Origin of the sequence: Flavobacterium sp. ov086, from assembly GCF_900187965.1 — a bacterium.
Taxonomy (GTDB): Bacteria; Bacteroidota; Bacteroidia; order Flavobacteriales; family Flavobacteriaceae; genus Flavobacterium.
The window spans coordinates 114,594-172,264 of the sequence record NZ_FZNL01000005.1; the positions used below are offsets into that span (position 1 = coordinate 114,594).

The following is a 57,671-nucleotide window of genomic DNA, read 5'->3' on the forward strand; positions in this document are numbered from 1 at the left end:
TGGCGCGGGCGTTACAAAATTTAAGTTAGGTGATGAGGTTATCGCCCTTACAAAGAAAAATTCATATGCGCAATATGTGACTGCGAACGAGAATTTCGTTTTGCTTAAACCTAAGGATTTGTCTTTTGAAGAGGCAGCTTCAATAGGTGTCAACATAGGCACAGCACAATCTGTCCTGTTTTCAGAAGGAAAATTAGAAAAAGGTCAAAAAGTTTTAATCCAGGGCGGTGGCGGCGCTGTTGGTGCTGCCATGGTACAGATGGCAAAAGCTGCTGGTGCATATGTTATTGCTACAGCGTCAGGTGAAGGTGTGGCTTTGGCAAAAAAACTAGGTGCCGACGAAGTGATCGATTATAAATTAAATGATATAGCTACTATAGCTAAAGATATTGATCTGGTAGCAGATACAGCCGGAGGTGATGCTCAGGCAAAGCTTTTTCAGGTTTTAAAGCCAGGAGGCAAGCTACTTAGCATCGCCATACAGCCATCACAGGATCTGGCGGGACAGTATAATGTGATGGCCTATTTTGTAGCTTCGGATATATCGCCGGAAAATTTAAAGCAGGGGATTGACCTTATAGAGGCAGGTAAATTTTTACCGATAGTTTCCAAAACATTTAAACTCGAGTATGCAGCAATAGCACAGGATTTTTTAGCAGCCGGAGGGGTGAATGGTAAGGTTGTTCTTTTAGTTGAATAAATAGTAAAAATAATAATTTAAAGAGATAAGAATGAATACAAAAAAAGTTATCGTTGCCGGTGCAACAGGATTTTTGGGCAGTCAGATTGTGAAAGAGCTACTGCAGCAGGGAGCAGAAGTTACTGCTATGGTTAGAGCCAGCAGCAATAGAAGTGAACTTACCAAAATAGGAGTTAAAAATTTTGTAGTGGGAGATATGATGGATGTGGCCTCTTTAAGGCAGGCTCTTTCGCCTAAGCATGGTTTTGATGTAATAGTTGCCAGCGCAGCAGGTTATACACGTCGTAAAAAAAGTGACAGTGCAGCAACAGATATAATCGGTTATCAAAATCTGGTTGATGCGACCAAGGAAGCTGGCATTCCCCGTTTCGTGCTAATCTCTATTCTTGAATCTGATAAGGCGAGATCGGTACCTCACTTTCACAATAAATACCTGATTGAGCAATATCTTAAAAAGAAAAATCAGCCTTTTATAGCGCTCAGGCCAGGTGCATTCCTTGATCAGACGCCTGATTTTATAATCAATAAAATCAAAAAAGGAATACTCCCAACTTTCCTAAGCGGAAGCTATGGGATTATTTACACACCACAATTGGCCAGATATACAGCTTTGGCTGCAGTTGTTTTACCCAATTCAGAATTGAACACTTCCATAGATGTTGGCTGGGACAGACCAGTAAACGAGCAGATACTGGCAGCAGCCTTTTCAAGTGTTCTTAAAAAAGAAATTAAAACTGAGCCGGTTATCCCTGCATTCGTACTGAAATTTGTTCTTCCGTTAGTCGCACGTTTTAATGACAACATTAAAGATATGGTTGAAATGATAAAGTGGATCGATAAAGGTATTTACATAAGCACAAATCCGCAAAAGCAAAAAGAACTTTTCGGCGAGCTGCCAACTCCTGAGCAAAGCGTAAGAGAATATTGTCGTGACAAAGGATTGATTTAAAGAAAGATATTTTCAACATGATAAAGTACACTGTACATCTAATATTAAAAAATAATACACTATGAAATTACTAGAAAAGGTAACATTAGGAAAACAAACATTAAAAAATGCAATGGCGATGGCACCTATGACCCGCAGCAGAGCTAACAGCGCAGGTGTAGTATCAGATCTGACTGTATTGTATTACACACAGCGTGCGAGCGCCGGACTGTTGCTGAGCGAGGCTATAAATATTTCAGAGCAGGCTTTGGGGAGTCCACTGACACCAAGCCTCTATAATCAGGAGCAAATCGATGCATGGAAGAAAGTAACCAAGTCAGTTCATGATAACGGAGGAGTAATCTATGCGCAGCTTTGGCATACCGGTCGTGTCGGACATTCGGTGGATAGAGACGGAAAACTTCCTGTAGCACCATCGGCAATTGGAATAAAAGGACAGCAACATTTCACATCTCAGGGAATGAAAGATTATGAAACTCCTCAGGAGCTGACTATATTAGAGATCAAACAGATTGTAAAAGATTACGGTCAGGCTGCCAAAAATGCAATTGAAGCCGGTTTTGATGGTGTTGAACTGCATGCTGCATTTGGATATCTGCCTAATCAATTTTTATCTGAAAGTGCAAACCTTAGAACTGATGAATATGGCGGGAGCGTAGAGAACAGGAACCGTTTTGTGCTGGAAGTAATGCATGAATTAGTTACTGCTATCGGAAGCGATAAAGTTGGTATAAAGCTATCGCCAACTGTCTATTACAATAATATTGAGAATAGCGATCCTGAGGCACAATTCAAGCCATTAATAGAGGCTTTGAATGAATTACCGTTGTCTTATATTCATCTTATGAATGGGATGTTACCCCTGGATAATCATCCAAACTATCCTAAAAACGCAGTGGAAACTTTTGGAAGTATAAGCAAACATCTGGTAATTGCAAATGCAGGGTTCAATAAGGAAACCGGGGAGGCAGAACTTGAAAAAGGGATTGCAAAAATAATTGCCTATGGTTCACTATTTCTTGCCAATCCTGATCTGCCAAGAAGGTTTGAATTGAATGCAGAGTTCAATCAGCTTGATCACGCGACAATGTACGGTGGAGGTGAGCACGGATATACAGATTATCCACATCTGAAAGATTGAACCTTAAGCTGCCCATCACCAAGTAGCAGTTACGAGGAGATTTTAAAAGAATAAAATAAATTGGATATTCCGGTTTCTAAATTGTTAGTATTTACAGGTTGAAACTAATTCAATTAGCAAAAAAAAAGCATAAAAAAATCCCATTTCATAAGAAATGGGATTTTAATTTTGTGACCTCTACGAAACAAAATTTGGTTTGGATGTCCTGTTGGGGATTGATGAAATTCGTATCTAATTTTAATATGAGAGCTGCACATTCGAATCTAAACCTTTTAGCATTTGATTTTCGTGATATTTATTTTTGTAAAACAGCATGTGCCATGATTTTGCCACAACACTTCTTACGCCAATTTTTAATCTATTTTAATTGGGTTAACTTGTTTTAAATGAGTATTATAGTTCGTTTAAAAGTCGAAAGTAAGTAATTTTAATAAAAGCCGAAAATGGAGAGTCTTAGCTTTTTGTGGCAAATAAGGAGCAATTCCAAATCAATAAAAATGCGGTATTAATTCTAGAAAGTATTTTGGAATCATAAGCAAATTTTATTCCGACACATAATCTTTCTTTTGGAAAAATATGCATTTATACCAACAACTTAATGATGCGTTATTATTTTCTTAACGAACAATATGATAAGAGTTTGTTTGGGAGGATATAATTTCGCAAAATAAAATCAACCTTATCATTCTTTAAAAAAACAAATAATGATAATTTATTACAATTGGCAGACTCTTCTTTACTATTTACAATAAACAGCTAAATGTCTTTAAATAAGCTAAATGATGAAATTATTACTTCTTTTGCCAACGGTGATAAGGATGCTTTTATATCCGTTTATAATAATTATCAGCAAATAGTATTTAACAATGTCACACGGCTTATTCCTCAAGCTGATGTTGTTGAAGATGTATTGCAGGAAGTTTTTTTGAAGCTTTGGGAAAACAAACACAAATTCCACGATGAGCATGCAGTAGCTTCGTGGTTATTCTCTGTTAGTTACAACCAGTCTATTTCCCATATCAGAAAATTGATTAGAGAAAGAAAGTACTTGGAATCCATGAAAACAGATTTCAATTTTGAATACGATCCCGGAAGCGAAGTCGAAATAGAGAACATCAAAGAAAATATTTTGACGGAAGCGATTAATCAGTTACCGTTGCGCAAAAAACAGGCCTTTGAACTTTGTAAATTACAGGGAAAAACCTATGCTGAGGCTGCCGAAATTATGGATATATCTTCAGAAACGGTAAAAGAACATATTACCCTTGCCTTAAAATTTGTGCATACCTATACAGTAAATCGCTACGAAAAAGAGTCAGCGATATCTTTATTTATCATCGGTTTATACTTCCGTACTTAGCCTGCTTACAGTCAAATCTTAGTATTTTACAATTAACTCTTCTTTTGTTAATAATTACTTAACGAACACTGTACCCCCCATTTTTGTAGTTGCTGCGTTTTTAGAATAACTGTGGTCATTAAGGACCTCTTATTTTAAGATCGCAACGTTTTTAATTTATTATTATGGATAAAATTCAATCACTTATCGAAAAATTGTGGAAAGGAACTATAAGTCCTAAAGAAATCACAATACTCGAAGAGGCTTTAAAAAATGTAAATGATCAAGAGAGTAATCAAGTCAAAAATCATTTTAAAAAAATGTATGAGCAAGATACAGTTCCTGATCAAAGCAATAAAAATGCGGCAATACTTTTAGAGCGCATTTTAGAATCTATTGAGGAGATGGAAGGAAGTTCAGTTAAAAAATTGACTTTCGGTTCAAGATATATCTGGTGGGCAGCGGCGGTTATGATTGGCATCTGTACCATATTTCTTTTCCCTATAAATAATCAACGTTCAAATACACCAGAGAACAAAAATTTACACCTGGCACAAAAATCAAAAATAATTGAGAACAAGCAGCAGTATAATATAAATGTTGATTTGCCTGATGGGTCTGCAGTTGTTTTATTTCCGAAAAGTAAGATTGATTACAACAATGAATTTAATATAAAAGACAGGATAATTAACCTAAAGGGAATAGCAATATTTAAAGTTGCCAAAGATAAAACAAGACCCTTTAGTGTATTTTCAGAAGGGTTTGTTACTACCGCTTTGGGTACAAAATTCTTAGTGAACAGCAGAAAAGTGAATAGGGTAGAAGTAAAACTTTTTGAAGGTAGTGTAAGGGTAAGAGATAATCATACTATTGGTAAAACCATACCGGACATTTATCTGAAACCCGGACAACAATTGACATTGGATAAACTAAATACTAAGTACGAAATAATTGCATTTAATCCAAATGACAGTACAGGGCTATTTACAAATAAAGTTATTGCTAAGGATAGATTGACAACCAAATGGTCCCTTAGTTTTAATAATGAAGCGCTGGAAACGACATTACAAAAACTGAGTATAAAATATAAAACGGATATAGAGTATAATAAGGAAACTATAGAAGGACTTTATTTTACAGGAACTGTTGAACAAACAGATAGCCTCCAAACTGTACTGACAATTATTGCCAATATGAATGGACTTAAATTGAAGGAAGAGCAAGGGAAATTTATTATCACAAAGTAAAACAATAACGAAATTAACGAATAAACCAAGCAACAACAATAACAACAACAACAACAATGAATCTATCAAGGCCTAAAAAAAGTAAATGGGGGTTATTTATCTACCTGTTATTATTCACAGCGGTGCAAGCAATTGCACAAACGCAAAATCCTATTGTATCGGGTACGGTAATATCCGAAAATGGCGAGTCTCTGCCAGGGGTAACCGTACAAATTGAAAACAATGATCATAAAATAGTGGCTTCAAATATTACCGACGAAAAGGGTTTATTTACAACAACTGGCTTAAAATTAGGAGAAATCTATAACTTCTCTTTTTCCTGTGTGGGATATCAATCCACTCAAATAAAAGCATTTGAAGTAAAAGATGGTACTAATACCCTTTTAGCAAGATTAAAAGATAGTAACGAGAAATTAAATGAAGTAGTGGTGGTTGGGTATGGCACCCAACAAAAGCGTTTTGTTACTGGTTCTGTGACCAAAGTTAATGCTGAGCAACTGTCTAATTATAGCGGAAGCAACTTTGCCCAACAATTGAGTGGTAAAGCTGCCGGTATTCAAATTAACGAAGCCTCCGGGCAGCCTGGTTCAAACCCTCAAATCATCATTAGGGGTATTGGTACACTTACTGCGGGACGTAACCCTTTGGTGGTGGTAGATGGTTTCCCTCTTACAGAAGGAACTTCTTTCAATTACATTAATCCAAATGACATAGAAAGTCTTGAAGTATTAAAAGATCCTGCATCAGCATCTATATATGGTTCCAGAGCTGCAAACGGAGTAATTCTTATCACTACCAAAAAAAGTAAGGCAGACAAATTTAATGTTACTATAGACGCTTATACCGGATTTCAACAACGAGCAGATAAAGTAGAATATGTTAACGCTCATGATGCTGCTATTTTCTTTACTGAAGCAAGAGATCAGGGATATATATCCAAAGATCCTGCAAACAGAAGCATAAATGATGACCGTGCGACCAGAGTTGCAAAAGGAGCTTCGTTGAGAGAATTACGTCTAAATTATCTGGACCCTTACCTGAACAACCAGCCCGGCTTGACAGATACAAACTGGATGAATGAAATATTCCGTACAGCACCTATAAGTAATATAAATGTGGCTTTGAGCGGCGGGAACGGAAAAACATCGTACTATACCTCTTTCAATGCCTTCAATCAGGAAGGTTTAGTGATCGAAAACGGACTAAAACGTTACAGTGCCAGCATAAAACTAAACAATAAATTATCCGATAAGGCTGACTTTGGTGTAAGTCTTAACCCTTCTTATACAATACAGCGTTATTATGATGCGAATGGTGGATTTGACGAACCAATTGGTGCAATGGCAGTTATGTATCCTTTCTTCAAACCATATAATGATGACGGTACTTTGGCCATCAGTCAACAAATAAAAGCCAATCAGCCCGAAGATGGTGCCTTGGTAGAAAATCCGGTTGCCCAACTTAAGATGATAAAAAACAATCGTACTTTTTTCAAACTTTATGGGAATGCATTTATCAATTATTCTATAATTAATGGCTTAAAATATAAATTTTCTTTAGGCGGGGATTTTTCACAAAGTATGTATGATTTTTATAACCCTTCTAATCTGGGAGCTTATCGTACACCTGCACCTAAACCTGCAACTACTTCACAGACAGACGGATCACTAACAAATTACTTATTGGAACATACCTTAACGTATTCTAAAAAAATTGACAAGCACGATTTTACCCTTTTGACAGGTTACAGTTATCAGAAAGAAAATTCATTCTCAACTATCATAACCGGGGCAAATATTGCCGATGATAATATAGACAACATTGGTGGAGCCAGTTCTTTTACTGTAAATGCTAACAGATACAGATGGGTGCAAATCTCTTATTTTTCAAGATTGCAATATATTTTTGCAGACAAGTACATTGCCTCATTCTCTTATAGAATGGATGGTTCTTCAAGATTTGGAGCCGATAGCAGATGGGGTAAATTCCCTTCGGTAACAGCTGGTTGGATTTTTAGTAAAGAAGGATTCTTCCCTGAGCAAGATGTTGTTAGTTTCGGAAAATTGAGAGCGACCTGGGGACGCTCCGGCAATAATCAAATTGGTTCTTATGGTTCATTGGGTATTGTAACAGGAGGTAATGCCGCCAACAATTATGTATGGGGTAATACGCCTGCTTCGGGCTTTAGTGCTTCAACCACACCAAATTTAAATCTTTCGTGGGAAACCAATACTTCTTATAATTTAGGTTTGGATTTGCAATTATTTAGAAAAATTGACATTACTGCCGAATATTATAATGCCACTACTTCTAATTTATTACTGGATGTGCCTGTTCCGCAACAATCGGGTTTTAGTAGCTCCTTACAAAATATTGGAAAAGTTCAAAATAAAGGAGTAGATCTTAACATCTCTGCCAGTGATATCAAATTAGGCCAAGTGAGATGGAATCCTAGTGCGAATATCTCTTTCAATAAAAATGAAGTATTGGCTTTGGCTCCAGGTCAGACACAAATAATTGCTGGTGATATAGGCAGTATTATTACAAAAGTGGGCGGTCCCATAGCCGAGTATTACGGTTATCAGATTATGGGTGTATATAAAACACAAGATCAGTTTAATGATCCAAAGACACCAAAATTACCAGGCACACAAATGGGAGATTATATTGTAAAAGATGTAAATGGAGATGGCGTAATTGATACCAAAGACTGGAGACCAATGGGGACTTATTCTCCAAAATTCACTTATGGATTCTCCAATTCTTTTGCTTACAAAAACTTTTCATTATCCTTTTCATTAACTGGTGTTGAGGGCCGTAAGGTGTATGAATCAAATTTAGCTTCAAGAGGAGAAGCCGGAGAAGGATTTGCTCTGCCAACAAAATATTATTTTGAAAACAGATACCATCCTATAGATAATCCGAATGGAATTTTTGCTCAACCCAACTTAGGAAATTTTTCGGCAGCCCGAAGAGCTACAAAAGCATCAAATTTGTATATCCTTAATGCCGATTATTTGAGGCTTCGTGATGTGCAGCTTGCCTATACACTTCCTTCATATGTAGTAAAAAGAGCCAAAATAGCGAACATGAAAATTTATGTGGGCGGAAACAATTTGTTCACCATTACAAAATACAGAGGAACGAATCCGGAAGGAACTACAGGCTCTGCCTTAACAAACGGGCAAGCTACATCCAACTATCCTATAGCCAGGACGTTTATTTTTGGTACCAATATTTCTCTTTAACAACTAAAACGAATACAATGAAAAAAATATTTTTTGCAATAATTGGTGCTGTCTCTCTTGTTTCCTGCAGCAGCGACCTGGATCAACATCCCTTAACTGATAAAGAGTCAGGTAAGTTTTTGACTACCGAGACCGAAGTAGAAGAATATGTAGTGGCAACCTATGCCTCATTGCAGGCAAATGGATTGTATGGCTTGTATTTGCCCGCTATGGGCGAAGTTCCTTCTGACAATACTTATGAAGAAGTGCCGGCAAATGACGGTGCAATTTACGGAGATTTAGAAGAATTTAAAACCGTTCCGACAAATGGAATGATTGCCGATAACTGGAAAGCCAGCTACGTTACCATACAACGCTGTAATGTAGTATTGAACAGAATAGCCGGAGTAGCCTACAAAGCAGATGCTGTAAAAAACTCCAGAATTGGAGAGATGAAGTTCATAAGAGCGTTAATTTACTTTAATCTGGTACAGTTTTATGGTGATGTTCCTTTGACAACGGACGAAACCAAAGATCCAAATGTGTATTTTGGTAAAGGCCGCCAACCGGCAGCCGATGTTTATAAGCAAATTATCCAGGACCTTACAGAAGCAATTGCGACTTTACCTACATCAACAACACAATCAGGACGTGTAATAAAAACAGCAGCTCAGGCTTTGTTAGGGAAAGTGTACCTTACACAAAAGGATTACACTAACGCAAAAATCCAAATTGATGCAGTTGTAAATTCTGGTGCACACGCACTATTCAATGATCCAACGACACTTTTTGATTTGACAAATGAAAACGTAAGTGAATTTATTTTTTCAGTGCAGTTTGGTTCAGGTATCAACAGTAATACAGAGGGCAGCACTATGGTTCAACAGTTTTCGCCTTCGGGTGTAATGAGTGGTGCCAAAGGACATAGCTTGCCTACAAAAGAACTATACAGCAAATACATTGTAGGGGATAAAAGAAAAGATAACTATGTTAAACTTTCCTCTGCCGGTACGCCGTATAATAATAAACTAAAAAAACCTGTAGCACCAACACCTCCTGCTGATGGCGGAAGTAATACAGTGGTACTTCGCTATGCTGACGTGTTATTGATGCAGGCTGAAATTGAAAACGAATTGGGTAATACACTCACAACGGCAAAACCAGCACTGGATAAAGTAAGAACCAGAGCCGGACTTGCTCCAACAACTGCCCTTACACAAGATGATTTGCGTGATGCCATTGAACTGGAAAGACGTTTAGAATTGATAGGAGAAGGGTATCGTTGGTTGGATTTACTAAGAACCGGAAAGGCAATAAGCACTATGAATTCTTGGTTCATTTCTCAAAATAAACCTACCAGAGTAACTACTCAGTTCCTTTTAATGCCTATTCCGCAAAATCAAAGAGATGCTGATCCTACCATAACACAAAATAAAGATTATCAATAGTAATAAGTAAACAATCGCCATAATTAAGCATCACAATTTGATACTGAAACATGGCGATTTTTATTTTTCTAAAAAACGAATTCATAAACAGATGAAAAAGCTATCAATAACATTGTTCACTTTTTTTATTTACACTTTTGCAATAGCACAAGAAAATAATGACACGACCAGTATTCTTTGGAAAGAAGGTTACATGGACATACACCATATCAACACTGGTAGAGGTGTCTGTACTTTTTTTATATTGCCGGATGGAACAACCATGATGGTTGATGCCGGAGATATGGACGATACCTATTATGCAGGACCTGATTCCAGAAGCTGGCCCTTGACGGTAACACCTGCCTATCCTGATACGAGTAAAAATTCAGGCGAGTGGATTGTTGATTATATGAAACAGGTTTATCCGCAGGTTAAACAAATTGATTATGCTCTTATTACCCATTTTCACACAGATCATATGGGAGTCATTCGCTCGGATAGCAAAACAGCTCTGCAAGGCGGATACAAACTTACAGGAATTACTCAGGTTGGTGATTTAGTTCCTATCAAAAAATTGATTGACCGTAGTGCTCCTGACTACAATTTTCCGCTTGATTTAAATAAATATTATACCGAACAAAACAGCATTTTCCTTAATTATCAAAAATTTATTGCAGAAAATAAAAAAAAGGGTTTGAAAGCAGAAGGTCTTAGCGTGGGAAATTCGGATCAATTGGTACTTATCAAAAACAAAAAAAAATATCCGGATTTTCGCATAACCGGAGTGAAGAGCAGCGGTACAATCTGGACAGGTGTTGGTAATCAAACACAACAATACATTTTGGCTGACAGCATCGTTAAAAAAGGGAAATTCAACGAAAATCCTTTGAGTCTTGCCATAAAACTTAGTTACGGGAAATTTGATTACTTCACCGGTGGAGATAACACCGGATTGCAAGGCTATGGTTTACCCAAGTGGTTTGACACAGAAACTCCCATGGCAAAAGCCGTAGGCAAAGTAGAAGTAACAACCTTGGATCATCATGGTAATCGTGATGGTACCAACGAAAATTTTCTTTCGTATTTGCAGCCGCAGGTTGTGGTAGAGCAAACCTGGTGCAGCGACCATCCCGGTCAGGAAGTAATGCACAGGCTTTTATCAGACCATATTTACAAAGGGGAAAAAAACATCTTTGCGACCAATATTCAGGAAGTAACCAAGCACACATTAGGCTATTGGTTTACCAAAGGATATAAAAGTATGTTTGGACACGTAATTGTTCGGGTTTTACCAGGAGGCAATTCGTTTTATGTTCTCATTGCCGAGACAGTAAACGGTAAGATTCAAATAAAAAAATCATTCGGACCCTATAATTCTAATTAATTTTAAAACAGAAAATAATATGTCTAATAAGTATTTAGCCGTTGTTCTTTTAACAACAACTCTTTTCTGTTATCAGGCAGAGGCTCAAAAAAAAGTAAAAGGAAATTCAGTTTCGCCCCAACAGAAACTAGAGCAATTGTTTAATCCAAAAAGTAACGAAATATTAGTTACGGCTCACCGAGGTGATTGGAGAAACGCTCCTGAAAATTCTTTATTGGCATTAAAATATTGCATCGATATGGGTGCTGATATTATGGAATTGGATTTGAAAAGAACCAAAGACGGTCAGCTAATTGTAATGCACGACAGAACCATAGACCGTACCACAAACGGCAAAGGAAAACCGGAAGATTACACGTTGGAGGAAATTCAAAAATTTAAGCTTAAAAATGGTTTGGGCAGACCTACTTCACATCAAATCCCTACATTTGAAGAAATGCTTATTACCGCAAAAGGCAAAATATTGATTGACGTAGATAAAGGTTATGAATATTTTGATGAGGTCGTAGCTCTCATCAAAAAACATAATATGTTCGATCAGACAATTATCAATATAGACGATAATACCAATTTTGAGAGTGTAGAATCTAAATATGGAAAAGTAGATCCAGCAGCAGTATTAATGCCGATTATTCGGTATACAGACAGTCATGCCGACGAGATTGTAAAGAGCTATATGAGACATCAAAAAACAGTTTTTCAGCCTGTTTTTGATACTGATACAATCAAAACAATTAATGATTTACCAGTATTGAAAAAGAAAGGTTATGGTGTTTGGATTAACAGTCTTTGGGCATCTTTAAATGGTGGTCACGATGATGATACTGCGGTGGATGAGAACAAACCTGATGAATCCTGGGGATGGATAATAAAAAAAGGAGCCAATGTAATTCAAACTGATAGACCAAAAGAATTACTGGAATATTTGAAAAGTAAAAAATTGCATCAATAACAAGGAGAAACTGCTTTTTTAAACGAGTAAATTATATATAATCAAAAGTTGTAGAAAGCTTTTGATAACCTTGGAAATTTTAATCCAAATGTGCTATAAAATTTAGAGACAGGTCTAAGAGAAGAAACAGGTATCTAAAGTCTTTTATCTTAATTTGTTACAATAGTTTTATAATGATGATTGTTAGATTAAGAAACAGTTATGTTTAGGGTACTACCCTGACAGTGATCTTAATTTATTGATTATTTTTGAAACACTTATAAATAACACAAATAATGAACAGAAGAAAGTTCTTTAAAAATGGCTCTTTATTTACAATCGGCGCAGTAGTGATGAATCCTTTGCAGGGTTCGGCCAATATTTTAGATTTAGAATCAGCTAATAAAAATAAGAAGGCAAAAAATATTATTTTATTGGTTAGTGACGGGATGAGCACGGGAACATTAAACATGGCCGATTTGTTTTTGAACAGAAAAACGGGTAAAGGCTCTAACTGGATACAATTATATAAAGACAATAAGGTGTCAAGAGCTTTAATGGATACCGCATCTGCGAGTTCCATAGTAACAGATTCATCGGCAGCCAGCTCTTCTTGGGGAGGAGGTTTTAGAGTAGATAATGGGGTTCTAAATATTAGCCCGCAAGGAGAACCGCATTTGCCGATTTGGCAGAAATTTAAAAAGGCAGGGAAAATGGCCGGTTGTGTCACGACCGTTCCCATAACGCATGCCACTCCGGCTGGTTTTTGTGTCAACAGCAAAAGTAGAAATGCTCAGGATGATATCGCTGAACAATATTTAGATCTTGGCTTTGATGTTATGATGGGAGGCGGCGCAAACTATTTTAGTTCAGAATTAAGGAAAGATAAAAAAGACATGTTCGCAGCTTTTAGTTCGAAAGGATATCAGGTTGTAAAAACGCGATCTGAAATGGAGGCTGCTTCAAGTTCGCAACCTATTTTGGGAGTGTTTGCTGATGATGGACTTCCGTACTATGTGGATAGAAATAGTGATGAAAATTTAAAGAAAGCTATTCCGAGCCTTGGTGAAATGGCCCAAAAAGCAATTGACAGAATGAAAAATCATAAAAGTGGTTTTGTTTTACAAATTGAAAGCGGAAAAGTAGATTGGGCAGCGCATGCTAACGACATTTCGGGTTTGATAAACGACCAGATTGAGTTTGATGAAGCAGTAAAAGTAGCAATAGATTTTGCAGAGAAAGACAAAGAAACTTTAGTTATTATCACGACAGATCACGGAAATGCAAATCCCGGAATAATTTATGGGAAATACGCTAATGATAATTTTGATAGCATTCAGCATTATACCCAAACCAATGAGTGGATTTTGAATCAAATAAAGACAGATACTTCAGTTTCCCAAGTAAAGGAAATTATCGAAAAATCAAATGGACACTCCGTTTCAGATGAAGACGCAAAAACAGTCTTGGGGTATTATGATGGGTTGCATAAAGAAGACGGTTTGTATAATTACAAAAAACTGCCTTACAAAGCTTTTGCAGAAATGCAAGGGAAAATAAATTCTGTCGGATGGATCAGCATGGATCATTCTGCGGATTATGTTGAATTGGCAATGTTTGGTCCGGGAAGCGAACTTTTAAAACCTTTCGTAAAAAATACAGATTTGCATTATTTAATGCTGAAGGCGGCAGAAGTTGAAAATAAGTTTTAAATAATTATAAAAAAAGACCTAATATATTGTGATTTTTTCAAAAGTTTAAAGCCTTTAGACTCTTCCGGTTAAGTTGAATTGGAGAAGAAAGTATTTTCATTACAATTTTCGCTGTCAACTTCCCATTAAAATTCATTGGGAAGTTGTGGACGTTTTTTTGAATACTTAACATACGTAAGGTTTTTTTGTGTTAGCCGTAAATAGCAAAAGGCGAGATACTTAACCATTTTAATGGAAGTATCTCGCCTATGCGATATTAAATTTTGTGACAGGAACGGGACAAATTTCTATAAAGTTTATGGAAGATTTTTTGATCTAACTCAAACTCCTCCATTTTTAATCTCTAATTTTTTTAAATGCAAATTTCAACTCTTGCTGTAGGGTCTTCTAAATAACGGGGAAGTCCCTCGCTTTCGCCTTGATACGAAGCATCGAAAGTTAAAGCAATAAATCCATTCTCGGCTAATTTTGATGCATAATGCCCAATTGTTTGTTCTTTAACTCCGCCGGCCGGATGTATGCATATTATAAGGTTATTTTTTTCATTGGTTAGTTTTAAAGGATTATTAGCGTAACTGATTAATTGTAAAATCGGTAATTCTTTTGCCAAATACTTCTCCAGAGAATAAATCGTCCTTTGTAATAGGTGATGTCGTATTTTGTTCGGCAAAAGCCATAGCGCCTATCCACGTTCCCAGGCGATTTACCCCATTTGACTGTGAAGGCATTTCTCCTGTTCCCAACCAAATCATTCCATGCTGCATTGCGAAGGCTTGTAAATACTGTAAAGTGATTACTTTGTCTCCGCTTGGTGTTCCTGATACCGTAAATCCTGCTGCAATTTTATTTTTCCATTTTTGCTGTGACCAGCTTCCAATAGTTGCATCGGCAAATGCTTTAAATTGTGCGGCACATCCAGCCATATAAGTGGGGGTTCCAAATATGATAGTATCACTTGCATCTAATTGACTTATGACCGCATCATTTTTATAGCGCCCCTTTGTGATATCATTTTCATCTATTGAAATAATATTTAGGGAAGCTTCTTGCACTGACGAAACCCCTTTGCCAATTGATTCAGCAAATTTTGCCGTGCTACCCGAACCAGAAAAATATATAATGGTTATTTTTTTCATTTTTTGGGGTTTAATATTCCTGACGTGTAGGTCTAAACAGAATTTCATTAATATCAACTTCTTTGGGCTGACTGATCGCAAATTCAACTACGCGCGCAAAAGAATCTGCCGGAATGGCCACAGCCTGATAGAATTGTTTGGTTGATTCATCCGGAATACCACTTGCACTTGGCAATTCGGTATCGATAACTCCCGGAGAAATAATAGTCGTTCTGATATTGAAATCTTTAGCTTCCATTCTTAAACCTTCAGAAATGGCTCTTACAGCTGTTTTAGTCGCAGAATAAATTCCTGATCCTTTGCCAATTTTGTGTGCCGCAACCGAAGACACATTAATAATATGCCCGGATTTCTGCTCCTTAAAATAAGGCAGTACCGCCGCAATACCATTCAAAACCCCATTTATGTTCACGTTAATAACCTGATTCCATGTTGTTACATCACAATCCATTATTGGTGTTGAGGGCATGATTCCGGCATTATTAAGCAGTACATCTATTCTTCCGAATTTATTTACGGCCGCTTGCATCAAAGTTTGCATCTGTGTAAAATCGGTGACATCGGTTTGTACAGCAAGAGCTTTTTTTTCATTTTTAGAAAACTCCTCTACAAGTGCATCAATACGCTCTAAACGTCTTGCTGCTAATACAAGAATGGCTCCTTTTGCAGATAATGCTTTTGCAGAAGCTTCGCCTAATCCGCTGCTAGCACCTGTAATTACAATTACTTTGTTTTCGATATTATTCATTGTAAACCGTTTATTTGTTTAACAATAATTTAGACAATGCTTTACCAACACTAGCAGCAGACTGCGGATTTTGACCTGTAATTAAACGACCATCAACAACGGTATTATCACTCCAGTTTGGCGCTTCCTGATGAAAGGCTCCTTTAATTTTTAAGGCATCGGCTAATAAAAAAGGAACTACATGCGTAGATTGTACTTCTTCCTCTTCATCGTTTGTAAATGCCGCTACTTTTTTCCCGTTAATTAAATATGAACCATCGCTTAGTGTAGCATTTACAAGTGCTGCTGGGCCATGGCATACTGCTGACACAATCTTGCCATTTTCATAAATTTCGCGAATCGCTTTTATAACAGCTGGTGTATCTGGAAAATCCCACATTGTTCCGTGCCCGCCTGCAAAAAATATCGCATCGTATTGTTTTATATTTACCTCCTCTAATTTCAGGGTGTTTTCAATTTTATTCCTAAAATTGTTATCTTCCCAGTATCTAGCAATAACAGGATCGCTGAAATCTTCTAATCCGTCAAGCGGAGCTGCTCCTCCTTTTATAGAAGCAATATCTACCTGAATGCCATCATTTTCCAAAACTTCTAACGGATGGGTAACTTCTGCTAAATTAAATCCGGTTGGAAGTTTTGTTTCTCCCTTTTCATTACAACTTGTAACTACAAATAATACTTTTTTCATGATTAAAATTGTTGGTTTAATAGCGTGTATTCTATTTTTTCAAAATATTTGTAAAGAGGGAATCGGGCAAGCAGTTTCTGTACTTTATCCTGATCTGTCTCATTAAAAACAAGAACAGCACCACCCATAGCATCTTTAATAAAAAGATGTGCTAAAACCCCTTCTTCTTTCAAGGCTGCCACAACAGCGAATTCCTGAGGTAAAATCTCTTCAATGTTTTCGACTTTGCCTAAAACAGTGTTTACTAGTATTGTATTCATATTTTTCTTATTAAGTTATACAGCAAAATTATAATGCATTAGAGGTAATTTGTTAAGAAGATTTATACCGATATTTATGAATTTCAAACCATTTTAGCTCTGAAATGAAAGTATTTCAAACTAAAATAGTTAATGTAGTAGTGTTAGAGATGAAAAAGGCTCTCTGCGTTTTTGTATCCAATTTTTTCTTTATCCTCATTTGATATAGAGACATTTTCCAGAAAGCTTTTTGTATTTTTATCAATCAAAAATGGATAATCACCAGAATACAAGATCCGGTCTGATCCGACTTGTGAAATGGCAAATTGTAATTGTGCTTCAGAAAAAAGCCCACTTGGGGTGATGTAGATACTACTTTTATAATATTCAGAAATTTTTCGATCTAATTTTAAAGTTTTACCAAGCTGATCATCTAAGCGATTTAAGTAAAAAGGAACCATCTCGCCCCAATGGCCAGATATAAGCTTAAGTGCAGGGAGCTTGTCGAAAATTCCTGAAATAATTAGTCTTATAATTCCAATGCCGGAATCTAAATGCCATCCGTAACCTGCACCAGCAAACATTGCCCCTGCAATAGCTGGCCACTGATCACTTTGATAATAGGAACTTGCAATATTTTCTGATATTGGGGCAGGATGCATGTAAAGAGGTATATTAAGATCCTGTGCTTTATAAAAAACAGGTAGAAATTCAGGATGATCAAAAAAACGTCCCTTATAAGTTCCTGAGAGCATAGCACCTTTTAGGCCTAATAAGTTTACTGACCTTTCCAGTTCTTCGCTTGCTGCTATAGGATCTGCCATGGGTAAGACTGCTAATCCGGAAAATCTATTTGGATATATTTTGATCAGCCGTGCTAATTCATTATTGGCCTGCTTACACAAATCTAATGCTAAAATTTTGTCTGTAATATTCTGCGGACTACCTGGCCCATATGAAAGTATCTGCATGTCTATACCGCTGTCATCCATAAACTTAATTCGGAGTGCTGCTATATCTTCTATTACATCGGTATTAGGCAGGGCAATGGACATCAGTTCTTTTTGTACCTGGTTAGATGATGCGCTAGAAGTACTTTTTGAGGCATTAAACGCCAATACTTTTTGTGAAATTTCCTTAAGAGTAAAATGCTCTTCTGTAGTTATAATTTTTAAAGTTGAGTAAGACATTTGATTCGATTTAAATTGTTTTAATTCAGTATTAAATATCAGTTTGTTTTGCGAAATGATTTTGGACTCAAACCAGTTGTTCTTTTAAAAACATTATCAAAATAAGAGGTATATTCAAAACCCAAAGTGCAGGCTATTTCTGTTATGCTCCAATCTGTATGCAACAATAAAATTTTGGCCTCTGTTACAATTCTTTCATTTATGATTTTTAAAATTGTTTTTCCGGTTTCCTTTTTTACCAGGCGATTCAGGTAATTGGGATGAACACTCAATTGGCGTGCAAATTCATTAGCAGTTTTAAAGGAAAGAATACGATTTTTATCCTCTATGGGAAACTGCTCATTAAGCAGATTTAAGAATTTGGAAGAGATTCTTTCTGAAGCTTTTTTACTATTGAAGTTTCCAAGGTTGTTTTCGTCACTATTCAGTTTTAATGCTTCATGAATCAATATGCTAATGAAATTACGAACCATATCTTTTCTTTTTATATAGTGCTCGTTGCTTTCTTCCAGGATTCTTTCAAAAATAAACTGAATATTAGCTTTTTCTTTTTCTCCAATAACTTCATATACAGGAACTTTTTCTATATTAAAAATGGAAAGCAGTTCTGTGTTATCTAAATATCCGGCAACCTTCAGGAAATTTTCAGTAAAGAGACAACTGTAGCCATTTTGCTCTGATTCTGTCTCCCAGGAATATGGAGTGTTTATATTGCCAAAAAACAAATACGTCCCGTTAATGGTAATACTTTTGTCTCTAAAATGTACCGTGCTTTTTCCATCGACTAAACATATTCGATAAAGATCTTTTCTGCCAAAAGAGGGCGTGTAAGTATCCAGATTTTCAATCTTAAAGGCTTTAAAATCATTTGCATCCATTGGCCTGTTTTTTATTAGAATTACTTTCCAATTTTTTCAAAAATTAGTTTCATCATCTCAGGATCTAAGACAGTCATGTCTACTAATTTTAATGTTTTTACCATTTTTAAAGTAGTAGTTTTATAATGCTGAAAATGCGGTGTCTGCAAATGAGATTTATAGGCTTTTTGATTAGCGTATATTTCTACTATTCTGATCTGTATAGGATTTTCTTTTTGAAACATAGGATAAATGGCAATCACTCCTTCTTCCAGTTTTACTGATTCTGAAGATTCTTTATCCAATATGGTTTTGTATTCGTCTAAATATTCCGGAATAATTTCGATTTCAGAAATTCTTACCATCATATCAGATTCAATAATTGGTATGGCAGGTTGTCCAATAGCATTTCTTAAAACATTGGCTTGTATTTTTCCTGTTGTTTTTTCGATAATAGCAGTAAGTTCCAAAAGCTGTGGATCTGTAATTCCGGTATTTTTACCCATAAATAGATGTGCTTGCAGTTGTGGCTCAACTCCGGTCATTGCGGCTAGTGCAGAGATGGTGACAAATTCTCTTTGGCGGAAAGTCAACACATCACGATTGAAAATATCTGCAAACAAATGTTCTTTTAAAAAAATATCTATTACAGAAGCAAAAGCCGCTGCACCTGTTTTCGGGCCAGTTTCTTCTTTATTCGTTAATTTTTGAAGATTCTCTTTTCCTGATTTGTATTTGTCAGTTACAGGTGTTTCAGAAGCATCTTTCCCTACAGCATCTTTAATGCCTTGAGATTTTCTTTCTTCTAGAACCGCCATTAGCGTGTTGACAGCATTTAAGCTTCGGGGAAATCCGCAATAAGCATAAAGCTGTACCAAAGCTTCTTTTATTTCATTTATGGTAAGTCCAGCGTCAAGACCAGTATTTATGGCAGGTTTCAATTGTTCTAAATTTCCTGTAGCTGTAAGTGCGGCAATAGCAGCCATGCTTTGCTGATGTGTATTTAAGGTTTGATCTTTTTTATCGTTGTTTTGTGAAGTCATTGTATTAAAAATTAAGCAGAAAGTAAATATATGTAGAGAGGGTCGAAATTTCTTTTTTGTCATAACTAGGTAGATTTATAAATTAAACAGGATGAGAACTTTACTAAAGTTAGTGAAAGAATTATTAGTAATTCTCTACTTTTAGCTATTACAAATTTCGGGATTGTAAAGGAGCTGATTTTATACATAATACAGATGTATTTACCATTTTTACTGATTTTGAATTCAAATCGTGATCTGCACGACTCTGTTTGCTAAATTTGTATCAAACATTTGGTTATGGAAAGAATTGACAGAATTGAAACAGTTAAGCAATACAATGATTCAGTAGGAGCAGAGACTTTGCATCCTTTGGTTAGCGTTGTCAATTTTGATGAAATACCAACTTACCAGTATTTTAAAAGGTATATGGGAGTTTATGCTGTTTTTTTGAAGTATATAAAATGTGGCGATATGCGTTACGGATGCCAATCTTATGATTATGAAGATGGAACACTGGTTTTTATTTCACCGGGTCAGATTTATGGAATTGATGGCAGGAACGAGATTATTAAGCCGTGGGGCAAAGCACTGGTTTTTCATCCTGATCTGCTTGCCGGGACAAGTCTTGCTAAACAAATCAAGGACTATTCTTTTTTTTCTTATGAAGTAAATGAAGCATTACATTTATCTAAAAAAGAAAGAAAAGCCATCAACGATTGTCTTGAAAAAATTCTAACCGAGATTGATCAAAATATTGACAAGCATAGTAAAACACTTATTGTTTCTAATATTGAGCTTTTATTAAATTACTGCATGCGATATTATGACAGGCAGTTTATCACCAGAACGCATGTCAATAAAGACATTCTGATTCGTTTTGAAAATCTGCTCATGGATTATTTTACTTCTGGTAAGTCTAAGACTTTAGGGCTTCCTTCAGTAACCTATTGTGCTGAGCAACTATTTCTATCGGCTAATTATTTTGGAGACCTTATAAAAAAAGAAACCGGAAGTACAGCTTTAGATTACATTCAGTCAAAATTAATTGAAGAGGCAAAAGCAATATTATTTGATCACGAAAAATCTGTGAGTGATATTGCTTATGAATTAGGTTTTAAATATCAGCAGCATTTTACTAGATTATTTAAACAAAAGACAGGACTCACGCCGCTGCAGTATCGTATAAATGCATAATTAAAAAAGATATAGATTTATTCTAATATAATTATAAGAAGTAAAGAAATAAATGGAGAATCATCAAATTGACAATTTAGAAATACAATTACAAGAAAATATTCCATTGACAGAAGAAGAAATAAAGCAAATCGAGATTGAACAAAAAAAAGGTATGAGAATATTTGTAATTACCCTCACTATTTCGATACTCTTTTTAGGGATATTTGCTGCTTTATGTGTAGATAAGGAAACTCTTTGTGCCCTGAAATATTATGATTACATTGTTTTTGCAGGAATCGGATTATTCTTATTTGGTTTTTGTTACTCTATTGGATTTCTGGCAGATAAATACAGCAGATACAATTGGAATAAGGATAAATTAAAAGGGAAAAAGAAATTAAAAACGGTGATTATTAATCGCGATAAAACGGAGCATGCTGAATATCTAACTTTTGCAGGTCCATTAAAAAATCAAAAAACAAGAATTGAAGTAAAGGAACAGGAATATAAACACTACAAGATAGGGTCGAAAGTTACAGTTACTTATTTAGAATTTAGCAAGAAAGCCCTTGAAATTGTGGATGACTCATGCCTCTAGAATCTTTATTCTAAATCGTTTAAATATAAGTATTTAAAGGTTGTTGTGGCAATAAGGGGTATTTATTTTTTATTCAATACTTCCTGTTGGAACAAAATCTGATATGTCATCATATTTTGGCTCAATAATTACCTTACCTTTTACATTCATAAGACCTTGTTTTATATTACGGGAATCTTCGTAATTGCGGTCGAAATTATGAAAACGGATCAGACCAAATTGATACGATGTGAATTTTCTGTTTTTGTTTTGGCTAAAATCAAAAGGTATTTTTTTGTCCGTACCAATAAAAGCTATCGGCTCATTATTTATATTTGTTATGACAAATAAATCATTACCCAAGGCGACAATTCCTTTATCGTCAAAAGACATAATCTTTTTTCCCTGACCATTTATCATTATTGTTTCGTAGTTGTTTTTAATGCTTGCCAAAAGATGATTGTTATCCAAAAGGGTTAATTGTCTCCAATTAAAGCCAAGTATAAATGCTCCTTTAGTATTAATGAGAGCATGGTCCAAGTTTCCGTCGTCTTTGTCATCAAATCTTGCTATTACAGACTTTCCATAGCTAAATGGCTCTGCCTCGGCATAAATAGGCTTTATAATCTCTCTTCCTTTAGTATCTATGAAGCCAAAATTTGGATTATACTCATTGTAAATTTTATCTTTTTTATACACCATAACTCTGGCGAGACCATCGCTAAAATCTAAAATCTCCCTATATAATGGCTGTGCCACAACTTGTCCCTTGCTATTTATAAGCCCAAATATAAAATTGCCTTCATATTTTACATCGGCTAAGGAAAAGATTGCCAAGCCATTCGAAAAAACAAGACCTATATCGTATTTCGCATCAGTAATTATTTCTCCTTTTAGATTTATGAGTCTGCCAATATTTGTTCTGTTATTGTTTTTGGAAGCATATTTTTCGTACACCAGTGCATACCCGTTTGCAAAAGTATCTGCTCCTGTGTATTGAACTTTAATCACTTCTTCGCCTTTTAAATCGACATAGCCATATAAATTATTTTTTGCTACCAGGGCACGACCTTGTGAAAAAGATCCAATTGTATCATATATTGGCTGAACAACTATTTCCCCCTTAGTATTTATAAAACCCCATTTGCCATTGATTTCTACCCCGGCCATTCCTTCATCAAAGAAAGTTGTGTTTGTATATTGAATTGGAATTACTATTTTACCCGAAATATCGCAATAACCCCACTTGCCCTTTTTGTCTTTTATATCTATAGTAACAATTTTGTTTTTATTGGACTCTACCGCATTGTTGGCCTCTTCTTCAGCAGCGGGACCTGCAATGTCTATGACTGGTAATCCAATTTCGGGTGTGTATTTTCCAATATTTACAGGTACAAGGTTGTTTCCCCATGAGCCGGCAGCATCGTAAATAGGAGGAATCACTTCATGTCCTGAGGCATCAATAAAGCCATATTTGCCGTCCAGACGAACCTGAGCTAAATACTTTTTTTCTTTTTGTGCAAAAGCAATGGTATAAAATGTGAGTAACAGAAGTAGTATGGAATATTTCATATAGAAGCCTTATTAAAAAATTATCACAATCAAAAAGAGTATTAAATTTATTATTTCCCATAAATATAGAAAATAAATATTTATTGATAAATAGGAGACACATATAAATAAAATTGAATCTTTTATTAGAAAATTTAAGGATTTTAAATGAAATACAAATACATAATACTTTTTCTTTTGTTACGGATAAGCTACAAATTATGATTAAAAAAACAACTTAAATTTTCAGATGCACATTCGAACCTAATTTAGACAGTGCGTGATTTTGTTGGATTTTTAATTTTTTAGATCGATTGCGCCACGATTTTGCCACAAAACTTAAATTATAAGTTTTTAACATATTTAGAAGTACTATTTTGTAGCGGGAAGCATTTAAATATATAACCAGCTTATCTTTGATTATTACAGTATTTTATCATATGCATCTTAATTTTTTTTTCTCTGTTTTTTGTTTCCATAGATACTTATATAAGTTCTTAACCCTTCCGAGATAAGCAAGACCTGTCCTGCTTTGGATTGGAGGCATACCTGAAATTCACCACATTTTTTTAGTAATCATAAATTTTCCCATGGTTGTACAATTTGGGGTTATAATCAATGATAAAACAGCTAGTAAATTACAAAATCGCATCAAAATCAAAGCAGACTATAAAAAAGCTTTTATAATAGTTGTGAGAATAGCTGCCTGAAAAACCTCCAAAATTATAGGATTTCAGAGGTTTTCTATATTATGTCTTGTCCTAAAAAATAGTTTAATCAATCTTGATGCTATTAATCGCTTTGGACATGGCATGATCTTTTAGTCCTGGAACTTTTAGTCCTTCTGCGCGAAATGCTGTAAGATCAGTCATGCCCAGGAAACCTAGAAAAGCTTTTAAATAAGGAACTACAAAGTCGTTAACTTGACCTGCACCTTCTGAGTAAACACCGCCGGAGGACATTGCTATGTATACTTTTTTTCCTGTTACCAAGCCTATAGGACGGCCATCTTCACCATATCCAAAAGTTATTCCAGGTCTTGTAATATGATCAATCCATGCTTTTAGTGCTGAATGAATGGTGAAGTTGTAGAGTGGGGCACCAATAACAATTATATCAGCCGCTAGTAATTGTGTGAGTAAGTGATTAGAAAATGTGATTGATTCTTTTTCTTCTTTGGTTAGAGACTCATCAGCAGTAAATAGTTTGCGAAGTGATTCAGGGTTAAGATGTGGCATTTCAAGATCAACCAGATTTAATTCTTCAAGTGTAGTATCAGGATATTTTTCTTGAATTTTTGCTATAATAGCTTTACCAAGTTTAATACTATGTGATTCTCTTGGTTGAATACTAGACATTAAATGAAAAATGTGTTTCATAACGGTTACGATTTTTAAAGTTACTTTATAAAACCTAATCATAGAGTAATTGGAATAATTACATCTAGAGGTTTTATTTAGGACAAAGTTACAGCTGTGGAGTATGCAAAAGAGAGCAGTTTCCCAAAGGAAAGTGGTTACTTTTAGGAAAGTTTGTATATTTGCTATGATGAAAACAATTGAATATGAAATACTTCCAACTAAGGATGAGTGTACTGGATCGCTCAAAAACGTTATTGATGCGATGTATGTTCTTAATGGAAAATGGAAACTGGCTTTGATTCTTTGCCTTGTGCAATCATCAAAGCGTTTTAACGAGATTCAGAAGGAAATTAGAGGTATTTCCCCTAAAGTATTAGCAAATGAACTGAAAGATCTGGAACTAAATTATCTTGTCACACGTAAGGTGTATTCAACTACTCCAGTTAGCATAATTTATGAAGCGACCGAGTACAGTCGAACCTTAAAAAATGTGCTAGGTGAGTTAAGTGCTTGGGGTGAACAACATAGAATGAAAATTAAAGGGAAATAATATCAATTAAACCTCGCCCGAAACACTAATGAGCCGACTCCACTTTTACTCTTTAATAATTTACAGAAGGATTGTAGGGACTAACTGGAGAATGGATGAGACTTATGTGAAAAAATACAAAGTGGAGGATATAAAACGGTTTAGGGTTTAAAAGTTTCGAATCCACAAGACAAACATTGAGTGGGATTGAAATTATACACATATATATAATTAATCCCCTGGTCAAACTATGTTCAAATCATTCTGTAAGTCGGCAGCGCAATTTTAGAATGCTAAAATATTTTGGTGGTAAACAAACAGATGCGACAGGTTCTCTTTTTTATATTTTATTGGTCTCAGATTGGGGTTTAAAACCCTGCAATTTATTGCAGTACTTTAGTAATGCGAAAAAATCTTTATCTTTAGATTATGAGTACAGATATAAGAAAAGGTTCGCATACAGTAAGCAGATTGACATGTCATGTTGTTTGGGTTACTAAGTATAGATTTAAAGTTTTAAAAGGTGATGTTCAAAAGCGTTGTCGTGAACTTTTAATACAAATATTTGAAGTGGAAGGGATTGAGATTTTAAAAGGAGTTGTGAGTTCAGATCATATGCATATAGAATATGTGTCAAAGCAGAATGTCAGCACAATTTTAAAAAGTTTGAAAGGAAGAACGTCAAGAAAGCTTCAGATGGAATTTCCAGAACTTCAAGCCCGTTATTGGGGGTAGTATTTTTGGGCAAGTGGCTATGGAGTTTGGAGCACAGGAAATATCACTGATGAAATGGTAAATGATTATCTAGAACATCACAGAAGAAAAGAAGGAGATGATAATTCAAATTTCATTCTTGAATGAAATAGAAAGAGGGACTTTCAGTCCCTTGTAAAACAAACCTCTGCACGAGTGGTTTAGTTTAACATATATTGGTCTATTAAACTGATTTTTCCAGTCTCAGCAATAGATTGTAGTCAAATTTAATTATAAATTCTTTCTAAGCTTTTTGGGGTCTACTATTTCCGTGTATTTTTTTATCTTAATTGCTTTATAAAAAATGATCAGGTAAAATTTAGTTATCAGGAATTCAATTATCCCCAGGAGATTAATTTCAGTATAGAGCTTGTCTAAACTTAATTCAAAACCATGTTCAAACATCAAGGTAGCAAAAGGAATTTAGGGCATAATCTTAAGATTGCTTCTTTATTATCCTTTGTCGCAGGAATAGTAAATGTAGCTGGTTTTTTAGCTGTTCAGAGGCTAACGACAAATGTAACGGGACATTTTGCTTTTTTTGTAGATGAAGTTTTTAAACTTAACTTTAAACAGGGAGGTGTTTATTTTTTATACATTTTTTTCTTTTTTCTGGGATCTTTTTTTTCAAGTTTGCTGGTAGAATTTCTTTTGCGTAAAAACGAAAAATATGTTTACGTAATTCCAACGGCTATCGAAAGTATGATCCTGCTATTTATAGGCCTTTTTGGAAAGAACTTAATACAGCAAAGCCCAGATTTTATAGCCTATTGTCTACTTTTTGCCATGGGGCTGCAAAATTCGCTGGTAACAAGAATTTCAAATGCTACCGTGAGAACTACTCATCTTACCGGGCTTTTTACGGATCTTGGAATTGAATTGTCGCAGTTGTTTTTTTATCGGGAATCTATTTTTAGAAAAAAACTGATTGTTTCCATAAAACTACGAACAACCATTATCGGCTTTTTCTTTACCGGAGGCATTATTGGAGGTATTTTTTACTCCAATATCGGATTGCAGGTTCTATTTATAGGAGTAGGGGTATTGCTATCGGGTTTGATCTATGACAGTGTAAAGTTTAGGATGGTGATGCTCAGGAGAAAGTACAGGCGTACTCTATAAATACTGGCCCTGACGGATCATTTTATGGACAAGTGGTCGATACTGACAATTTTTACAATGAGCAATAGATTTCTCTGTCCTTTGTTTTCATATAACTCCCGTCTCTTCTGGTTAAAATTAAAACATTCGTAATATCTTTACATTTGACTATTTTTCATTATAAAACGATCATAATTGTAATTTGTTAACTGTATTGAGAGTTTTCAGTTCTATAAGAATTATCATTTTTTCAATCATATTTAAGATTAAATTATATTAAATAATATATAAGCGTCTTTAAAATAGATGCTTATGTTTATTTGTGCAATTTGAATGAGGATTACATTTGAAATACACGAAATTATAGGTAAAAAGAATTGATATGGCAGTGTTCAATTTAGAGGCAGTTGCATAAGAACCATTCTTTTAAACTCATCTTTAACATTTGGATAAGACAGATCAATTTGATCAGTAACTACAAAACCTTGTTTTTCGTAAAATTTTACTGCATCGCCACTTTTCATTGCTTTTAGCCATATAACTTTTTTATTTTCATTTGTGGCTAAATGCTCAACCATTTTAATGGTAGATTTTCCTAAGCCTTTTCCAGACGCTTCTTTTAGAAAATAGATTCTCTCAATTTCTAAATAGTTCGTATCTCTTGTTTTGTCTATAGCTTTATTGTTATTAAGTTTTAATATCCCCACAGGTAATTCCTCATGGTAAATGAGAAAAAATTGGGTATCATCTTCGTTCATTTCTGATAATATTTTTTCTTTTGTGAAATTAGTTTTCATATAGTTTTCACCATGATCAGTCCACAAATAGAGATAATGTTCAATATACGATTGATTGTATATTTTCAAAATCTGCGGGATATCACCCTCTGAGCAAATTTTATATCTAGGTTCTTTAATCATAGCAAATAAATATTTTTTTTTAAATGTTATTTTTGATTATTAATAAAAAGCATAAACAATAGTCATCATACTGGAAAAATTGGTCAGTCTGACCATAGTCTTTCAGTATAATTTGACCCCTGGTTTTAGAATGTGTTGACTACTGATATTCAATTTAAAGGGATCATCATAATTTAGAATTAATTCTAGTGTAAATTAATGTGAGTCATACTCGATTTTGTGATTGTCTTATTTTGAAGTTTTATGAAATAGACAATAAATTTAGAATCGAATTTAGGTGGTCATTTCATTTTAACATATAATGGACAATTAAACTGATTTTTCCATCTAAACTCTGTAGTGCTTGTTTTTGCTGAGTTTTTAATTGTTAAAAGTAGCTTGTGCCGTGAATCTGTCACCAAAATTTTCGCTGCTTTTATAAATATTGAAAGTTTCAGAGTGGTTTAAATTTACGTTATAATTCTTAATGGTTTCAAGTGTAAAAATACAAATTTTTGACAAATAATGATAAAGAATTAAATTGTAATTGATTTTAAATGGTATTACGCAATTTGAGATCATTTTATAGTGATCTTCTATGTCATTTATCAATTTCCGATGCAGAAACTAGCAACTCTGTGTTTTCAAGGTGCACAGATTTCAAGGTTCAAATGAGGTACAAATCTGAACATAGCATAACAAAATAAAAATAAATAAATTTTTTATCTATTATTTAAATTAAAGAATAGCTTTTGTTGATTTGTGGTAATGTATTTTTTAAGAGCACATTAACCAATGTGGTTGAAGCAAAGTTGCATTTTTTTTTAATAATAATTTAAATTTTATCATTTAGAAGATTAATCTTTTGAAGCCTTTTTCGTTTTAGAATGTACAACAGGGAATGAACCTTATGGAACGGAGAAAGAGGATATGTGTTAAAGAAAATCTAATATAAACAAATCACCAAATAGTAGATTATTATTGTAAATATTCGAACAATTTGCTTTTCGATTGGCAAGACCAAGGATAATTCCTATCTTTATTAGGAATTAAATATCTTATTATTAATAATTTATAACTATAATGATTATGACTACATTTATTTCTACTGCCGTTGAGAAGCAGCAAAAAACATTAAAAATACTAGCATCAGTATTTTTACTATTGGCGTATATTATTGGCTTGGGTGCTTTAATAGGAACAATATATCTTATAGCAACACCAAGAGGTATTGGAGGATGGATTTTGCCAGTCTTTACTTTTTTATCGGGATTTATAGTATTCCTATTTTTATTCGCATTTTCAAAAATTATAGCGATTCTAATTGAAATCAGCAGCAAATGAAAAAAGAACTCATCAGTTTGCTATGTATCTTGATATTGGGTTCATGCAGCGATAAGAAAGGTAATGAAAATGAAACGGTAGATGTGGTTATGGTTGGAGGAGGGATCATGAGTGTAACTTTGGCTAATATGCTTAATGAACTTGATCCTAAGTTGACTATGGTGACTTATGAAAGATTGGATAGCGTTGGATTGGAAAGTTCATCAGCGTGGAATAATGCTGGGACTGGGCATTCGGCACTTTGTGAACTGAACTATACTCCTGAATTAGCTGATGGTAGTATTGATACGCATAAAGCTGTAGAGATTAATGAATCATTTGAAGTATCAAAAGAATTTTGGTCTTATCTGGTTGCAGGCAAAAAGATAGGGCCTGCAAAGAGCTTCATCAATCCGACTCCACACATGAGTTTTGTTATAGGAGAAGCCAATGTAAAGTACCTCAGGAAAAGATATTTGGCACTACAGAAAGAACCTCTTTTTACAGGAATGGAATTTTCTGATGACCAAAAACAAATCAGGAATTGGATTCCTCTTGTGATGAATGGAAGAGATGCTTCGCAAAAAGTTGCTGCAACTAAAATTGATATCGGTACGGATGTTAATTATGGAGCACTTACTAGTGAATTAGCTACAAATCTTGTTAAGTCTGGAAAAATGAAACTTGAATTGAATCATGAGGTAACTGATTTTAAAAGAAATAGTGATGGTACCTGGAAGGTGTATACCAAAGACTTGAAAAACAATGTAACCAGAATAATTAATGCCCGCTTTGTTTTTATTGGAGCCGGAGGTGCTACATTACCATTGCTGGAAAAAACACATATTCCGGAAGCAAAAGGGTATGGTGGCTTTCCTGTAAGTGGGGAGTGGCTGGTTTGCAATAACCCAAAAATAATAGCTCAACATCAGGCCAAAGTGTATGGAAAAGCTTCAGTAGGTTCTCCTCCGATGTCAGTTCCGCATTTGGATACAAGAATCATTAACGGAAAAAAAGAGCTTCTTTTTGGTCCTTTTGCAGGATTCTCTTCTAAGTTCCTAAAAAATGGAACATGGGCTGATCTTCCTGAGTCTTTTAACTTTTATAATATCAGGCCAATGTTGGAAGCAGGTCTTGACAATGTTCCGCTAACCAAATATCTGGTAGAACAAGTAGTGCTGACACCTGAACAGCGATTGGCAGCTTTACGTGAATATTTTCCAAAGGCTAGAATGGAAGACTGGGATCTTAAGGTTGCAGGTCAAAGAGTTCAGGTAATAAAAATAGACCAAAGCACGCAAGGAGGGATCTTACAATTCGGTACGGAGGTTGTTACTGCATCAGATGGCAGTGTGGCAGCTTTACTTGGTGCATCACCAGGAGCTTCTACTTCGGTTTCCATAATGCTTAAGGTAATTGAAAAATGCTATAAGGAACAGTTGAAAACTCCACAATGGCAGACAAAAATTAAGGAAATGATTCCTTCTTATGGTCAAAATCTCTCAGGAAATATAGCTTTGGCTAACATAATAAGAAAAAATAATAGTGAGAAATTAGGGATAATTTGGAAAGAAATCCATAGAGATACCTTGAAGGTAGACGTTCCATGATTTATTTAGGTTCAAACTATATCAGTAAGGTTTATATAGATATTGTTTGAACCTGGTTTTTTCTCTTTGGTAAAATTATTTGAGCAACAAAAAATCTCTGCTTCCGGAAGAAACTTATATTTTTGAAGTAATTATTTTAGTGCGTATTTGTTTAAACCAACGTCAACCAATAATAAATCTATCAGGAATACTAACGATGACTTTTCCAGTGAAATATTTCTATACTCACTCCTTCGGCAAAAAACTTCCAGGGAATTCCTGCGGATAATCCAAAAGAAGTAAGCTATGAAGAAGGTGTTTATGTTGGATAACGGGTTCCGTCGCATCTGGAGTTAAGTTTTACCTTTGCCTTTTTTTTAAATTCAAAAATTAATGAATATTAAAGGTTATTGTTATCCAAAATCTATTATTCTTCAGGCGGTATATTTCAAACTTAGGTTTTCTTTAAGTTACCGAGATGTTGAATAGATAATGAAAATTAGAGGAGTTCAAGTTGACCATGCATAACTATGTTTAAATCATTTTGTTCTTTAGTAGCATAACTTTATACTGCTAACACTTAATCATATTTTAATAAAATAGATGCTACAGAATCGTAATATTTATATATTCATCGCAGCTTAAATATCTTGTTCATAATAACCCATTTTTCGCCAGGCATTGTGTTGGGCAGTCCTTGTTGGTACTTCCACATCAGGTTTTCCCATTCCTGTACTTTTGGGTTGGCTGCATCCGCATTTGCTTTTTCTTCAAACGAAAAAATTTCTTCCGTTTCCATTATCATGAAAAGGCGGTTACCGGTCCTGTAAATTTCCATTTGAATGATGCCGGAATCTAAAATGCTTTTCTTTATTTCAGGCCAGACTTCCTGATGATAGTGTTCGTATTCAGCTATTAGGCTCACATCATCTATGAGGTCCAGAGCAAGGCAATATTTTTTCATTTTCAGATGTTTTGTTTTCTTTTATTTACTACAGCCCAATAAGATGTAAAACTTTTTTCTAAGTTATCATTATCAAGGCATTGTAGCGCTACTGTAATAGTATTTTCTAATCTTTCAACGTTCAGCAAGTTACTGCCCCACAATGCTTCATTACCTAAAATGTCACGGACAGTGTCAGCAATAGTATTTAAAGAGAATGCCTTGGCAAACAACTCAATAACAATAGGTTCATCATTTACAGGGAGTACTCTGCCTTTCCATTCCCCTTTGTAAAAACGAATAAGACAGGCAAACCCAAAGATTAAGCGCAATGGCAAAGTGTTGTATTTTTTCTGATAATCAAGAATCGTTGGCAATATCCTAACCCTGAATTTAGAAAGAGAATTTAAAGCGATACTGGAAAGCTGGTGGTGAATGAATGGATTTTTAAAACGGTCAAATACATCTTCAGAAAATGAATTTAAGTTTTCTTCAGGAAGATTTATGGTAGGGTTTATTTCTTGATAAACGGCATCGCGGATAAATTTTCCAACAAAATTGTTATCAATAGATTCTCTTACCGTTTCATTGCCATATAATAAAGATACCGGCACCATAAGCGTGTGGGCACCGTTAAGGATGCGAACCTTCCTTAACCGGTAAGGCGCTATATCCTTAACTATAATGATATTGGCATCAATGGTATTAAATGGTATACGTTCAAGTAAGGTTTCGTCTGCTTCTATCGCCCAAAAAAGGAAAACCTCTGATACAACCATCAAACGGTCTTCATAACCAGCTTCTTGTTGCAACGTTGCAGCTTCATCTTTTGGGTAGCCCGGAACGATACGGTCGACTAAGGTATTATGGAAAAAATTATGGTTATTGACCCACTCATGAAATTGATGCCCCAAGCTCCATAATGCCGCATAACGCAGCACAAGTTCCTTTAATTGGTCTGCATTATCTGTAATAAGCTCCAAAGGAAGTATCGTAAGCCCTTTACGACTGTCGCCACCAAAATATAAAAATCTCTCGTAAAGCAGGGCTGCTACTTTTGCAGGGAAACTTTTATGCGGATATCCGATTAGTGTGGCATCGCTCTCATTAAAGGCAATCCCTGCCTCGGTTGTATTAGATAGCAAGACAGACAGTTCCTCTTCTTTAGCAAGGTCTAAAAAGGCATCATAATCCTCATAAGGATTGATGGCTTTTTGTATACAGGATATTATGTTTTTTTGTTGAATCTCTTTGCCCTGGCTTGTTCCTTTTGTAAAAAGTGTAAACAATCCTTGCTGATCCTGTAGCTGCTGTAAAGAGCCTCCGGCCCGCGCTTTTACTACCGCAACACCCGCATTAAAACCAGCTTCTGTATTTAGCTTATCTACAATATAATCAGCAAACCCCCTTAAAAAATTACCGTCGCCAAACTGGATTATCTTTATAGGAAGTTTTTGTGTGTATATTTCAGATCTTTGTAACAACTCCATATTTTATACTTCAAAATTATAAAAAGCTTGCGCATTTTTAAACCACACTAATTCCTGTTCCTTTGCCGGTAATTGGGCAATATAATCCTGTACCGTGCTTACAACATTACTATAACTTGCAGCAACATTGCAAACTGGCCAGTCTGACCCAAACATTAGCCTCTCTGCCGTGAAATTTTCAAATACTACATCGAGGCAGGGCTTAAGATCATCTGCTGTCCAGCTGTCCCAATGGGCTTCTGTTACCATACCTGATACCTTGCAAAAGACATTTTCTTCCTTGGCTAATTCTTTGATATCCGCTTTCCACTTTTTTATATTTCCGGTTTTGAAGTCCGGCTTGGCAATATGATCCAGCACAAAAGGTTGGCAGGGAAAATGATTAACAAGAGTAATGGCATCGGGCAGCTGATGATGGAACACGAGTATATCATAGGTATAGCCAAATTGTTTGAGCGCAGCAATCCCGCGCCGGAAGTCTTCTCTAAGCATGAAACCGGCTGCTTCTCCCTGCACCACGTGCCTGAAGCCTTTTAGTTTTTTTTCAGTTGAAAAATACGTAAGGCGTTCACTCACTTTTTCATCCAATAAATTTACCCATCCCACTACCCCCTTAATAAAATTATTCTCTTCTGCCAGTGCCAAAAGAAATTTTGTTTCATCCTCCGTCTGGTCGGCCTGTACGGCAATACAGCCGGAAAAAAGGTTCTCCATTAAAAGCGGCTCTAAATCTCCCGGGAGGAAATCTTTCCTGATTTTATGCATGGAATCATCTATCCAGGAATGTTTAACAGGATCGAATTTCCAAAAGTGCTGGTGTGAGTCTATTCTTTTGTGCATCATTACGGATTTAAATTTATCAAAGCCCTGTCTAAATGTACATAACCGCCATCTATAAATACAAACTGCCCTGTGGTGTGTGAGGAAAGGTCTGAGATAAGGAACAATGCCGTATTGCCAATTTCCTCCGGTTTTGTCATGCGCGATTCAAAGGGTATGCTTTTATTTATTTTTGCTAATGCGGCATCACCATCAGGTAGGGTTTTTAGCCAGTCATCATAGGCCGGTGTATAACTCTCTGCAATAATCAGGGCATTACTCCTTATTCCGTATTGTATAAGATCTACCGCCCATTCTCTTGTAAGTGCTAAAACGCCGCCTTTTGCTGCAGCATAGCCCGATGTGCCGCCCTGGCCGGTTAACGCAACCTTAGACCCTATATTGAGTATATTGCCTTTAGATTCTTTTAGATAAGGGAGCGCATATTTAGTCAATAAAAAATAGCTTGCCAGGTTAAGCTTGAGCGACTCCATAAACTCTTCATAAGTAGCGCTTAAGCCTACACCATCATTTACGCCTACATTATTGATAACTACATCTATACGCCCATATTTTTGAATAATTTCAGCAACAGCGGTTTCCATTTGTCGTGGGTCTGTTACATTGGTTTTACAAAACAAGGCATCTATACCACTTGCCTTAAATTTTTCAACATAAACATTTCCCCGCTCATTACGGTCTACTAATACCGGTATAGCGCCTTCCTCTGCAAGCATCCTTACCATAGTTTCTCCTATACTGCTTTCTTTTCCGGCTGAACCCGACACAACAACAACTTTATTTTTTAATCCTAAGTCCATATCAGCTTCTGTCTTTTTAATCTACGTCAATAATTATTTTAATCGCATTATTTTTAGGGTCGATCCAGTCATTAAATTGTTCGATCATGCTCTCGAATGACCCCCTGTGTGTAATATATCTTTTGGGGTCAATAGTACCTGACCTAAGACTTTGAAGTACATAATCAAAATCCTGCCTTGTAGCGTTGCGGCTGCTCATTAGCGTTGATTCCCGTTTATGAAAATCAGGGTGGCTAAAAGCCAGTTCCCCTTTTTGAAGCCCCACCAGTACAAACCTGCCGCCATGTGCCATATAGTTAAATGCTGAATTCATTACATTACGGTTGCCGGTGGCATCAAAAATTACCGTGGGCATGTCTCCGTTAGTAAGGGCCGCAAGGCTCTCTATAACGTCTGCTTTGTATGGATTTATAAGTGCTTTTACACCAAGTTCTTCCCTACAAAAGTTAAGGCGGTGGTCATTAATATCCATAACGATTACCATTGCTCCGGCCTGCTGCGCAAACTGTACAAGACCAATACCAATAGGCCCGGCACCCATAACTAAAACAGTATCGTTTTTTGTGACGCCTGCGCGGCGCACTGCATGTGCCGCTATTGCCAGTGGCTCTACCAGCGCAAGTTCATCATAATTGAGCCCCTCCCCATGAAGCAAATAGTCATCTTTTACGCAAACATACTCGGCCATACCACCATCAATATGCACCCCAAAGACCTGCATGTTTACACAGCAATTGGTCAGGCCATTCCTGCATGCTATGCACTTGCTGCAATTAAAGTAGGGTATAAAGGTTACTCTATCTCCCATATTAAAACCAAGAGCTTCACCCTCAATATATTCAGCTGCGAGTTCATGGCCTAAAACCCTGGGGTAATTAAAATAAGGTTGGGTTCCGCCATAAGCATGTATATCGGTGCCACATATCCCTATTTTTCTTATTTTTAACAAAGATTCGCCGGGTTTGCGTTGTGGCACCGGCTTTTGTTTAAGTAAAAATTCATGTGGTTTTTCACAAACAATATATTTCATAGTTTTATTTTCTGAGCAAGTACCCCTTCATTGGGATAACTGTATATTAAGAGCATTGATAATTTAATTTATTACCGTGTTAGACACCTATACTACAAATTAATGCCAATTTAGCAGGGCAAAAATTTGTATTATTATCCAATCATTGCGGAATATTATCCCATGGTCATCCTTTATGTATATTTAAATGTATATTTACTTAAAAAATCGTTATCGTTGAAGCCGCACCACCTTGCTATAGCTACAGATTCTACAAAATCATTTTCTGCAAAATGTGAAGTTTTGCCCGATATTAATAACTGGTGGCACTACCACGATGAACTGGAGCTCATTTACTTTAAGAATGGAAGTGGGACACAATTTGTAGGCGACAACATAAGCAGTTTTAAAAATGGTGATATTGTGCTCGTTGGAAGTAATTTACCGCACTACTGGCAGTACAGTGAACAATTTAAGGATGCAGCAATTGAAGTGTATGTTGTGCATTTTAATAAAGATTTTTGGGGCAAGGATTTCCTTAATTTGCCTGAGAACCTGGAGCTTGCAAAAGTTATAGAGCAATCCAGACAAGGAATACAGATAAAGGAAAGTTCTAATGCCTACTTAATAGAATCTATAATCAGGATTGTTGAAAATCAGGGGACAAAGAAAATCCTGAGTCTCATAGAGGTTCTTTTGGAAATAGGTAAATGTACCGATTGCAAATACCTGGTATCTCTGGGTTTTAAAGCATATTTTCAGGAATCTGAACGCGACAGGATACAGAACATCTACAATTATACCCTAAAAAATTACAAAGAACAAATAAGCCTTGAAACAATAGCGAAGATTGCCAAGATGAGCAGGACTTCCTTTTGTAAGTTCTTTAAGCTCCGTACAGGTAAAACCTATTCCGTTTTTTTAAACGAGATCCGGATAGGGAATGCCTGCAAGCTGCTTATTGAAAAAAAGATGACCGTTAAGGAAATTTGTTTTGAAAGCGGTTTCCAAAATTTTTCAAGTTTTCACAAATGCTTTAAAGATATTACCGGGCAAACACCTTTAAGCTATCAAAAGTCGTACAAGTAAATGGTAAAACAGTTTACTTTTCCATAATTAATTGGACAATCTAACTATTTAAACCCAAATTATGCGATATTAGGATTCAGAGGAATACAAAAAAATGTTTTACACCGAACCTGATGATGGTCTAATTTCCAGATGGGGATAGAGGAAATGTTGTTTGTCTTAAATAGTTAAAAAAAGAGTTTGAAAGATTTTACTTTGTTTTTTAGTAAATTAATGTTAAAAATCTAATTTTTATAGAAATTACTTTAGTTAATTGGGATTTTGGTTAGTTTTGTACACAACAATTGCCGATATATTGGTATTTTCACATGCAAAACAAAAACACTGATATTCATTTATGGAGCCAAATTAAAAAAGGAGATCCTCATGCTTATCATAAATTATATGATCGCTATGCAGATGTGCTTTTTTCTTTTGGAATTCAGTATACAAATGATGAAGCTTTAGTTCAGGATGCCATTCATGATGTTTTTGTAGAATTGTATCGCTACCGCAAAACTATTGCAGAAGAAGTAATTATTAAATCGTACTTGTTCAGATCTCTTCAGAATGATATTTTCAAAAAACTAAAATCTCAAACCAAGATAGTTCGCCTTGATGCCGTTTCAGAAGGTGCTTATAAAACGGGATCAACAGAGGAGGAACTTATTCACGACGAAACTATTTTTATCAAACATGCTAATTTAGCATTAGCATTAACTTCCCTAAGCAAAAAACAGCGTCATGCTTTGCAGCTTCGATTTACAGAAGATCAATCTTATGATGAAATTTCCGCTACTTTAGAAATTAGTTTGGAATCTTGCAGAACCTTAATTTACAGGGCTTTGAAGGAACTTAGAAAGAAACTTTAAAAAAATATTAAAAAAACATTAAATTTTTTGTCTATGTTTTTACTTTTTTATTCTCTTAGTAAATAGAGAATCTAAAAAGAAAATTATTTTGTACCCAAATTTCAAAATTTTATCAAAAGAAGCCAAAGTAGACCTAAAAGGAAGACTTGAAAATAGTCTGGCTTTCGAAAAACATCGCGCCAGGCGAAAAAGGCTTCGCACACTTTCGTGGAGTATGGCTGCCATACTTTGCATTTGTCTAGGCATTACGGTTGTTTTTAAAAAGCAGCATGAAAAAGTAATTAGCCCAATTGAGCAATTTGCAAACGGAACTAATACGCAAACGATTCTTGAAAAAAGTGGAGAAGTTAGATTGGTGCTTGCAGGACAGGAAACCATTACTATTGCAGACAGCAGTACTATTGCTTACAATACATCAGGAAGTAAAATCCAGGTTAACAATAAACAAATTGATCAAAAAAACTCTCTTGAACCACAATACAATACGGTGTTGGTGCCATACGGAAAAAGAGCACATTTAAGTTTAGCCGATGGAACCTTGGTCTGGCTGAATTCAGGATCAAAATTAATTTATCCAACGGCCTTTAATACAAAAAGCAGAGAAGTATTCCTTGAAGGCGAAGGTATTTTTGATGTAGCTCATAATGCAGCAAAACCATTTTTTGTAAGAGCTGCCAATAATTACAGTGTTCGTGTATTGGGAACTTTATTTAATGTGAGTTGTTACACTGCAGATGCTAAAGTTTCAACGGCCTTATTGCGCGGAAAAGTACAGGTTGCCTATGCTAAGAAAGGTTTTTTTAACAGAGACACTTTGCAAGCTGTTCTTAAACCGGGAATGATTGCAGCTTTAGACAAAAAAAGCCAGACTATTAAAACTACGGTTCAGGATGTCGAACCATTATTCTCGTGGAGAAAAGGATATTATGAGTTTTCGCAGCAAAAACTTCCGTTAGTTTTAGAAAAACTAACAAGATATTATAACGTCACTTTTGTTGTCAATAATCAAAAAAATCAAGACGAGACCTATTCTGGAGCTTTCAAATTAAATGATGATCTGGACAAAGTCGTTAAAACATTAGAAGCAACTACAGGTTTTGAGTTTGTGTATGATGCTGCGACCAGAAAAATAACTATTAACTAATATAAATTAACTAAAAATTACGGATTTGCCTATGATGAGATAAAACATGACAGAATAAACCAGGAAAACTAACCAAAAAAAAACCAAAAGATGCTCGAACATCTCTTGGCTTATGTAAAATTTTTAATTGCGAGTGCAATTATTGAAATAACTAAAACAAAATTATGAATAATAATCATGATATAGGCTTTCTATTGCCTAAAAAAATCATCAACCTTACTTTTATTTTATTTATGAGAGTATTCATTTTGGTTCTCTATTTAGGATTAACCAGTATCTACGCAAATGTTGCCAAAGCACAAAATGAGATCTCAGTAAAGGTTCAGGGTGTCTCGCTGCAAAGTCTTTTTACGACTATTCAGCAAAAAAGTGATTTTGTATTTTTTTATAATGATGATTTAATGTCGTCTACTAAAAAAGTAAGTATTAATCAATACGGAACTGTTGAGCAAATCCTTAACACCGCTTTGTCTAATACCGGATTGGCTTATACTATTATTGATAAACAGATAGTTATCAAAAAATATAATCATAAAACTTCACTAAGTGAACTGGAACCGTATGAGGTTAAAGGAACTGTAACTGACAAAAAAGGAAATCGTTTAGTAGGGGTAAATGTCTTATTGGTTGGTACCCAAATTTGGGATATTACCCGAGAAAAAGGAGATTATAGAATTGAAGTAGTTGCTACAGATTCGCTTAGATTTTCTTATTTAGGTTATAAAACGAAGACACTGGCAGTCAATAATAAAAAATTGATAAACGTAGTTTTAGAGCCTCAGATAGAAGTATTGAAAGATTTAGTTGTTGTTGCTTCAAACGGTTATACTGATATTCCTAAAGAAAGAGTTACTGGTGCTTTTGAAGTGATGGGAGCCAAAGAACTGGCAGAAGTTCCTACTGTAGATATTGCCTCAAGAATTGAAGGAAAAATGGCAGGTGTAAAAGTAGACCCCAGAACAGGTTCTATTTCAGTAAGAGGAACCAATAACTACGGTGGTACAGGTAGTCCGCTAATTGTAATTGATGGTTTTCCACAGTCTGAAAATGATTTTAAATTTAGCAGAAGAAGTGTACCCGGATCTTCTATCTTAAGTTATCTTAATCCGGATGATGTAGAGAGTATCACAGTGTTGAAAGATGCTGCTGCGGCCTCTATCTGGGGATCTCGTGCTGCTAATGGAGTAGTTGTAATAGTTACAAAGAAGGGAAAAAAAGGAGATCCAACGATCAACTTTAGCACCACCACTACAATAGGAGAAAGAATGGATTTAGGGAAACTTCGTGTAATGAATAGTTCTCAATATATTGATTATGAGAAAGACTTAGTATCCGGTGGATTTATTGTCGATAATATTAATAACACTATTGATTCTGGTGGAGCTAAAAATCCCAGTGCGGCTCAGGAAATTATATTCCAACAACAGAGAGGAACAATTTCTATGGCACAAAGAGATCAGTTATTAACGCAGTTGGGACAAAATAATAATCTAGATCAAATTAACAGATACTTGTTAAGAAATTCAGTAACTACACAATACGATTTATCTGTTACCGGAGGTTCTGATAAAAGTAGTTATTATCTGTCTTTAGGATACAATAAAGATGAAGCTGCTATGAGAGGCAACGAATCAAAATCATACAATATCACTTTAAATAACTCTTTTCAGCTTAAAAGTTTTTTAAAATTAAATACAGGTATGAATTATGTTTCCAGTACTTTTCAGGAAAATAATACTGTTAATGAAGCATTATCTAATGTATCAAGTACTGCGTTACGACCTTATGATATGATTGCAGATGAAAGCGGAAACGGTATAGATCGTTATATTATTTTTCGACCAGAAGTAGCACAAGGATTCGAGAAAAAAGGATACTTACCGTGGACTTACAATTACTTAGATCAGTTAAACTATTCGAATGTAATTACAAAAGGAGCAAATTTAAGATTAAACGCCAGTTTAACAGCTACAGTAAACAGTTGGTTGAACTTTGAAGCTTCAGGTATGTATACTTCCATTGGAAACAAAACCAGAACATTAAACGAAGCCGATAGTTATTTCTCCAGAAATATGATCAATGAAGCTACTTCTATAAGTACAGCCGGTAAATTGGTCTATGGTATTCCCGTAGGAGCTTATTTGAACAATACAATAAGTAGTAATGATTCGCAAAGTATGCGTTTTCAAATGAATATTAATAAAAATTTCAACGAAAACAATGGCGTTCACTTTTTGGCAGGTTCAGAAATCAGAGAAGAACGCAGAGAAGCATCAAGCCAGAGATATTATGGTTATAATACTGATACAAACTCCTCTCAATCTGTAAATCCTACCACTTATTATACTACTATTTATGGATGGCAGACATTTATAGGAACTGCCGATAACAGTATTAGTAAATACAGAGACCGCTATTTATCGTATTACGGATTAGGATCTTATGATTATATGAACAAATATCATGCTTCAGGAAGTGTACGTTTTGATGATTATAATTTACTGGGAGCTTCCAGAAAAAACCGTGCTTTGCCATTATGGTCTGTAGGTGGTAAATGGGATATTAATAAAGAATTTTTCTTAAGAGATATTAGCTGGTTAAACAATTTGTCGGGCAGAATTACTTATGGTAAAGCAGGAAGCGCTCCTTCTGGCGGTTTTGGAAGTAATAGTGCTATTATTAGCGTTGGAACGGTTGATTTTAATACACAATTACCAGTTGCTTCTATTTCGTTACCGGAGAATCCTGAGATCAAATGGGAAACCACTGCAACTCTTAACTATGGTTTAGATTATGCTCTTTTTGATAATCGTTTACACGGAAGTGTTGATCTTTATTATAAAAAATCTAAAGATATTTTGGCAAATGTACCTTATAATCCAACATATGGCTGGTCTTATTTAAATTACAATACAGCTTCGCTGAAAGGGCATGGTCTTGATTTAAGTATTGGCGGACTGATCGTAAACAAAGCTTTTAAATGGAACAGTAATTTCAATTTTTCGTATAATACGAATGAGGTTACAGACACTCGTTATAACCTTACTACAACAAATCAATATTTAGCAGGATCAGCAATGTTAGGTCAAACTATCGGTTACGTTTATGCTTACAAATGGGCTGGTTTAGATGCTACAGGTCAATCAACTGTTGCTAAAAAAGATGGTACCATTATCAACTCTACTCAGGGTATCGCATTAATTGATAAAGAGGATTTAAAATATATGGGTACTTCTATTGCACCTTATTTTGGCGGACTCATGAATAGTTTCTCCTATAGTAATTTTACATTAGGTGTTCAGGTTAGTTATTACATGGGTAGCGTATTTAGAAATCCGGTATTGCAAAACTATCCTACTTATGTGGGTGTACAAGGTGGTGCTGTTGCAAAAGATGAACTGATCGCTGATCGCTGGCGAGCAGCCGGAGACGAAACAACTACAAATGTTCCCGGCTTAAGCAACATTAGTTACAATAGTGTGAATCGTTTTCAAATGGCAGACATCAATGTATTGCCGGCAGATAACATTCGATTACAGCAAGTTTCTTTAAGCTATAACGTTCCGTCAAATTTTTTAGACAGAACGTTTATCAAGTCATTGAGTTTCAATTTTGCAGCGAGAAATTTAGGGTTATTATGGGTTAAGAATGATTTAGGTATTGATCCGCAATACTTGTCAACCAACAACTATAATACACTTGCTCCTCAGCGCAATTATACTTTACAATTTAATTGCAGTTTTTAATTTTAAAAAACAGACTTATGAAATTTCTAAAATTCACACTATATATTTTCCTGCCTTTACTTTTATTAAACTCTTGTAGAGATTATGTCGAAGTAGAACCGGTTGGAAACAACAGAGTCTTAAAATATACTTCTGATTACAGAGGTTTGGCAAACAATTATTCTGCGATGGGTTCCTTTGGCGGAGTTCATTTGCTTGCCAGTGCAGACATAGAATTTCCTACAACTTATCAAAATGGAGTTTCTACCATTTGGGGAAATAGTTATACCTGGCAGGAAACCATATACAATCCTTCTCAGGGAGATGCAGACTGGAATGGCTTGTATTTGTGTATTTATTACAGCAATGTTATAATTGATGGAGTAATGAGCAGTCAGGGCGGAACAGATGCTGAGAAAAAAGAAATTTATGCCGAAGCTTTTGTACATAGAGCATTTGCTTATTTGCAGTTAGTCAATGTTTACGGACCACAATTTGATCCTGCTTCTGATAATTCGGCAAAAGCAGTTCCGTTGTTAGTAAAACCGGACTTATTTTCTTCTTTAGAAAGAAGTACAGTTGGGCAGGTTTACGATCAGATTCTTTCGGATTTGCAAAGTGCTCTTGCAGGTGATATTCAGGATACTCCTTCGTTTAATTTACTTCCTTCAAAAAGAGCCGTTTATGCATTACTTGCCAGAACCTATCTTTATATGGGGAATTATCAATTAAGTCTTGACAATGCTCAAAAAGCACTTGCGATGCAAAATGGTTTAATTGATCTAAAAACGTTTGCAACAGGTTATAGTTATCCGGTTTTAATACAGAATCCGGAGATTATATTTTCTAAAACCTTATTAAACACCTATAACGGAGCTCCTTTGGCTCCTGAACTGTTAAATAGTTTTGAAAGTAATGACCTGCGCTACAATTACTACACAATTGCGGGAACTAGTTTTTTTCCAAAGTATACAGGCAGAGGATTTGGTATAAACACTTACAGTTATACTAACGGAATTAACATTGGAGTATCAGTTCCTGAAATGTATTTGATTTCTGCCGAATGTTATGCCAAATTAGGCGATACACAAAAAGCAGTTGATAATTTGAACATACTGCGGGCAAAACGATATAAAACAGATACGGTTTATCAATTATCTGCCTCAACCAGTAAAGAAGCTTTAAATCTGGCACTTGTTGAAAGACAAAAAGAATTAATAGGCAGAGGATTCCGTTGGTTCGATCAGCGCAGACTGAATTTAGATCCTGCTTTTCAAAAAACATATACCAGAGTTTTCAAAACCGTGACGTATACACTGGCACCAAATAGTGATGGATATGTATTCCCGATTAATCAAAATTATATCGATTTAAACCCGGAATTGGGTAAATAAAAACAACACCAATGTTAAAAAAAATATTAAATATCAAATTTTTGGTACTGGCTTTTTACGCCATTACCTTACAAGTTACAAGTCAGGAAACAAAGTTGAGATTATCCGGAATGGTCGATGTGCCCATTCCGGGGTCAACTCTAAACATGACTTATGATGCAAAAGGAGGACCATTGGAAAGCATCAGGGAGATTAACGGATGTGTCTATGTTTTTAATGATTACCAATGGGAAATCGAAGACCTTAAAATGAAAAAAAACGGGGCTGTCTGGAATGTAGAATATACCGTTCCAAAAAACTGCGCATTTATGGCATTCAAGTTCTATGGCAATACAAATAATGGTTTGGTTACTGACACCGGACAAGACACCGGATATCTTTTAGTTGTTTTTAAAGAGCCAAAAGTAAAAATGCCGGGAGCTGATTTGGCTTGGGCTACTTTTAGAAATAAGGATTTCAATACACAATTTGGCGGTTATTTTAAAGATTTTACTATCGCCGGAGATGCCACGGAATATTGGTTGAAAAAAGAAGTAGCAGATCATGGTGAAAACTTCCCCAAATTTATTGATACCTACATTAAAGTTTTAAAGGTTCAGAAACCGGAAAAATTTGACGAGTTAGGACATCGTTTTTTAGGTGATTTTGTTACGAAAATAAATGGTCAGCCAGAAGAAGTATATGCTAAAGTTCAAAATTTATACCTGTATGAACTGAAAGATAAAGTTAAAGCAGATTCAATCGAAACGATGATTCAAAAACTATTTCCTAAAGGAACATTTTTGCGATTTAAAGCCTATCAAAAAATCAATCAAATCCGTAATTCGGAAGACAGAAATAAAGTAGTGAATCAGTTTTTGGCTGATTTTCCAAATGATGCAACAGTTCCGGCTTCTCAAAAGTATTTGTATGATAACATTTCTAAGATGCTGTTCGCGTATTATTTTGAAACAAAGGATTACCAGTCTATTTTGAAGTTACTTCCAACAATGAATTTTGCATCGATAAATGACTGTTATCATCAGGATATTTCGAAAGCATTGTATATTAAATCTGTAGAGCCTGCTGTTATAGAAACTATGGCTGTGCCAATGATCAGATTAATGCAGGAGAAAGTAAACGATATGTCGTATATGCAAGGTATTTACTGGTCACCAAATCAGGCTACAGAAAATGCCAAAACGCAATTAAACAATGAGTTGGTAATCCAGATTCGTATGTTTAGTATGCTAAATAAATACAAGGAAGTTCTGGAGTGTTTTGAATTATTGCCGGTTGAAAAACGTTATGAAAAAGCAAGTATCAACGATATTCATATAACTGCTTTAGAAGCGTTGAACAAACCTGTAATCGAAGTTTTAAAAAATGCTGCAAGAGCCAATGCTTTATCAGAAAAAGCGACAGCAAAACTAAAAGATTGGTATCTTAAAGAAGGCAAAAAAGAAGCTGATTTTCCTGCTTTTCTAGAACAATTAAAAAAAGAAAATAATTCTGAAGAACAAATTGTTTTGATGACTCCTGTAAAAGCTCCGGCAATTGATGCACTAACAACGGACGGTAAGCCAAAACAATTGGTTTTAGACAGTGGAAAAATCATCGTAATCGATTTTTGGGCAACCTGGTGCGGACCTTGTAAAAAAGCGTTTCCTGCTATGCAGCAATTAGTGAATAACTACAAAGACGATAAAAACGTTGAATTCTATTTTATAAGTACACAAGAAAATAAAGAAGGCTATAAAAAAGAAGCTATAGCCTATTTAAAAGAAAAAGGATATAAGTTAGATGCTTATTTTGATCTTGTAAAAAAAGATGGTGGAACCAATAATGCTTCGTTTTCAAATTATGCGAAAATTTTTAAATCAAGCGGTATTCCGAGAAAAGTAGTGATCAAAAACGGTCAAATTCGCTTTACATCAGAAGGTTTTTCAGGAAATCCGGGTCAGTTGGTTGATGAATTGACAGGAGTTATTAATGCTTTAAAAAATGAAAAATAGATTTTCAAAAGCCAATAGTGTTATGAAAAAAACAATTATACTGTGTATACTCGGTTTGAGTATACACAGTTTATCTGCACAGAAAAAAGCTGTCGATGAGTCTGCTTATCAAACATGGCAACGAATTAACAGCAAATCTTTATCTTATAATGGAAAATGGATGTCGTATAGCACGGTTTTTCAGGATGAAGAAAAAGAAAACAAAAAGCAAGTCATTATTCAGGAAACTCCAAAAGGAAAACGCTTGGTATTGGACAATGTGAGCGATCTGAAATTCATCGGAAAAAAAGACTGGATTCAATACAGTAAAAATGACACTACATTTTTACAAAACTTGAAATCAGGCTTAAAAAGAGTATGGAAATCCAAACATTATACGAACATTCTTGAAGGTACTGATATTTTATATTATACACGTCCGGAAGATGTAAAAGGAACATTCTTTCTACAGCGTTTGGTTTGTTATAATGTAGAGACAAACGATAGTTCATTTGTAAATAACATCAAATCGTTTCGATTTTTGAAAAATAAAACGATTTTTTATCTTCAGATAGAAAAAAATCAGGCATTCCTGAAATACGGATTTCCAGGCGGAAAACAACAAATAGTTTATAACGGAAAAGCAGCAGACTTTGGAGATTTTCAATTAAATGCTAAAGAAGACGGTGGTAGTTTTACACTTCGCACCAATGAAAATTCAGAATTTAATATGCTGTATTATTTTAGTCTGAAAACCAATTCAGTGAAACCTGTTTTCAATTATGATGATATTTCGATAAGTGATCCTGCTTATTCTATTTCAAAAGTAGCTTACGGACTCAATGAAAACACGAATCTCATTCCGTTAATGCTTAACGAGAAAAAACGCTCTGAAAATTTGCAAATCCCAAGATCGGAAATTGAAATCTGGAAATCAGGCCAGGGTACGATGGAACGCAGACAGGAATTACTTAGAAATTCAAAAATAGCGCCAAGCGAACAGAAATATTTTTATGATATTAAAAACAGAAAATGCATTAAACTGGCTGCTACCGGCGAATATGATCAGTTAATGGTGCCGGAATCAGATAATTTTAAAGGTGTTTTTGCCATAGATAAAAAGCCATATGCAATCGAGGTAGACTGGACATTTAACGAGCGAATTGATTTGTTCTGGATTGATGTCACAACCGGAAAATCAAAAAAAATAATCGAAGGAACTACTGCAAATCCTATTTGGAATCCTCAAGGAACTTTTGCTGTTTTTTATGATGACAAACAGAAATCCTGGATGGTTTTTGACAGCGCTGAAAATGAGTTGCAGTTTAAAAACATAAGCAAGCAAATTCCTTTTACTATTTTTAATGATGCCGTAGATATGGCGTCTATGAATACCGCTTACGGAATAGCAGGCTGGTTAAACGACGGAAACACGGTTGTACTTTACGATCAGTTTGATATGTGGGCCATAGATTTAACGAATCAAAAACCAGCATACGCAATCACACAAGGCTATGGAAGAAAAAATAAAGTGGTTTTAAGATTGGGTGAAGTAACTTATGGTGGAGATTTAACCAACAGAAAAATAATAACTTTTGTTGGTTTTGATACAGAACATAAATCAAAAGGAATTTACAAATTGAGCAATAATACTGTTACTAAAGTGTTTGCTAATCCTGATTATGATGTAAAAATAGAAGCAACATCAGCAGATAATTCGAGCGTTTTATTTTCAAAAGAAAGCTATACCGTTTTTAGCGATCTTTGGTGGGCAACCTCAAATTTCGGATCCCAACAGCGACTTACAGATATCAATCCACAGCAAAAAGAATATGCGTGGGGAACCTCAAAATTAGTGACCTGGAAAGCTTTTAACGGAAAAGAAAATCAAGGTAATCTATATCTTCCTGACAATTATGATCCTAAAAAAACATATCCTGTACTAGTTCATTTTTACGAAAAACATACCGAAGAATTGAACCAATATCAATTGCCGGAGACCAGCACTTCTAATATTAATATTCCGTCATATGTAAGCAGAGGGTATATCGTTTTTCAGCCAGATGTACATTATACCTATGGCGATCCCGGAAACAGTATCTATAATGATGTTATCAGCGGAGTGGAGTATTTAATAACACAGGGAATCACGGAGAAAGGTAAAATTGGTATTCAGGGACATAGTTTTGGAGGTTACGAAACTTCATTTTTGCTTACCAAATCAGATATTTTCAGCTGTGCAATTGTGGGTTCAGGTGTGAGTAATTTTACAGCAAATTATCCTGTTATGAGATCTAATGGGCTTTCGACAATGTTTAAATACGAAGTAGATCAGTACCGTATGAGCAGTTCATTATATGATAATTTAGAAGGTTATATCAAAAATTCGCCGTTGTTTTCTGCGAAAAACATCAAAACTCCAACACTTATTTTTCATAATGATGGTGATCGTGCTGTACCGTATCAGGAAGGGCAGTCTTTGTTTTTTGCACTTCGACGTTTAGGAAAACAAGCGTGGCTGGTCAATTACAAAAAAGAAGGACATACGCTGGATCAGGCCAGTAACAGAAAAGACTGGACAATCAAAATGCAGCAGTATTTTGATTACTACTTAAAAGGTGCAGAACGCCCAAACTGGATGTAATTATTTTTTAACACATAGAAACATAGTATTTGTAGTCTTTAAAAAAGCGTTTCACTTTATTTGAAAACACAGAGTTGGCTATGTGAATTGATGTTAGTGAAATTACCCTTTTCAGCAGCTTTTAACTATGTTTCTATGTGCTTAAATGAGACTGTTATTTGAAGATTTCTTAAGAAGTCTTCAAATCGATAGCAGGTAATTCTTATACTATTTTTTAAATTTATTTTTCAAAAACAAAATAACAAATCAATCAAAAAAAAAAAACATTAACGATCAACAACATGAAAGTAAAATTATTTCTTGCGCATTTTATGATACTGGGTTTAACGCAGGTTTCAGCGCAATTTAAAACCACAATTCCGTTACGGAAAGATGTTGTACACGGGACTTTAAGCAACGGAATGCAATATTTTATTATGCATAATGAATGGCCAAAAGACAGAGCAGATTTTTATTTTGTTCAGAATGTAGGGGCCATTTTAGAAGATGATAATCAAAACGGACTGGCGCATTTTCTAGAACATATGGCTTTTAACGGAACAGAGCATTTTAAAGGAAAAAGCATGATAAATATGCTGGCGAAAGAAGGCGTAACTTTTGGGCGCGATATTAATGCATATACGGCTCACGATGAGACTGTTTATAATATTAATAATGTTCCTGTAAAGAATCAGGTTTTACTTGATTCCTGTTTATACATTTTACACGACTGGTCTGGATTTTTATCTTTGAAAGATACTGAAATTGATGCCGAAAGAGGCGTGATACACGAAGAATGGCGTACGAGAAAAAATGCTGATTTAAGAATTCAATCACAGTTAGAACCCGTTATTTATAATGAAGGAAAATATGCCAAAAGAGATGTTTTAGGAGATATGAATATTATTGATAATTTCAAATACAAACAATTAAGGGATTATTATAAAAAATGGTATTTACCAAATCATCAGGCAGTTGTAATTGTGGGAGATATTGATGTTGCCAAAATGGAACAGCAAATTAAAACAATAATGGGCTCGATTCTAATGCCATCAAACTCGGCAGAGCGTACCTACGAAACGATTCCTGATAACGATAATTTATTGTACAAACTCGCTGTAGATAAAGAAGCACAGAAAACCACAATTGCATTAAACTTTAAAAAGAACAAACCACTTGTTCAGGATGAGACGACTTTTGAAAATAGTATTGTACAACAATTGGCACTGCAAATGATGAACAATCGTTTTAGAGAATATATAGTAAACAACGAAACCGCTTTATTATCGGCAGGAGTTGATAATTCTGATGTAACCCGATTGACTTCTTTTTTTACTTTAAATGTAATTCCGAAAAACGGACAACTATTAGAAGGTTTTAAACAAGGTTATACCGAATATCAGCGCGCGATTCAAAATGGTTTTACTAAAGAAGAATTAGATCGTGTAAAAGAAAATATGCGTACCAGTTATGAAAATCAATTAAAAAACAAAGATAAAATTGGCAACTCAAATTGGGCACAGCAACTTCAGGGCTACTTTCTGGAAGCTTCGCCGGTAATGAGTTTAGAAGATGAATTTGAGTTTGTAAAAAACACACTGGCGAAAGTGGGTGTCGATCAGGTAAATAAAGTATTCAGAGCATTTCCAACAGAAAAAAATCAGATTTTAACCGTTTCAGGACCAGATAAAGAAGAAATTAAATATCCATCAGAGTTTGATTATAAAATGGTTATCAAAAACGTAAACCAGGAAAAGTTAGCGCCCTATACAGAAACGATTAACAAGGCTGACTTAATTACAGAAAAGTTATCTGTTAAACCAATTCTTAAGAAATTTGAAGTTAAAGGAATAAAAGAAGCCAAAGGATATGTTTTGGCCAACGGTGCCAAAGTAATTATTTATCCAACCACTCTGGCGCAGGATCAGGTTTTGTTTTCGGCATTTAGTCCGGGTGGAATGTCGTTAGTTTCTGAAGCCGATTTACCTTCTTCTCAAATTGCAACTGCTTTGGCAAAAAGTTCTGGTTTAGGCGATTTTAAAAGTACAGATTTGCAAAAGCAACTTTCAGGAAAAACAGTAAAGCTGAGTCCGTTTATTAATGAACATTACGAAGGTTTTAACGGAAGCACGATCAAAAAAAATCTTGAAACCTTAATGCAGCTTACTTATCTTTATTTCGTACATCCACGATTCGATGCACAATCATATAAAAGAATCATTGATTATTATCAAAATTCATTAGAGAATGTAAGCGAAAACAACAATAAGATATATGGCGATACTATCGCCTTATTAGATACCAATCATAGTAAGCGGACATTTTTGTTGAGCAAAGAAAATCTTCAGTATTTGAAACTTGATACTGCCTCAAAAATATTCAAGGAGCGTATTACTAATGCAGCTGATTTTACTTTTGTTTTTGTTGGAAATGTCAGCGAAAAAGACATTGAAACCATTAATAAATATCTTGGAAATGTATCCGGAAAAAATACCCAGGAAAAATTTATCGACCATAAAACCGGAATGGCAAATGGTACTGCAAAAGAAAAACTGGTAAGAGAAATGAATGTTCCTAAAACCAGTATTTACGTGCATCTTGAAAACAAACGGGTTAGTTTTTCAGATAAAAAACAAATCATGGCATATATGCTGTCTCAATTATTAGACAAGCGTTATTTAGAAAAAATAAGGGAAGATGAAGGTGGAAGTTACGGCGTGCAGGTGAGTAGTTCTTTATCTAAAAGTCCAACACCACAATTTTCTTTAGAGGTAAGTTTTGATTGTAATCCGGATAAAGATGCTAAACTGCTTCAGATTGTTTATGATGAACTAAATACTATTACGAAAGAAGATGTAGACGCAAAAAATCTATCCGATATCAAACAGGATTTGATCAAAAGCAATCAACAGAATATTAAGTCAAACTCGTATTGGTTGAGCATCATTACAGATCAATTAAAAACAGGCGATCATTTTGTGAGCAGTACTGCTTATGAGAATTTGATTAAAAGTATTTCGGTAAAAGATATAAAGCAATATGCAAACGAAGTTTTAAAGAATGCGAATAGAGTAGAAGTAATTATGCAACCAAAAACGAATACCTCTCAAACTAAATAAAGGTTGAAAACAAAATATAGGAACGGCAATTCTTCAGGTTAATTTTAATAGTCTCTTTGATAAATTTTGAATTAGTAAGTATTTTAGCAAGGACTAAAAAGAGCTGTTTGCCGACAGCTCTTTTCAATTAAAATTATCCTTACTTTTTGCTTTTATATTCTGGTTCACCTTTGACTATTCCGGGCTCCTTCCACTGCTGTGCTGGGTTATTTTATGAATTTGTACTAGATGATGTAGTTTGAAATCTAAACTTATAAAACCAATTCAAATGCCGGGAAAAATAAACGAAAATATAAGAAACATCAGGGAACTTAAAGACTACACCCAGGAATATATGGCCTTGAGACTTAATATTACCCAGGCGGGCTATAGTAAAATTGAAAAAGGTACCATAACACTGAGTTGCGATAAATTAGAAGAGATCGTCTCTATATTTGAAATGGATCTCATTAATCTTATAGAGTTTGAAAGCAGTCTGTACCTTAAGAGCAATTCTATGAACTCCAAGGCGTCTGAGCAGAGTGATCTTTCTAATATAAAGATGCTCTACAGCGATAAAATTGCACTGCTGGAGAAACTGCTGGATAAAACGGATAGAGAACTTAAAAAGTATAGGGAAAAATATGGCTGTCTTTAAATATTGGCTTTTGGAGAGTTTTTTCAGTAATATGGGTGATGGTGGAAAGATAGAAGAATTGTAGTGCCACTATTGTTTGAAATATTTATAAACAACCGCAGTTTTAAGATTAAAAGGGTTATGCTTTTATGGTTTAAAATATTATTCTTAATTATTACAATGAGTTATATTTTATATCCGCGACAATAGATATATAATGCCAAATTGCCGTATTATTGTAAAGTCAGGGCTTCACTTTTTTTATAGTGCTGAAAAAATTTTGGCGATTTGCCAGTTTTAAATTTGGTAACAGAAGTTAATAATATGATTAATTCTATCATTAACCCTAATTCGGATTTGGTTCTAATAGTCATTGCTGTTGCCTACGGATACTATATTATCATAATAAAAAAGAAAAAAAGGTAAGTTCTGTAAAATACTTACAACTTTATAAAACAGATAGAAGCATAAAATGGAAGATTATGTTTTTATGGACAGCCGTCTTGTATTTCATGCAAGGCGGTTTTTTTTATGGTATGCCGTTCTTACTTTAATACTTACTGCCCGCATAAATGCCATAATCTTGGCAAGTGCTCTTAAATCGCCTTTTAATTTTTAATGTTCAGGCGTGAATTTAAAAGCTTTGAAGAGTTGTTATATAAATCTGGTACTCAATATGATGTGCGACAGCCTTTGGCTTACATACTATTTATTGTTCGCTTGCATAACTATGGAAAATGCAATGAAAAAAAACTTAACCTATTTATTCTATAGATGTAATTTTCAAAAATAAAAGTATTGAAAGATCTTTTGTCGGTAAAATATTTTTTACTAGTTAATTTCAAGTTTATAACCTTTGCTGCGTACAACAACAATGTTGATATTTGGATCAGATTCAAGTTTTTTCCTAAGCTTAGATATAAACATATCTAAACTACGGCCTACAATTACACCATCATCTTCCCATATCTCTTTTTGTAAGCGGTTTCTTTCTACTGTTTTGTTTGGAGAGGAAGCGAAAATAAGCAATACCCGTGTTTCTGTTGCGGTCAGATCTATTGTATTTCCATTTATAATGAGCTTTCGACTATTTGCATCGAACAACACTGATCCTAAAGAATAAGTACCAGTGTTTTGATTATCAGGTATTTCTTTTCGTGACTTAAAAGATTTTATAAAAATAAAACCGATGAATGCTAAAATGGACAGACTTCCCAGAAGATATTTGCTGTCTGCTGTAATTATTTCTGTCGGTTTGAATTTAATGTTAATCATGTAGCAGGCTTTGGGCTGTCTTCTTCCTATACAGGCTACAATATCATCTTTTTCATTTTTGGATATAACATATCCATAAGCAACACTAGAGTTACCACAATTCAGAACCTTAACGATAAAACAACTTGCGAACGGGTCTTTGACTAATAAACGACTTGTAATATTTACCAATGAATCTGGTTGAAAGCTAAAATCATTCTCAAACCTAATCTGATATTCATTTTCTGAAATTTTTTTCACAGGGAGTACTCTTGATGTACTGTCGCCTGATTGTAAAAGCAATTCATGTCCGATTTTTCGAAGTAAAATTTCTCTTCTAGCAAAGTCAAAGCCGTCACTATCTTCCGTACGGAAGGCTGCGTAGATAATAGCAGAAAACAAGATAAATGTCAATACAAATAGATATTTATTTTTTCCGGAGATCAGATTTCGACTAAGAAGCATATTGTCAATGATTTATTTACAAAGTTTACATTTTTATTTACAATTTTTATCTCTCAAGCCGAAATATATCAAAGTAATTTTGTTACAAACTTTAAAAAGAAGGTAAACTATGTTATTAATTAAAGCTATAAAAAGTATGAAAAAAATCATTTATGTGCTAGTCTTATTCTTGGTTGTAGTAAGTGGGTTGGTATTTGCTAATCGTGAAATTAAAAATGAAATTTCTAAAAAGTCAGTAGTCAAAAACCTTTCTAATACTGAAAAGAAAGATGTACTGAAAAAATGGGAGGCTACTCCTGATGGCATAATGTTTAAAAAATGGGAAGCATCTCCCGCAGGTAAAAAAGTGTATGCTAGCGAAGCTAAAATAAGAAAACCTATTAAAGATTATGTCAATATGAAGGGAGTTGTAACCTCTCTTTCTCTTCCGTCAGGATCAAGATTAGGTTTTGGAATTATGGTAAAGATTAATAGTGATGATTATATACTTAGTTTTGGATTGGAAAAGTCTGGCAGCAATGAATTTCAGAAGTTAAAAAGCTTGAAAGTTAACGACACAATAATTATAAAAAGCCATAGTGTATCCCATGCGCCCAAGTATTTATATCCAATTATATCTGGCGACTATGTAGAACGAGATAGTAAGATAATTTATAAACGTGCACCTCGCAAAGGGGGTTGCTGAGTAAATAATTGCAAACTTTTATTAGGTTATATACGAGCTGGCAGTAATTTTAATAAACATTAACTAATATTTCAATGACTTTACGAACATTTATATTCTTAATTGGATTTTTATTTCTCAATTCTTGCAAGAAAAGTGATGAGAAAATTGAATGGATTTTTGTGGAAGGCGGAACTTTTGAACAAGGCAAAAACCAGATTGTTGTAAGTCCGAAGGGCGACTCTATAAAAGGATTTACTAGTCCGCATAGAGTAGTTAAACTTGATGATTTTTACATTGGTAAATATGAAGTAACGGTTAAACAATTTAAAGAATTTTGTGAAGAAACAGGCAGAAAAATACCTGATCCACCTATTGAAAATGCACATGGTATTAAAGTTTATTACAAGTGGATAAACGAAAAACCGATGCTTGCAACTTGGGACGAAGCAAATGAATTTGCAAAATGGGCAGGAGGAAGACTTCCAACAGAAGCAGAATGGGAATACGCGGCTAAAGGTGGAATGAAAACAAAAAAATATAATTATAGCGGCAGTAATAATCCAATTGAAGTTGGCTGGGTTAAAGAAAACTCAAACAGCACATTTCATAAAGTAGGACTTCTTAAACCGAATGAGCTTGGTATATATGATATGACTGGGAATGTTGGCGAATGGGTTTTTGATTGGTATAACCCCGAAAAGGATAGCTTGGTTAATAAAAGAAACCCTCAAGGACCTATAGAAGGACAGTATAAAATTTCAAAAGGTGTCAGTTGGTTTTACGAAACACAAGACGAGAGTGGAAGACCATTAGAATATGGAATTCATATGCCAGAAGTAAGATATCAATCACCAAAAGGGACACGAAATGATGGGTTCGGATTTAGAATTGCAAAAAATAAATAGAAATCTGTTCATTATAGAGGGACTCACCAATGTTTAGACTTATCTGAACAGCAATCAATAATTGCAGATATGTGCAGGATTGTAGCAGCTTATAAATAAGTGGGAAGACATGATACATATTTACGCAGGTTTTATTGAAGCTTATCCTATAATTTGGTTTTGTATAAAAAAAAACTGCTGAACTTATAGGGTTCAGCAGTTGCATGTTGTAATTGATTCTGCAAAAACTATTGATTATTTTTTAACCACTCTAAACGTCTTTGATCTGGAAGGTGCGTAATTTTAAAATCTTCAAAAGTAGCCGTAAAGCCTTTTCCATCAGGACTTGCAGCCATCATGCCCACTTGTACTGTTTTGAATTCCGGAAAATAAACGGTATTGGTCATCGTATAATTAACCCCATCAATAGAATAAAAAATCTCCAGTGCATCTAGTCGGCGTACGGCCTTCATCCATACATTTTTAGGTTTTTCTTTTAAGCCAAGAACACTCCATGAGCTTTTATTGATAGTATGAACAGTACTAATATTATAGATTCCGTCTACATATTCTACACCCGTTTTTACGTAATTGTTTTCATCTATTCGGAGCATAAGGCACACCTGATCGAATCTGGTCTTATAAACACCGCTCATTTTTACAACAACTTCAAACTCGCCGCTTCTCTCCGTATATAGAAAAGGTCCGTCGTAAACTGTAAATCCGTAGTGGCTTTTGTTCCAGTAATCAGATTGAGCCGTAACCTGCATAGTAAGTTTATTGTCTTTTATTTCCCATTCTGCTGGTTCATTGAGCCAGTTCATAGCAGTTAGTTTTTGAGCATTTCCTTTTATAGCCATAATGCATATACATATTAAAACTAAGTGAATTCTCTTCATGATTTCTTAAATTTGAATTTTATTAATAATTTACAAAGAATGTAATTTGAGTTTTTTACAGCAATGGTTATATATAACCATTTTTAAACCCACTTTAATCTTCTTTCTATTAACTTAGCAGTGTATATCATTAATCATAGTTATGAATCCGATCTCGAACTTAGAAGACAGATTTTCTTTTGAATCCATTGACAGTTCCGAAAAACGCAATGAAGCATTAAATGAGGCAATTGTAATGATGGAGGCCTACGTAAAACTTGATAATTCAGTAGCTGTACTATCAGATTTAGCAAGTAATAAAAGTTATGTTTTTGCCGGTGATTTTGGTAGTTTTTTTGATATTCACACTTCTGGATTTACAACAATTGATTCTATTTGGGAAGATGATATTTATCAGCGCATTCATCCCGATGATCTTTTTCAAAGGCACCTTTTGGAACTGGAGTTTTTTAATTTTTTAAAGACAATAGCTCCCGAAGAAAGATTAAATTATGCTACAAAATGCAGAATTAGAAGCCTGAATAAAAATAAGGAATATCAGTATATTTTGCATCGCAGTTTTTATATGAAGAACAGCTCAGAAGGAGGATTGTGGCTTGCTGTTTGCCTGTATAATTATTTATTCGAAAAAGGAACTGGGGTGAATGGTATAGAAGGAAAAATCATCAATACGAAAATAGGAAAGATTTTTCATATAGATACTTATGAAAATTGTGTTGATCTTTTGACTTCTCGTGAAAAAGAAATTTTAGTATTAATTGGTAAAGGTATTATCAGTAAGGAAATTGCAGATAACCTAAATATCAGCATTAATACTGTAAATAGGCACCGACAAAATATTCTGGAAAAACTAAATGTAAGTAATTCTATTGAAGCAGTAAGAACAGCAGAGGCTTTAAATTTGTTGTAAAAATGTTACCTTAAAAAGTGCTGTGTTTCATTATATTATTTCAGATTGTTATAAAATAGTATTGCATTGCATTGGGAGTAATGGTGTATACATTATAGGCAGAATTATGCAAGGCTTAGATCAATCGGATATTTAGAATTGTTACCTAATTTGGAGTGATCAGCATTATCAATT

At 34.8% G+C, this 57,671-nt stretch carries 46 protein-coding genes and 1 pseudogene (1 of these 47 only partly in view); 29 read left to right on the forward strand and 18 right to left on the reverse strand.

Going from position 1 to position 57,671, the window contains the following annotated elements:
* From CHB81_RS07680 to CHB81_RS07730, 10 genes are all read left to right on the forward strand, one after another.
* Nucleotides 1-700, forward strand: the 3' portion of a protein-coding gene (locus tag CHB81_RS07680) for an NADP-dependent oxidoreductase (protein WP_089351311.1). It extends 224 nt beyond the left edge of the window; only the last 700 of its 924 coding nucleotides appear in the window; its start codon lies off the left edge, out of view; it ends in the stop codon at nt 698-700.
* Nucleotides 701-731: 31 nt separating this feature from the next.
* Nucleotides 732-1,649, forward strand: a complete 918-nt coding sequence (locus CHB81_RS07685) for an NAD(P)H-binding protein (RefSeq protein ID WP_089351312.1) — start codon at nt 732-734, stop codon at nt 1,647-1,649.
* A 61-nt stretch (nt 1,650-1,710) separates the two neighbouring features.
* A complete protein-coding gene (locus CHB81_RS07690) occupies nt 1,711-2,790 on the forward strand; it encodes an alkene reductase (protein ID WP_089351313.1) in 1,080 nt (359 codons plus the stop codon).
* A gap of 760 nt (nt 2,791-3,550) precedes the next feature.
* Nucleotides 3,551-4,150 carry an RNA polymerase sigma factor gene (locus tag CHB81_RS07700; protein WP_089351315.1) on the forward strand — a complete coding sequence of 200 codons (600 nt, stop codon included), beginning with the start codon at nt 3,551-3,553 and terminating at the stop codon, nt 4,148-4,150.
* A 164-nt stretch (nt 4,151-4,314) separates the two neighbouring features.
* A complete protein-coding gene (locus CHB81_RS07705; protein ID WP_089351316.1) occupies nt 4,315-5,376 on the forward strand; it encodes a FecR family protein in 1,062 nt (353 codons plus the stop codon).
* A 56-nt stretch (nt 5,377-5,432) separates the two neighbouring features.
* Nucleotides 5,433-8,624: a TonB-dependent receptor gene (locus CHB81_RS07710; RefSeq protein WP_089351317.1), complete on the forward strand. Its 3,192-nt coding sequence runs from the start codon at nt 5,433-5,435 to the stop codon at nt 8,622-8,624.
* A gap of 17 nt (nt 8,625-8,641) precedes the next feature.
* Nucleotides 8,642-10,051, forward strand: coding sequence for a RagB/SusD family nutrient uptake outer membrane protein (locus tag CHB81_RS07715; protein ID WP_089351318.1), 1,410 nt, complete (start codon nt 8,642-8,644; stop codon nt 10,049-10,051).
* Between the two features lie 91 nt (nt 10,052-10,142).
* Entirely contained in the window at nt 10,143-11,417 is a 1,275-nt protein-coding gene (locus tag CHB81_RS07720; protein ID WP_089351319.1) for a ComEC/Rec2 family competence protein, read from the forward strand.
* Nucleotides 11,418-11,436: 19 nt separating this feature from the next.
* On the forward strand, nt 11,437-12,369 hold the full coding sequence (locus tag CHB81_RS07725) for a glycerophosphodiester phosphodiesterase family protein (RefSeq protein ID WP_089351320.1): 933 nt from the start codon (nt 11,437-11,439) through the stop codon (nt 12,367-12,369).
* Between the two features lie 275 nt (nt 12,370-12,644).
* Nucleotides 12,645-14,060: an alkaline phosphatase gene (locus tag CHB81_RS07730; protein WP_089351321.1), complete on the forward strand. Its 1,416-nt coding sequence runs from the start codon at nt 12,645-12,647 to the stop codon at nt 14,058-14,060.
* A gap of 352 nt (nt 14,061-14,412) precedes the next feature.
* Here CHB81_RS07730 and CHB81_RS27055 read toward each other — a convergent pair whose 3' ends face one another.
* The 8 genes from CHB81_RS27055 to CHB81_RS27120 all read right to left on the reverse strand — a co-directional run bounded on the left by CHB81_RS27055 (nt 14,413) and on the right by CHB81_RS27120 (nt 19,961).
* Entirely contained in the window at nt 14,413-14,670 is a 258-nt protein-coding gene (locus CHB81_RS27055) for an alpha/beta hydrolase (protein WP_217899721.1), read from the reverse strand.
* Nucleotides 14,627-15,196, reverse strand: coding sequence for a flavodoxin family protein (locus CHB81_RS07740; protein WP_176427501.1), 570 nt, complete (start codon nt 15,194-15,196; stop codon nt 14,627-14,629). The genes CHB81_RS27055 and CHB81_RS07740 overlap by 44 nt, the downstream gene beginning before the upstream one ends.
* Before the next feature lie 10 nt (nt 15,197-15,206).
* Nucleotides 15,207-15,944, reverse strand: coding sequence for an SDR family oxidoreductase (locus CHB81_RS07745; RefSeq protein WP_089351323.1), 738 nt, complete (start codon nt 15,942-15,944; stop codon nt 15,207-15,209).
* Nucleotides 15,945-15,954: 10 nt separating this feature from the next.
* The gene (locus CHB81_RS07750; protein ID WP_089351324.1) at nt 15,955-16,632 is read right to left on the reverse strand and encodes a type 1 glutamine amidotransferase domain-containing protein; all 678 of its coding nucleotides are present in this window, start codon (nt 16,630-16,632) and stop codon (nt 15,955-15,957) included.
* A gap of 2 nt (nt 16,633-16,634) precedes the next feature.
* Nucleotides 16,635-16,892 carry a hypothetical protein gene (locus CHB81_RS07755; protein ID WP_089351325.1) on the reverse strand — a complete coding sequence of 86 codons (258 nt, stop codon included), beginning with the start codon at nt 16,890-16,892 and terminating at the stop codon, nt 16,635-16,637.
* Nucleotides 16,893-17,035: 143 nt separating this feature from the next.
* Complete coding sequence (locus CHB81_RS07760) at nt 17,036-18,061, reverse strand: amidohydrolase family protein (RefSeq protein WP_089351326.1); 1,026 nt, start codon at nt 18,059-18,061, stop codon at nt 17,036-17,038.
* Nucleotides 18,062-18,099: 38 nt separating this feature from the next.
* Complete coding sequence (locus CHB81_RS07765) at nt 18,100-18,939, reverse strand: AraC family transcriptional regulator (RefSeq protein ID WP_089351327.1); 840 nt, start codon at nt 18,937-18,939, stop codon at nt 18,100-18,102.
* Nucleotides 18,940-18,959: 20 nt separating this feature from the next.
* Complete coding sequence (locus CHB81_RS27120; protein ID WP_254921006.1) at nt 18,960-19,961, reverse strand: carboxymuconolactone decarboxylase family protein; 1,002 nt, start codon at nt 19,959-19,961, stop codon at nt 18,960-18,962.
* A gap of 279 nt (nt 19,962-20,240) precedes the next feature.
* Between CHB81_RS27120 and CHB81_RS07775 the strand changes: the two genes are divergently transcribed.
* Both CHB81_RS07775 and CHB81_RS07780 read left to right on the forward strand, forming a co-directional pair.
* Nucleotides 20,241-21,137, forward strand: a complete 897-nt coding sequence (locus CHB81_RS07775; protein ID WP_089351329.1) for an AraC family transcriptional regulator — start codon at nt 20,241-20,243, stop codon at nt 21,135-21,137.
* 52 nt (nt 21,138-21,189) lie between these two features.
* Nucleotides 21,190-21,717 carry a hypothetical protein gene (locus tag CHB81_RS07780; RefSeq protein ID WP_089351330.1) on the forward strand — a complete coding sequence of 176 codons (528 nt, stop codon included), beginning with the start codon at nt 21,190-21,192 and terminating at the stop codon, nt 21,715-21,717.
* Between the two features lie 69 nt (nt 21,718-21,786).
* Here the strand turns inward: CHB81_RS07780 and CHB81_RS07785 are convergent, their stop codons facing one another.
* Both CHB81_RS07785 and CHB81_RS07790 read right to left on the reverse strand, forming a co-directional pair.
* Nucleotides 21,787-23,268: a WG repeat-containing protein gene (locus tag CHB81_RS07785; RefSeq protein ID WP_089351331.1), complete on the reverse strand. Its 1,482-nt coding sequence runs from the start codon at nt 23,266-23,268 to the stop codon at nt 21,787-21,789.
* Between the two features lie 752 nt (nt 23,269-24,020).
* A complete protein-coding gene (locus CHB81_RS07790; protein ID WP_089351332.1) occupies nt 24,021-24,626 on the reverse strand; it encodes an FMN-dependent NADH-azoreductase in 606 nt (201 codons plus the stop codon).
* Nucleotides 24,627-24,729: 103 nt separating this feature from the next.
* On the opposite strand from CHB81_RS07790, the gene CHB81_RS07795 reads away from it, so the two are divergent.
* From CHB81_RS07795 to CHB81_RS07805, 3 genes and pseudogenes are all read left to right on the forward strand, one after another.
* Nucleotides 24,730-25,158 (forward strand): helix-turn-helix domain-containing protein, encoded by a 429-nt coding sequence (locus CHB81_RS07795; protein ID WP_254921007.1) that lies wholly within the window; start codon nt 24,730-24,732, stop codon nt 25,156-25,158.
* Between the two features lie 408 nt (nt 25,159-25,566).
* Nucleotides 25,567-25,998 (forward strand): annotated as a pseudogene (tnpA, locus tag CHB81_RS07800) (IS200/IS605 family transposase).
* A 285-nt stretch (nt 25,999-26,283) separates the two neighbouring features.
* Complete coding sequence (locus CHB81_RS07805) at nt 26,284-27,012, forward strand: YoaK family protein (RefSeq protein ID WP_089351333.1); 729 nt, start codon at nt 26,284-26,286, stop codon at nt 27,010-27,012.
* 371 nt (nt 27,013-27,383) lie between these two features.
* Here the strand turns inward: CHB81_RS07805 and CHB81_RS07810 are convergent, their stop codons facing one another.
* Entirely contained in the window at nt 27,384-27,911 is a 528-nt protein-coding gene (locus CHB81_RS07810; protein WP_089351334.1) for a GNAT family N-acetyltransferase, read from the reverse strand.
* A gap of 1,068 nt (nt 27,912-28,979) precedes the next feature.
* On the opposite strand from CHB81_RS07810, the gene CHB81_RS07820 reads away from it, so the two are divergent.
* The gene (locus CHB81_RS07820) at nt 28,980-29,234 is read left to right on the forward strand and encodes a hypothetical protein (RefSeq protein WP_089351336.1); all 255 of its coding nucleotides are present in this window, start codon (nt 28,980-28,982) and stop codon (nt 29,232-29,234) included.
* Nucleotides 29,231-30,823: a malate dehydrogenase (quinone) gene (gene mqo / locus CHB81_RS07825; RefSeq protein ID WP_089351337.1), complete on the forward strand. Its 1,593-nt coding sequence runs from the start codon at nt 29,231-29,233 to the stop codon at nt 30,821-30,823. Before CHB81_RS07820 ends, mqo begins: the two co-directional genes overlap by 4 nt.
* 610 nt (nt 30,824-31,433) lie before the next feature.
* Here the strand turns inward: mqo and CHB81_RS07830 are convergent.
* The 5 genes from CHB81_RS07830 to CHB81_RS07850 are packed head-to-tail and all read right to left on the reverse strand — an operon-like array spanning nt 31,434 to nt 35,905.
* Nucleotides 31,434-31,766, reverse strand: coding sequence for an L-rhamnose mutarotase (locus CHB81_RS07830; RefSeq protein WP_089351338.1), 333 nt, complete (start codon nt 31,764-31,766; stop codon nt 31,434-31,436).
* 2 nt (nt 31,767-31,768) lie between these two features.
* Nucleotides 31,769-33,235, reverse strand: a complete 1,467-nt coding sequence (locus CHB81_RS07835) for a tagaturonate reductase (protein WP_089351339.1) — start codon at nt 33,233-33,235, stop codon at nt 31,769-31,771.
* 3 nt (nt 33,236-33,238) lie between these two features.
* Nucleotides 33,239-34,078, reverse strand: a complete 840-nt coding sequence (locus CHB81_RS07840) for an amidohydrolase (protein WP_369597371.1) — start codon at nt 34,076-34,078, stop codon at nt 33,239-33,241.
* The gene (locus CHB81_RS07845) at nt 34,078-34,875 is read right to left on the reverse strand and encodes an SDR family oxidoreductase (protein WP_089351340.1); all 798 of its coding nucleotides are present in this window, start codon (nt 34,873-34,875) and stop codon (nt 34,078-34,080) included. Before CHB81_RS07845 ends, CHB81_RS07840 begins: the two co-directional genes overlap by 1 nt.
* A gap of 16 nt (nt 34,876-34,891) precedes the next feature.
* Entirely contained in the window at nt 34,892-35,905 is a 1,014-nt protein-coding gene (locus CHB81_RS07850) for a zinc-binding alcohol dehydrogenase family protein (protein ID WP_089351341.1), read from the reverse strand.
* A gap of 216 nt (nt 35,906-36,121) precedes the next feature.
* Between CHB81_RS07850 and CHB81_RS07855 the strand changes: the two genes are divergently transcribed.
* The 9 genes from CHB81_RS07855 (at nt 36,122) to CHB81_RS07895 (ending at nt 52,439) form a co-directional block, all read left to right on the forward strand.
* A complete protein-coding gene (locus CHB81_RS07855) occupies nt 36,122-36,973 on the forward strand; it encodes an AraC family transcriptional regulator (RefSeq protein ID WP_089351470.1) in 852 nt (283 codons plus the stop codon).
* A gap of 308 nt (nt 36,974-37,281) precedes the next feature.
* Nucleotides 37,282-37,824 carry an RNA polymerase sigma factor gene (locus tag CHB81_RS07860; RefSeq protein ID WP_089351342.1) on the forward strand — a complete coding sequence of 181 codons (543 nt, stop codon included), beginning with the start codon at nt 37,282-37,284 and terminating at the stop codon, nt 37,822-37,824.
* A gap of 88 nt (nt 37,825-37,912) precedes the next feature.
* Complete coding sequence (locus tag CHB81_RS07865; RefSeq protein ID WP_089351343.1) at nt 37,913-38,968, forward strand: FecR family protein; 1,056 nt, start codon at nt 37,913-37,915, stop codon at nt 38,966-38,968.
* A 164-nt stretch (nt 38,969-39,132) separates the two neighbouring features.
* On the forward strand, nt 39,133-42,714 hold the full coding sequence (locus tag CHB81_RS07870) for a SusC/RagA family TonB-linked outer membrane protein (RefSeq protein WP_089351344.1): 3,582 nt from the start codon (nt 39,133-39,135) through the stop codon (nt 42,712-42,714).
* A 17-nt stretch (nt 42,715-42,731) separates the two neighbouring features.
* Entirely contained in the window at nt 42,732-44,087 is a 1,356-nt protein-coding gene (locus CHB81_RS07875; protein ID WP_141130376.1) for a RagB/SusD family nutrient uptake outer membrane protein, read from the forward strand.
* Nucleotides 44,088-44,098: 11 nt separating this feature from the next.
* Nucleotides 44,099-46,081, forward strand: a complete 1,983-nt coding sequence (locus CHB81_RS07880) for a TlpA disulfide reductase family protein (protein ID WP_089351346.1) — start codon at nt 44,099-44,101, stop codon at nt 46,079-46,081.
* Nucleotides 46,071-48,704: a S9 family peptidase gene (locus CHB81_RS07885; RefSeq protein WP_089351347.1), complete on the forward strand. Its 2,634-nt coding sequence runs from the start codon at nt 46,071-46,073 to the stop codon at nt 48,702-48,704. The genes CHB81_RS07880 and CHB81_RS07885 overlap by 11 nt, the downstream gene beginning before the upstream one ends.
* A 281-nt stretch (nt 48,705-48,985) precedes the next feature.
* Complete coding sequence (locus tag CHB81_RS07890; protein ID WP_089351348.1) at nt 48,986-51,802, forward strand: pitrilysin family protein; 2,817 nt, start codon at nt 48,986-48,988, stop codon at nt 51,800-51,802.
* A gap of 268 nt (nt 51,803-52,070) precedes the next feature.
* Nucleotides 52,071-52,439 (forward strand): helix-turn-helix transcriptional regulator, encoded by a 369-nt coding sequence (locus tag CHB81_RS07895; RefSeq protein ID WP_089351349.1) that lies wholly within the window; start codon nt 52,071-52,073, stop codon nt 52,437-52,439.
* A gap of 810 nt (nt 52,440-53,249) precedes the next feature.
* On the opposite strand, the gene CHB81_RS07900 is transcribed toward CHB81_RS07895, so the two are convergent.
* Nucleotides 53,250-54,137: a winged helix-turn-helix domain-containing protein gene (locus CHB81_RS07900; protein WP_089351350.1), complete on the reverse strand. Its 888-nt coding sequence runs from the start codon at nt 54,135-54,137 to the stop codon at nt 53,250-53,252.
* A gap of 136 nt (nt 54,138-54,273) precedes the next feature.
* Between CHB81_RS07900 and CHB81_RS07905 the strand changes: the two genes are divergently transcribed.
* Nucleotides 54,274-54,822, forward strand: a complete 549-nt coding sequence (locus tag CHB81_RS07905) for a hypothetical protein (protein WP_089351471.1) — start codon at nt 54,274-54,276, stop codon at nt 54,820-54,822.
* A 74-nt stretch (nt 54,823-54,896) separates the two neighbouring features.
* The gene (locus CHB81_RS07910) at nt 54,897-55,709 is read left to right on the forward strand and encodes an SUMF1/EgtB/PvdO family nonheme iron enzyme (RefSeq protein WP_089351351.1); all 813 of its coding nucleotides are present in this window, start codon (nt 54,897-54,899) and stop codon (nt 55,707-55,709) included.
* A gap of 227 nt (nt 55,710-55,936) precedes the next feature.
* Here CHB81_RS07910 and CHB81_RS07915 read toward each other — a convergent pair whose 3' ends face one another.
* Nucleotides 55,937-56,587 (reverse strand): DUF1349 domain-containing protein, encoded by a 651-nt coding sequence (locus CHB81_RS07915; protein ID WP_089351352.1) that lies wholly within the window; start codon nt 56,585-56,587, stop codon nt 55,937-55,939.
* A gap of 142 nt (nt 56,588-56,729) precedes the next feature.
* Here CHB81_RS07915 and CHB81_RS07920 point away from each other — a divergent pair, with 142 nt between their 5' ends.
* The gene (locus CHB81_RS07920; protein ID WP_089351353.1) at nt 56,730-57,497 is read left to right on the forward strand and encodes a response regulator transcription factor; all 768 of its coding nucleotides are present in this window, start codon (nt 56,730-56,732) and stop codon (nt 57,495-57,497) included.
* Nucleotides 57,498-57,671: the final 174 nt, after the last annotated feature.

Coding starts and splice junctions, on each gene's coding strand:
- CHB81_RS27120 (WP_254921006.1), bottom strand. CDS start 19,961: ATGACTTCACAAAACAACGATAAAAAAGATCAAACCTTAAATACACAT.
- CHB81_RS07795 (WP_254921007.1), top strand. CDS start 24,730: ATGCAAAAGAGAGCAGTTTCCCAAAGGAAAGTGGTTACTTTTAGGAAA.
- CHB81_RS07710 (WP_089351317.1), top strand. CDS start 5,433: ATGAATCTATCAAGGCCTAAAAAAAGTAAATGGGGGTTATTTATCTAC.
- CHB81_RS07765 (WP_089351327.1), bottom strand. CDS start 18,939: ATGGATGCAAATGATTTTAAAGCCTTTAAGATTGAAAATCTGGATACT.
- CHB81_RS07725 (WP_089351320.1), top strand. CDS start 11,437: ATGTCTAATAAGTATTTAGCCGTTGTTCTTTTAACAACAACTCTTTTC.
- CHB81_RS07705 (WP_089351316.1), top strand. CDS start 4,315: ATGGATAAAATTCAATCACTTATCGAAAAATTGTGGAAAGGAACTATA.
- CHB81_RS07810 (WP_089351334.1), bottom strand. CDS start 27,911: ATGATTAAAGAACCTAGATATAAAATTTGCTCAGAGGGTGATATCCCG.
- CHB81_RS07880 (WP_089351346.1), top strand. CDS start 44,099: ATGTTAAAAAAAATATTAAATATCAAATTTTTGGTACTGGCTTTTTAC.
- CHB81_RS07845 (WP_089351340.1), bottom strand. CDS start 34,875: ATGGACTTAGGATTAAAAAATAAAGTTGTTGTTGTGTCGGGTTCAGCC.
- CHB81_RS07740 (WP_176427501.1), bottom strand. CDS start 15,196: ATGAAAAAAATAACCATTATATATTTTTCTGGTTCGGGTAGCACGGCA.
- CHB81_RS07720 (WP_089351319.1), top strand. CDS start 10,143: ATGAAAAAGCTATCAATAACATTGTTCACTTTTTTTATTTACACTTTT.
- CHB81_RS07920 (WP_089351353.1), top strand. CDS start 56,730: ATGAATCCGATCTCGAACTTAGAAGACAGATTTTCTTTTGAATCCATT.
- CHB81_RS07910 (WP_089351351.1), top strand. CDS start 54,897: ATGACTTTACGAACATTTATATTCTTAATTGGATTTTTATTTCTCAAT.
- CHB81_RS07715 (WP_089351318.1), top strand. CDS start 8,642: ATGAAAAAAATATTTTTTGCAATAATTGGTGCTGTCTCTCTTGTTTCC.
- CHB81_RS07685 (WP_089351312.1), top strand. CDS start 732: ATGAATACAAAAAAAGTTATCGTTGCCGGTGCAACAGGATTTTTGGGC.
- CHB81_RS07755 (WP_089351325.1), bottom strand. CDS start 16,892: ATGAATACAATACTAGTAAACACTGTTTTAGGCAAAGTCGAAAACATT.
- CHB81_RS07860 (WP_089351342.1), top strand. CDS start 37,282: ATGCAAAACAAAAACACTGATATTCATTTATGGAGCCAAATTAAAAAA.
- CHB81_RS07875 (WP_141130376.1), top strand. CDS start 42,732: ATGAAATTTCTAAAATTCACACTATATATTTTCCTGCCTTTACTTTTA.
- CHB81_RS07745 (WP_089351323.1), bottom strand. CDS start 15,944: ATGAATAATATCGAAAACAAAGTAATTGTAATTACAGGTGCTAGCAGC.
- CHB81_RS07730 (WP_089351321.1), top strand. CDS start 12,645: ATGAACAGAAGAAAGTTCTTTAAAAATGGCTCTTTATTTACAATCGGC.
- CHB81_RS07915 (WP_089351352.1), bottom strand. CDS start 56,587: ATGAAGAGAATTCACTTAGTTTTAATATGTATATGCATTATGGCTATA.
- mqo (WP_089351337.1), top strand. CDS start 29,231: ATGAAAAAAGAACTCATCAGTTTGCTATGTATCTTGATATTGGGTTCA.
- CHB81_RS07820 (WP_089351336.1), top strand. CDS start 28,980: ATGACTACATTTATTTCTACTGCCGTTGAGAAGCAGCAAAAAACATTA.
- CHB81_RS07840 (WP_369597371.1), bottom strand. CDS start 34,078: ATGATGCACAAAAGAATAGACTCACACCAGCACTTTTGGAAATTCGAT.
- CHB81_RS07760 (WP_089351326.1), bottom strand. CDS start 18,061: ATGTCTTACTCAACTTTAAAAATTATAACTACAGAAGAGCATTTTACT.
- CHB81_RS07895 (WP_089351349.1), top strand. CDS start 52,071: ATGCCGGGAAAAATAAACGAAAATATAAGAAACATCAGGGAACTTAAA.
- CHB81_RS07790 (WP_089351332.1), bottom strand. CDS start 24,626: ATGAAACACATTTTTCATTTAATGTCTAGTATTCAACCAAGAGAATCA.
- CHB81_RS07750 (WP_089351324.1), bottom strand. CDS start 16,632: ATGAAAAAAGTATTATTTGTAGTTACAAGTTGTAATGAAAAGGGAGAA.
- CHB81_RS07700 (WP_089351315.1), top strand. CDS start 3,551: ATGTCTTTAAATAAGCTAAATGATGAAATTATTACTTCTTTTGCCAAC.
- CHB81_RS07905 (WP_089351471.1), top strand. CDS start 54,274: ATGAAAAAAATCATTTATGTGCTAGTCTTATTCTTGGTTGTAGTAAGT.
- CHB81_RS07830 (WP_089351338.1), bottom strand. CDS start 31,766: ATGAAAAAATATTGCCTTGCTCTGGACCTCATAGATGATGTGAGCCTA.
- CHB81_RS07900 (WP_089351350.1), bottom strand. CDS start 54,137: ATGCTTCTTAGTCGAAATCTGATCTCCGGAAAAAATAAATATCTATTT.
- CHB81_RS07780 (WP_089351330.1), top strand. CDS start 21,190: ATGGAGAATCATCAAATTGACAATTTAGAAATACAATTACAAGAAAAT.
- CHB81_RS07885 (WP_089351347.1), top strand. CDS start 46,071: ATGAAAAATAGATTTTCAAAAGCCAATAGTGTTATGAAAAAAACAATT.
- CHB81_RS07690 (WP_089351313.1), top strand. CDS start 1,711: ATGAAATTACTAGAAAAGGTAACATTAGGAAAACAAACATTAAAAAAT.
- CHB81_RS07890 (WP_089351348.1), top strand. CDS start 48,986: ATGAAAGTAAAATTATTTCTTGCGCATTTTATGATACTGGGTTTAACG.
- CHB81_RS07805 (WP_089351333.1), top strand. CDS start 26,284: ATGTTCAAACATCAAGGTAGCAAAAGGAATTTAGGGCATAATCTTAAG.
- CHB81_RS07850 (WP_089351341.1), bottom strand. CDS start 35,905: ATGAAATATATTGTTTGTGAAAAACCACATGAATTTTTACTTAAACAA.
- CHB81_RS07835 (WP_089351339.1), bottom strand. CDS start 33,235: ATGGAGTTGTTACAAAGATCTGAAATATACACACAAAAACTTCCTATA.
- CHB81_RS07785 (WP_089351331.1), bottom strand. CDS start 23,268: ATGAAATATTCCATACTACTTCTGTTACTCACATTTTATACCATTGCT.
- CHB81_RS07775 (WP_089351329.1), top strand. CDS start 20,241: ATGGAAAGAATTGACAGAATTGAAACAGTTAAGCAATACAATGATTCA.
- CHB81_RS07870 (WP_089351344.1), top strand. CDS start 39,133: ATGAATAATAATCATGATATAGGCTTTCTATTGCCTAAAAAAATCATC.